Annotated in this window: 52 protein-coding genes and 1 pseudogene (1 of these 53 cut by a window edge); 28 read left to right on the forward strand and 25 right to left on the reverse strand. The window is 71.3% G+C overall.

Going from position 1 to position 56167, the window contains the following annotated elements; translation table 11 throughout:
- The 5 genes and pseudogenes from ACIPWY_RS33240 to tkt all read right to left on the reverse strand — a co-directional run.
- Window positions 1-335, reverse strand: a pseudogene (locus ACIPWY_RS33240) (glucose-6-phosphate isomerase); the annotation flags it as partial.
- Window positions 328-1263 (reverse strand): glucose-6-phosphate dehydrogenase assembly protein OpcA, encoded by a 936-nt coding sequence (opcA, locus tag ACIPWY_RS33245; RefSeq protein WP_362908718.1) that lies wholly within the window; start codon window positions 1261-1263, stop codon window positions 328-330. The gene opcA and the pseudogene ACIPWY_RS33240, both read right to left, overlap by 8 nt.
- Entirely contained in the window at window positions 1260-2792 is a 1533-nt protein-coding gene (zwf, locus tag ACIPWY_RS33250; protein ID WP_362908719.1) for a glucose-6-phosphate dehydrogenase, read from the reverse strand. Before zwf ends, opcA begins: the two co-directional genes overlap by 4 nt.
- Window positions 2789-3925 carry a transaldolase gene (gene tal, locus ACIPWY_RS33255; RefSeq protein ID WP_393704845.1) on the reverse strand — a complete coding sequence of 379 codons (1137 nt, stop codon included), beginning with the start codon at window positions 3923-3925 and terminating at the stop codon, window positions 2789-2791. The genes zwf and tal overlap by 4 nt, the downstream gene beginning before the upstream one ends.
- A 62-nt stretch (window positions 3926-3987) precedes the next feature.
- Window positions 3988-6072, reverse strand: a complete 2085-nt coding sequence (gene tkt / locus ACIPWY_RS33260; protein WP_401536259.1) for a transketolase — start codon at window positions 6070-6072, stop codon at window positions 3988-3990.
- A 193-nt stretch (window positions 6073-6265) separates the two neighbouring features.
- On the opposite strand from tkt, the gene ACIPWY_RS33265 reads away from it, so the two are divergent.
- The 7 genes from ACIPWY_RS33265 to ACIPWY_RS33295 all read left to right on the forward strand — a co-directional run bounded on the left by ACIPWY_RS33265 (window position 6266) and on the right by ACIPWY_RS33295 (window position 13951).
- Entirely contained in the window at window positions 6266-7180 is a 915-nt protein-coding gene (locus ACIPWY_RS33265; protein ID WP_362908722.1) for an AraC family transcriptional regulator, read from the forward strand.
- Window positions 7181-7360: 180 nt separating this feature from the next.
- Window positions 7361-8638 (forward strand): ABC transporter substrate-binding protein, encoded by a 1278-nt coding sequence (locus tag ACIPWY_RS33270; protein ID WP_393704859.1) that lies wholly within the window; start codon window positions 7361-7363, stop codon window positions 8636-8638.
- A gap of 40 nt (window positions 8639-8678) precedes the next feature.
- Window positions 8679-9617 carry a carbohydrate ABC transporter permease gene (locus ACIPWY_RS33275; protein WP_393704840.1) on the forward strand — a complete coding sequence of 313 codons (939 nt, stop codon included), beginning with the start codon at window positions 8679-8681 and terminating at the stop codon, window positions 9615-9617.
- Window positions 9618-9631: 14 nt separating this feature from the next.
- Window positions 9632-10477 (forward strand): carbohydrate ABC transporter permease, encoded by an 846-nt coding sequence (locus ACIPWY_RS33280; RefSeq protein ID WP_362908724.1) that lies wholly within the window; start codon window positions 9632-9634, stop codon window positions 10475-10477.
- Between the two features lie 47 nt (window positions 10478-10524).
- Entirely contained in the window at window positions 10525-11547 is a 1023-nt protein-coding gene (locus ACIPWY_RS33285) for a LacI family DNA-binding transcriptional regulator (RefSeq protein ID WP_393704838.1), read from the forward strand.
- 8 nt (window positions 11548-11555) lie between these two features.
- Window positions 11556-13490: a cellulase family glycosylhydrolase gene (locus tag ACIPWY_RS33290; protein ID WP_393704836.1), complete on the forward strand. Its 1935-nt coding sequence runs from the start codon at window positions 11556-11558 to the stop codon at window positions 13488-13490.
- 62 nt (window positions 13491-13552) lie between these two features.
- Complete coding sequence (locus ACIPWY_RS33295) at window positions 13553-13951, forward strand: YchJ family protein (RefSeq protein ID WP_362908727.1); 399 nt, start codon at window positions 13553-13555, stop codon at window positions 13949-13951.
- A gap of 57 nt (window positions 13952-14008) precedes the next feature.
- On the opposite strand, the gene ACIPWY_RS33300 is transcribed toward ACIPWY_RS33295, so the two are convergent.
- Window positions 14009-14710 carry an FCD domain-containing protein gene (locus ACIPWY_RS33300; RefSeq protein ID WP_362908728.1) on the reverse strand — a complete coding sequence of 234 codons (702 nt, stop codon included), beginning with the start codon at window positions 14708-14710 and terminating at the stop codon, window positions 14009-14011.
- A 130-nt stretch (window positions 14711-14840) separates the two neighbouring features.
- On the opposite strand from ACIPWY_RS33300, the gene ACIPWY_RS33305 reads away from it, so the two are divergent.
- The 4 genes from ACIPWY_RS33305 to ACIPWY_RS33320 are packed head-to-tail and all read left to right on the forward strand — an operon-like array spanning window position 14841 to window position 18674.
- Entirely contained in the window at window positions 14841-15392 is a 552-nt protein-coding gene (locus ACIPWY_RS33305) for a gluconokinase (protein WP_393704834.1), read from the forward strand.
- Between the two features lie 34 nt (window positions 15393-15426).
- Entirely contained in the window at window positions 15427-16824 is a 1398-nt protein-coding gene (locus ACIPWY_RS33310) for a gluconate:H+ symporter (protein ID WP_393704832.1), read from the forward strand.
- 18 nt (window positions 16825-16842) lie between these two features.
- Entirely contained in the window at window positions 16843-17616 is a 774-nt protein-coding gene (locus tag ACIPWY_RS33315) for an SDR family oxidoreductase (protein ID WP_393704830.1), read from the forward strand.
- A gap of 26 nt (window positions 17617-17642) precedes the next feature.
- Window positions 17643-18674, forward strand: coding sequence for an L-idonate 5-dehydrogenase (locus ACIPWY_RS33320; RefSeq protein ID WP_401536342.1), 1032 nt, complete (start codon window positions 17643-17645; stop codon window positions 18672-18674).
- Between the two features lie 10 nt (window positions 18675-18684).
- Here ACIPWY_RS33320 and ACIPWY_RS33325 read toward each other — a convergent pair whose 3' ends face one another.
- The 5 genes from ACIPWY_RS33325 to ACIPWY_RS33345 all read right to left on the reverse strand — a co-directional run bounded on the left by ACIPWY_RS33325 (window position 18685) and on the right by ACIPWY_RS33345 (window position 24586).
- Window positions 18685-19290, reverse strand: a complete 606-nt coding sequence (locus tag ACIPWY_RS33325) for a cytochrome b/b6 domain-containing protein (protein ID WP_362908733.1) — start codon at window positions 19288-19290, stop codon at window positions 18685-18687.
- Complete coding sequence (locus tag ACIPWY_RS33330) at window positions 19274-19939, reverse strand: molybdopterin-dependent oxidoreductase (RefSeq protein ID WP_362908818.1); 666 nt, start codon at window positions 19937-19939, stop codon at window positions 19274-19276. The genes ACIPWY_RS33325 and ACIPWY_RS33330 overlap by 17 nt, the downstream gene beginning before the upstream one ends.
- 141 nt (window positions 19940-20080) lie before the next feature.
- Complete coding sequence (locus ACIPWY_RS33335) at window positions 20081-21643, reverse strand: APC family permease (protein ID WP_401536266.1); 1563 nt, start codon at window positions 21641-21643, stop codon at window positions 20081-20083.
- A gap of 80 nt (window positions 21644-21723) precedes the next feature.
- Entirely contained in the window at window positions 21724-22683 is a 960-nt protein-coding gene (locus ACIPWY_RS33340; RefSeq protein WP_401536268.1) for a hypothetical protein, read from the reverse strand.
- A 235-nt stretch (window positions 22684-22918) separates the two neighbouring features.
- Entirely contained in the window at window positions 22919-24586 is a 1668-nt protein-coding gene (locus tag ACIPWY_RS33345) for an FAD-binding dehydrogenase (protein WP_401536270.1), read from the reverse strand.
- A 185-nt stretch (window positions 24587-24771) separates the two neighbouring features.
- Between ACIPWY_RS33345 and ACIPWY_RS33350 the strand changes: the two genes are divergently transcribed.
- The 4 genes from ACIPWY_RS33350 to ACIPWY_RS33365 all read left to right on the forward strand — a co-directional run bounded on the left by ACIPWY_RS33350 (window position 24772) and on the right by ACIPWY_RS33365 (window position 27045).
- Window positions 24772-25662: a DMT family transporter gene (locus tag ACIPWY_RS33350; protein ID WP_362908737.1), complete on the forward strand. Its 891-nt coding sequence runs from the start codon at window positions 24772-24774 to the stop codon at window positions 25660-25662.
- A 73-nt stretch (window positions 25663-25735) separates the two neighbouring features.
- On the forward strand, window positions 25736-26293 hold the full coding sequence (locus tag ACIPWY_RS33355) for an NUDIX domain-containing protein (protein ID WP_362908819.1): 558 nt from the start codon (window positions 25736-25738) through the stop codon (window positions 26291-26293).
- 9 nt (window positions 26294-26302) lie between these two features.
- Window positions 26303-26695, forward strand: a complete 393-nt coding sequence (locus ACIPWY_RS33360; protein ID WP_100598136.1) for a YidH family protein — start codon at window positions 26303-26305, stop codon at window positions 26693-26695.
- Window positions 26692-27045, forward strand: coding sequence for a DUF202 domain-containing protein (locus ACIPWY_RS33365; RefSeq protein WP_362908738.1), 354 nt, complete (start codon window positions 26692-26694; stop codon window positions 27043-27045). Before ACIPWY_RS33360 ends, ACIPWY_RS33365 begins: the two co-directional genes overlap by 4 nt.
- Window positions 27046-27075: 30 nt before the next feature.
- Here the strand turns inward: ACIPWY_RS33365 and ACIPWY_RS33370 are convergent, their stop codons facing one another.
- Window positions 27076-28011, reverse strand: coding sequence for an NADP-dependent oxidoreductase (locus ACIPWY_RS33370; RefSeq protein ID WP_362908739.1), 936 nt, complete (start codon window positions 28009-28011; stop codon window positions 27076-27078).
- Window positions 28012-28097: 86 nt separating this feature from the next.
- Between ACIPWY_RS33370 and ACIPWY_RS33375 the strand changes: the two genes are divergently transcribed.
- The 3 genes from ACIPWY_RS33375 to ACIPWY_RS33385 all read left to right on the forward strand — a co-directional run bounded on the left by ACIPWY_RS33375 (window position 28098) and on the right by ACIPWY_RS33385 (window position 30833).
- The gene (locus ACIPWY_RS33375; protein ID WP_362908740.1) at window positions 28098-28394 is read left to right on the forward strand and encodes a hypothetical protein; all 297 of its coding nucleotides are present in this window, start codon (window positions 28098-28100) and stop codon (window positions 28392-28394) included.
- Between the two features lie 176 nt (window positions 28395-28570).
- Window positions 28571-29605: a phosphotransferase family protein gene (locus tag ACIPWY_RS33380; RefSeq protein ID WP_362908741.1), complete on the forward strand. Its 1035-nt coding sequence runs from the start codon at window positions 28571-28573 to the stop codon at window positions 29603-29605.
- Window positions 29606-29612: 7 nt separating this feature from the next.
- Window positions 29613-30833 carry an acyl-CoA dehydrogenase family protein gene (locus tag ACIPWY_RS33385; RefSeq protein WP_393704819.1) on the forward strand — a complete coding sequence of 407 codons (1221 nt, stop codon included), beginning with the start codon at window positions 29613-29615 and terminating at the stop codon, window positions 30831-30833.
- A gap of 100 nt (window positions 30834-30933) precedes the next feature.
- Here ACIPWY_RS33385 and ACIPWY_RS33390 read toward each other — a convergent pair whose 3' ends face one another.
- From ACIPWY_RS33390 to ACIPWY_RS33400, 3 genes are read right to left on the reverse strand one after another with little or no spacing between them, the layout of a single operon-like run.
- Entirely contained in the window at window positions 30934-31527 is a 594-nt protein-coding gene (locus tag ACIPWY_RS33390; protein WP_362908820.1) for a TetR/AcrR family transcriptional regulator, read from the reverse strand.
- A 26-nt stretch (window positions 31528-31553) separates the two neighbouring features.
- Window positions 31554-33221 carry a class I adenylate-forming enzyme family protein gene (locus tag ACIPWY_RS33395; protein ID WP_401536274.1) on the reverse strand — a complete coding sequence of 556 codons (1668 nt, stop codon included), beginning with the start codon at window positions 33219-33221 and terminating at the stop codon, window positions 31554-31556.
- On the reverse strand, window positions 33218-33985 hold the full coding sequence (locus ACIPWY_RS33400) for an SDR family oxidoreductase (protein WP_362908744.1): 768 nt from the start codon (window positions 33983-33985) through the stop codon (window positions 33218-33220). Before ACIPWY_RS33400 ends, ACIPWY_RS33395 begins: the two co-directional genes overlap by 4 nt.
- Window positions 33986-34133: 148 nt before the next feature.
- Here ACIPWY_RS33400 and ACIPWY_RS33405 point away from each other — a divergent pair, with 148 nt between their 5' ends.
- A complete protein-coding gene (locus ACIPWY_RS33405; protein ID WP_362908745.1) occupies window positions 34134-35384 on the forward strand; it encodes a DUF1343 domain-containing protein in 1251 nt (416 codons plus the stop codon).
- A gap of 89 nt (window positions 35385-35473) precedes the next feature.
- The gene (locus ACIPWY_RS33410) at window positions 35474-36796 is read left to right on the forward strand and encodes an MFS transporter (protein WP_362908821.1); all 1323 of its coding nucleotides are present in this window, start codon (window positions 35474-35476) and stop codon (window positions 36794-36796) included.
- Window positions 36797-36851: 55 nt separating this feature from the next.
- On the opposite strand, the gene ACIPWY_RS33415 is transcribed toward ACIPWY_RS33410, so the two are convergent.
- Complete coding sequence (locus ACIPWY_RS33415; protein WP_362908746.1) at window positions 36852-39707, reverse strand: penicillin acylase family protein; 2856 nt, start codon at window positions 39705-39707, stop codon at window positions 36852-36854.
- A gap of 257 nt (window positions 39708-39964) precedes the next feature.
- Here ACIPWY_RS33415 and ACIPWY_RS33420 point away from each other — a divergent pair, with 257 nt between their 5' ends.
- Window positions 39965-40567 carry a hypothetical protein gene (locus ACIPWY_RS33420; RefSeq protein ID WP_362908748.1) on the forward strand — a complete coding sequence of 201 codons (603 nt, stop codon included), beginning with the start codon at window positions 39965-39967 and terminating at the stop codon, window positions 40565-40567.
- 88 nt (window positions 40568-40655) lie between these two features.
- On the opposite strand, the gene ACIPWY_RS33425 is transcribed toward ACIPWY_RS33420, so the two are convergent.
- Both ACIPWY_RS33425 and ACIPWY_RS33430 read right to left on the reverse strand, forming a co-directional pair.
- Complete coding sequence (locus ACIPWY_RS33425) at window positions 40656-41540, reverse strand: ABC transporter permease (protein ID WP_362908749.1); 885 nt, start codon at window positions 41538-41540, stop codon at window positions 40656-40658.
- A complete protein-coding gene (locus ACIPWY_RS33430) occupies window positions 41540-42475 on the reverse strand; it encodes an ABC transporter ATP-binding protein (protein WP_393704810.1) in 936 nt (311 codons plus the stop codon). Before ACIPWY_RS33430 ends, ACIPWY_RS33425 begins: the two co-directional genes overlap by 1 nt.
- Before the next feature lie 133 nt (window positions 42476-42608).
- Between ACIPWY_RS33430 and ACIPWY_RS33435 the strand changes: the two genes are divergently transcribed.
- Both ACIPWY_RS33435 and ACIPWY_RS33440 read left to right on the forward strand, forming a co-directional pair.
- Window positions 42609-43826 carry a sensor histidine kinase gene (locus tag ACIPWY_RS33435; protein ID WP_401536278.1) on the forward strand — a complete coding sequence of 406 codons (1218 nt, stop codon included), beginning with the start codon at window positions 42609-42611 and terminating at the stop codon, window positions 43824-43826.
- On the forward strand, window positions 43823-44485 hold the full coding sequence (locus ACIPWY_RS33440) for a response regulator transcription factor (RefSeq protein ID WP_362908751.1): 663 nt from the start codon (window positions 43823-43825) through the stop codon (window positions 44483-44485). Before ACIPWY_RS33435 ends, ACIPWY_RS33440 begins: the two co-directional genes overlap by 4 nt.
- Before the next feature lie 11 nt (window positions 44486-44496).
- Here the strand turns inward: ACIPWY_RS33440 and soxR are convergent, their stop codons facing one another.
- The gene (soxR, locus tag ACIPWY_RS33445; protein ID WP_362908752.1) at window positions 44497-44964 is read right to left on the reverse strand and encodes a redox-sensitive transcriptional activator SoxR; all 468 of its coding nucleotides are present in this window, start codon (window positions 44962-44964) and stop codon (window positions 44497-44499) included.
- 136 nt (window positions 44965-45100) lie between these two features.
- On the opposite strand from soxR, the gene ACIPWY_RS33450 reads away from it, so the two are divergent.
- Window positions 45101-45562, forward strand: a complete 462-nt coding sequence (locus ACIPWY_RS33450; protein WP_116503845.1) for a MaoC family dehydratase — start codon at window positions 45101-45103, stop codon at window positions 45560-45562.
- 12 nt (window positions 45563-45574) lie between these two features.
- Here the strand turns inward: ACIPWY_RS33450 and ACIPWY_RS33455 are convergent, their stop codons facing one another.
- The 3 genes from ACIPWY_RS33455 to ACIPWY_RS33465 form a co-directional block, all read right to left on the reverse strand.
- Window positions 45575-46213 carry a TetR/AcrR family transcriptional regulator gene (locus ACIPWY_RS33455; protein ID WP_362908753.1) on the reverse strand — a complete coding sequence of 213 codons (639 nt, stop codon included), beginning with the start codon at window positions 46211-46213 and terminating at the stop codon, window positions 45575-45577.
- A gap of 75 nt (window positions 46214-46288) precedes the next feature.
- Complete coding sequence (locus ACIPWY_RS33460; protein WP_362908754.1) at window positions 46289-46579, reverse strand: YiaA/YiaB family inner membrane protein; 291 nt, start codon at window positions 46577-46579, stop codon at window positions 46289-46291.
- Between the two features lie 61 nt (window positions 46580-46640).
- Window positions 46641-47792: an acyl-CoA dehydrogenase family protein gene (locus ACIPWY_RS33465; RefSeq protein WP_401536282.1), complete on the reverse strand. Its 1152-nt coding sequence runs from the start codon at window positions 47790-47792 to the stop codon at window positions 46641-46643.
- 79 nt (window positions 47793-47871) lie between these two features.
- Between ACIPWY_RS33465 and ACIPWY_RS33470 the strand changes: the two genes are divergently transcribed.
- The 3 genes from ACIPWY_RS33470 to ACIPWY_RS33480 all read left to right on the forward strand — a co-directional run bounded on the left by ACIPWY_RS33470 (window position 47872) and on the right by ACIPWY_RS33480 (window position 50464).
- A complete protein-coding gene (locus ACIPWY_RS33470; protein ID WP_362908756.1) occupies window positions 47872-48519 on the forward strand; it encodes a TetR/AcrR family transcriptional regulator in 648 nt (215 codons plus the stop codon).
- Window positions 48520-48562: 43 nt separating this feature from the next.
- Window positions 48563-49273, forward strand: coding sequence for an ArsR/SmtB family transcription factor (locus ACIPWY_RS33475; protein WP_401536284.1), 711 nt, complete (start codon window positions 48563-48565; stop codon window positions 49271-49273).
- Window positions 49274-49408: 135 nt separating this feature from the next.
- Window positions 49409-50464 carry an urea transporter gene (locus ACIPWY_RS33480; RefSeq protein ID WP_362908758.1) on the forward strand — a complete coding sequence of 352 codons (1056 nt, stop codon included), beginning with the start codon at window positions 49409-49411 and terminating at the stop codon, window positions 50462-50464.
- Here the strand turns inward: ACIPWY_RS33480 and ACIPWY_RS33485 are convergent.
- The 3 genes from ACIPWY_RS33485 to ACIPWY_RS33495 form a co-directional block, all read right to left on the reverse strand.
- Complete coding sequence (locus ACIPWY_RS33485; protein WP_362908759.1) at window positions 50430-51758, reverse strand: MFS transporter; 1329 nt, start codon at window positions 51756-51758, stop codon at window positions 50430-50432. The two genes, ACIPWY_RS33480 and ACIPWY_RS33485, sit on opposite strands and share 35 nt — an antisense overlap.
- 207 nt (window positions 51759-51965) lie before the next feature.
- Complete coding sequence (locus ACIPWY_RS33490) at window positions 51966-53048, reverse strand: Zn-dependent alcohol dehydrogenase (protein WP_401536286.1); 1083 nt, start codon at window positions 53046-53048, stop codon at window positions 51966-51968.
- 14 nt (window positions 53049-53062) lie between these two features.
- The gene (locus ACIPWY_RS33495) at window positions 53063-54451 is read right to left on the reverse strand and encodes an aldehyde dehydrogenase family protein (protein WP_401536288.1); all 1389 of its coding nucleotides are present in this window, start codon (window positions 54449-54451) and stop codon (window positions 53063-53065) included.
- A gap of 176 nt (window positions 54452-54627) precedes the next feature.
- Between ACIPWY_RS33495 and ACIPWY_RS33500 the strand changes: the two genes are divergently transcribed.
- Window positions 54628-56167: the 5' portion of a S8 family serine peptidase gene (locus ACIPWY_RS33500; protein ID WP_362908762.1), read on the forward strand. 1031 nt of this gene lie beyond the right edge of the window; 1540 of the gene's 2571 nt are visible here — the first part of the coding sequence; the start codon lies at window positions 54628-54630; its stop codon lies off the right edge, out of view.

Raw genomic sequence — 56167 nt, forward strand, 5'->3', positions numbered from 1 at the left:
ACCTCGATCACCGTGTCACGCGGAGCCCGCAGCGCCGTGTGCAGAACGGCCCGGCCCTCCGTCGTATTGATCTTCTCGCCGCGGAACATGGCGTCGCGCTGCCCGAACACGTCGGTGGCGGTGGCCAGTTCCTGGAGCAGGGCGAGCGTCTCGTCCGTGATCAGGTGCTTGGAGTAGTCGATGTGCAGATCGCCGACCTGGACGTTGTAGCGCCCGGCGCGGTCCGGGTCGGTGGCGAACAGATCCCGCAGGTGGACCTGGCGCTGCTTCGCGCGGTGGTCCGACAGGGCCGTCCACTGGGGGCGGACCGTGAGGTGCGGGGTGGTGTCAGGCATGTTGAACGCGCTCCTTGGTGCCGTCGCCGCGCAGGGCGATGGCGTACATCTCGTCCGCGTCGAGGCGGCGGAGTTCTTCGGCGATCAGCTCGGAGGTGGTGCGGACCTTGAGGGCCAGGGTGCGCTGCGGCTGGCCGGGCAGGGTGAGCTGCGCGAGGGGGCCCTCGGGACGGTCGATACGGATCTCGCCGGCGGCCGTGCCGAGGCGGACGGCGGTGATGACCGGGCCCGCGGTGGTGACGCGCTCGACGGGCACGCCGAGGCGGGCGCCCAGCCAGCGGGCGAGCAGCTCGGCGCTGGGGTTCTCGGCCTCGCTCTCGACGGCCGCCGAGATGATCTCGGCACCCGCCTGGTCGAGGGCGGCGGCGAGCATGGAGCGCCACGGGGTGAGGCGGGTCCAGGCCAGATCGGTGTCGCCGGGGGCGTACGAGGCCGCGCGGGCGGCCAGCGCGGACAGCGGGTCCTCGACGGCGTACGTGTCGGTGATGCGGCGCTGGGCGAGCGCTCCCAGAGGGTCCTTGGCGGGAAACTCGGGGGCGTCGACGGGCCACCAGACGACGACGGGCGCGTCCGGGAGCATCAGCGGCAGGACGACGGAGTCGGCGTGCTGGCCGACCTCGCCGTACAGGCGCAGCAGGACGGTCTCGCCGGTGCCGGCGTCCGCGCCGACCCTGACCTCGGCGTCGAGGCGGTTGCCCTGGCGGTCGCGGGGCGAGCGGGCGTGCCGCTTGATCACGACGAGGGTGCGCGAGGGGTGCTCACGGGAGGCCTCCTCGGCGGCCTTGATGGAGTCGTAGGCGTTCTCCTCGTCGGTCACGATGACCATCGTGAGGACCATGCCCACGGCCGGGGTGCCAATCGCCCTGCGGCCTTCCACCAAGGCCTTGTTGACCTTGCTTGCCGTCGTGTCGGTGAGGTCGATCTTCATGGCCTGCGCCAGCTCCGTCCGTCTCGTGCGAGCATCTCGTCCGCTTCCTTCGGGCCCCAGCTTCCCGAGGCGTACTGCGCGGGCCGGCCGTGGGTGTCCCAGTGGCCCTCGATCGGGTCGAGGATCTTCCAGGACTCCTCCACCTCCTCCGTGCGGGGGAAGAGGTTGGCGTCGCCGAGCAGGACGTCCAGGATGAGCCGTTCGTACGCCTCCGGGCTGGACTCGGTGAAGGACTCGCCGTAGGCGAAGTCCATCGACACGTCCCGGATCTCCATCGACGTACCCGGGACCTTGGAGCCGAAGCGTACGGTCATGCCCTCGTCGGGCTGGACGCGGATGACGATCGCGTTCTGGCCGAGTTCCTCCGTGGCGGTGGAGTCGAAGGGGGAGTGCGGGGCGCGCTGGAAGACGACGGCGATCTCGGTGACGCGGCGGCCGAGGCGCTTGCCGGTGCGCAGGTAGAAGGGGACGCCGGCCCAGCGGCGGTTGTCGACCTCCAGCTTGATGGCCGCGTAGGTGTCGGTCTTCGACTTGGGGTCGATGCCGTCTTCCTGGAGGTAGCCCGGGACCTTCTCACCGCCCTGCCAGCCGGCCGCGTACTGGGCGCGGACGGTGTGCTCGCCGAGGTTCTCGGGCAGCCGCACCGACTTGAGGACCTTGAGCTTCTCGGTGAGGAGCGACTCGGCGTCGAAGGAAGCCGGTTCCTCCATGGCGGTCAGCGCCATGAGCTGGAGGAGGTGGTTCTGGATGACGTCGCGGGCGGCGCCGATGCCGTCGTAGTAGCCGGCGCGGCCGCCGATGCCGATGTCCTCGGCCATCGTGATCTGCACGTGGTCGACGTAACTCCGGTTCCAGATGGGTTCGTACATCTGGTTGGCGAAGCGGAGGGCCAGGATGTTCTGGACGGTCTCCTTGCCGAGGTAGTGGTCGATGCGGAAGACCTGGTCGGAGTCGAAGACGTCGTGCACGATCGCGTTGAGTTCGCGGGCGCTGGCCAGGTCGTGGCCGAACGGCTTCTCGATGACGGCGCGGCGCCAGGAGCCCTCGGGTCCGTCGGCGAGGCCGTGCTTCTTGAGCTGCTGCACGACCTGCGGGAAGAACTTCGGGGGCACGGAGAGGTAGAAGGCGTAATTGCCGCTCGTGCCGCGCTTCTCGTCGAGGTCCTCGACGGCCTCGCGCAGCTGCTTGAACGCCTCGTCGTCGTCGAAGTCGCCGGGGATGAAGCGCATGCCTTCGACGAGCTGCTGCCAGACCTCCTCGCGGAACTCCGTGCGGGAGTGCTCGCGCACCGCGTCGTGGACGACCTGGGCGAAGTCCTGGTCCTCCCATTCGCGGCGGGCGAAGCCGACCAGCGAGAAGCCCGGCGGCAGCAGTCCGCGGTTGGCGAGGTCGTAGACCGCCGGCATCAGCTTCTTGCGGGACAGGTCGCCGGTGACGCCGAAGATGACGAGACCGGAGGGGCCCGCGATGCGCGGCAGGCGGCGGTCGCGGGGGTCCCTCAGCGGGTTCTGCCAAGCAGTGGTGCTCACTTGGCCTGCGCCCCCTTGCCGGCGAGGCGGTTCGCGACGGTGCCGAGCAGGTCGTTCCACGCGACGTCGAACTTGGCGACGCCCTCGTCCTCGAGCTGCTGGACGACCTCGTCGTAGGAGATGCCGAGCGCGTCGACGGCCTTGAGGTCGGCGCGGGCCTGCTCGTAGCCGCCCGTCACCGTGTCACCCGTGATCACGCCGTGGTCGGCGGTGGCCTTCAGGGTGGCCTCCGGCATGGTGTTGACCGTGCCCGGGGCGACGAGCTCGTCGACGTACAGGGTGTCCTTGTACGCAGGGTCCTTGACGCCGGTGGAGGCCCACAGCGGGCGCTGCTTGTTGGCGCCGGCGGCCTCCAGCCTGCTCGCCCGCTCGGAGGCGAAGACCTCTTCGTACGCCTCGTACGCGAGACGGGCGTTGGCGAGGGCGGCCTTGCCCTTGAGGGACTTGGCCTCATCGGTGCCGACCCGGTCGAGGCGCTTGTCGATCTCGGCGTCGACGCGCGAGACGAAGAAGGAGGCGACGGAGTGGATGCCCGCCAGGCCGATGCCCGCGGCCTGCGCCTTCTCCAGGCCCGCGAGGTAGGCGTCCATGACGGCCTTGTAGCGGTCGAGGGAGAAGATCAGGGTGACGTTGACGCTGATGCCGAGGCCGATGACCTCGGTGATGGCCGGGAGGCCCGCCTTCGTCGCCGGAATCTTGATCATGACGTTCGGGCGGTCGACCAGCCAGGCGAGCTGCTTGGCCTCGGCGATCGTGGCCTCGGTGTTGTGGGCGAGGCGCGGGTCGACCTCGATGGAGACGCGGCCGTCGCGGCCCTGCGTCGCGTCGTACACGGGGCGCAGGATGTCGGCGGCGGCGCGGACGTCGGCGGTGGTCATCATGCGGACCGCCTCGTCGACGGTGACGCCGCGGGTGGCGAGGTCGGCGAGCTGCTCCTCGTAGCCCTCGCCGGAGCCGATGGCCGCCTGGAAGATCGAGGGGTTCGTCGTGACGCCCACGACGTGGCTGTTCTCGATCAGTCCGGCGAGGTTGCCGGACTCGATGCGCTTGCGGGACAGGTCGTCCAGCCAGATGGAAACGCCTTCGCCGGCAAGGGACTTGAGGGGCGTGACGGTGGAGTCGGCGTTGCTCATGTTCTTCTTCATCTTCCTTCGGGTGTACGGGTGCGTACGGGTGCCTATGGGGCGCCTACGGGTCAGGCGCGGGCCGCGGAGAGGGACTCGCGCGCCGTGGCGGCGACGTTGTCGGCGGTGAAGCCGTACTCGGCGAAGAGCGTGGCGGCGTCGGCGGAGGCGCCGAAGTGCTCCAGGGAGACGATGCGGCCGGCGTCGCCGACGTAGCGGTACCAGGTCAGGCCGATGCCGGCCTCGACGGCGACGCGCGCCTTGACGGACGACGGCAGGACGCTGTCCTTGTAGTCCTGCGACTGCTCCTCGAACCACTCCACGGACGGCATCGACACGACGCGCGTGCCGATCCCCTCCGTCTCCAGCTGCTCGCGGGCGGCCACGGCGAGGTGCACCTCGGATCCGGTCGCGATCAGGATCAGGTCGGGCGTCGCGGTGGAGGCCTCGCGCAGGACGTAACCACCCTTCGCCGCCTGCTCGTTGAGCTCGTACGTGGGGACGCCCTGGCGGGTCAGGGCGAGGCCGTGCGGGGCGGGCTTGGTCGTGCCGCGGCGCAGGATCTCGCGCCAGGCGACGGCGGTCTCGTTGGCGTCGGCCGGGCGGACGATGTTCAGGCCCGGGATGGCGCGCAGGGAGGCGAGGTGCTCGACGGGCTGGTGCGTGGGGCCGTCCTCGCCCAGGCCGATGGAGTCGTGCGTCCACACGTAGGTGACCGGGAGCTGCATCAGGGCGGAGAGGCGGACGGCGTTGCGCATGTAGTCGGAGAAGACGAGGAACGTGCCGCCGTAGATACGGGTGTTGCCGTGCAGCGCGATGCCGTTCATCTCGGCGGCCATCGAGTGCTCGCGGATGCCGAAGTGGATCGTGCGGCCGTACGGGTCGGCCTCCGGCAGCGGGTTGCCCTTGGGGAGGAACGAACTGGCCTTGTCGATGGTCGTGTTGTTCGAGCCCGCGAGGTCGGCGGAGCCGCCCCACAGCTCGGGGATGACCGGGCCGAGCGCCTGGAGGACCTTGCCGGACGCGGCGCGCGTCGCGACCTTCGGGCCCTCGTCGAAGGACGGGAGCGCCTGCTCCCAGCCCTCGGGGAGGCGGCCGGCGACGATGCGGTCGAGGAGGGCGGAGCGCTCGGGCTCGGCCGTGCGCCACTCGCCGAGCCGCTTGTCCCACTCGGCGTGCGCGTCGGCGCCGCGGTCGAGGGCGCCGCGGGTGTGGGCGATGACGTCGTCGGCGACCTCGAAGGTCCGCTCGGGGTCGAAGCCGAGGACGCGCTTGGTGGCGGCGATCTCGTCGGCGCCGAGCGCGGAACCGTGGGAGGCCTCGGTGTTCTGCGCGTTCGGGGCGGGCCAGGCGATGATCGTGCGCATCGCGATGATGGACGGGCGGCCGGTGTCGGCCTTCGCCGCGGCCAGGGCCTCGTACAGGGCGTGCACGTCGGTGTCGCCGTCGGCCTTGGGCTCGATGCGCTGGACGTGCCAGCCGTAGGCCTCGTAGCGCTTGAGGACGTCCTCGGAGAAGGCGGTGGCGGTGTCGCCCTCGATGGAGATGTGGTTGTCGTCGTAGACGAAGACGAGGTTGCCGAGCTTCTGGTGGCCGGCGAGGGAGGACGCCTCGGCGGAGATGCCCTCCTCCAGGTCGCCGTCGGAGACGATCGCCCAGATGGTGTGGTCGAAGGGGGACTCGCCCTCGGGGGCCTCGGGGTCGAACAGGCCGCGCTCGTAGCGGGCCGCCATCGCCATGCCGACGGCGTTGGCGACGCCCTGGCCGAGCGGTCCTGTCGTCGTCTCGACACCGGCGGTGTGGCCGTACTCGGGGTGGCCGGGCGTCTTCGAGCCGTGGGTGCGGAACGCCTTCAGGTCGTCGAGCTCCAGCTCGTAGCCGGACAGGAAGAGCTGGGTGTAGAGGGTGAGGCTGGTGTGGCCCGGGGAGAGGACGAAGCGGTCGCGGCCGGTCCACTCCGGGTCGGCCGGGTCGTGCCGCATGACCTTCTGGAAGAGGGTGTACGCGGCGGGGGCCAGGCTCATCGCCGTGCCGGGGTGGCCGTTGCCGACCTGCTGCACGGCGTCGGCCGCGAGCAGGCGCGCGGTGTCGACAGCACGCCGGTCGAGGTCACTCCACTCGAAGGGGCCGAGGGCGTCCGGTGTCTGCGTGCTCATCTGTACGACTTCCTTCGCATCCGTATGGCATCCGAGGTACCGAAAGGCACCGCCCGACCGGGCCGAAAGCCCTGGTCGAACTACCTACGAATCTAAAGGTCATACTTTTGGCGCGGCAGGTGCGCCCGCGCCAGCGTTCGGTGAAAATGGGACACCTGCACGAGGACGAACCGGTTTGAGTCGAGGAAAGTGGATGACGGAGCAGGGTGGCGCACATCCGAGCGCACATATGGGAGCCGCGGAGCACATCCGTACGTATCCCTTCGACCCGAGCGCCAGCGTGTCCGGGGTCGGAATACAGATCGGGCCGATGGGCACGGAGGGCCCCTGGGCGGGTGGCGTCGGCCTGTCGCGCCGCGTGCACCGGATCGACTTCCACGTCCTGCTCTTCTTCCGCGAGGGCCCGGTCCACCACATGATCGACTTCACGGAGTACGAGGTCGGCGCAGGCGACATCCTGTGGATCCGGCCCGGCCAGGTGCACGGCTTCTCGACGAGCGAGCGCTACGTCGGCACGGCGCTCACCATGCAGCCCGGCTTCCTGCCACGCGCGATCGTCGAGGCGACGGGCCTGTACCGCTACGACCGGCCGCCCCTGCTCCACCCCGACGAGGCTCAACTCGCCGCCCTGGACGCCTCGTTGGAGCAGCTGAAGCGCGAGTACCTGGACACGGCGACGCTCCCGCTCAGCCTGCACACGTCGGTACTGCGGCACTCCCTGACGGCGTTCATGCTGCGGGTCGCCCATGTGTCGGCGCAGGCGGCGGCGGACGAGTGCAGGCCGCAGCCGGACACCACGTTCAGCCGCTTCCGCACGGCCGTCGAGCAGGGCTTCACCACGAACCACAGCGTGAGCGCGTACGCCGACGAGCTCGGCTACTCCCGGCGCACCCTCGTCCGCGCGGTGCGGGCGGCGACGGGCCAGACCCCGAAGGCCTTCATCGACCGCCGGGTGATCCTGGAGGCCAAGCGCCTGCTCGCCCACACGGACCTGCCGGTGGGCCGGATCGGTGTTGCGGTCGGCATCGCGGACTCGGCGAACTTCTCCAAGTTCTTCCAGCAGCACGCGGGCGTGACACCGGCGGCATTCCGGGCCGAACAGGTCTGACAAGTCCCTTTTTCGGCCGATGCGCACGCTTTCCCCGGGTACGCACGTGTCCGCGGCGGACCCATTTCACCCTGCGCAACGGGGGGTTGACCGTTCCCCCACCGCCCCTTACGTTGCTCGCACCTCCCACAGGTATATCGATTAACCACTCCCGGTTGGAGACATACCGCTGTGCCCCCTGTGCCCTCGACGATGAGTCGGCGCGGATTCCTCGCCGCCGGTGGCGCGCTCGCCGCCTCCTCCGCCCTGTCCGGCTGCTCCGCCCTCGCCGCCGCCGACAACGACCCCGACACGCTCGTGGTGCACAGCCAGCTCGGCACCACGGCCCCCGGCTCCCCCACCTACCTCTCGGCCCTGGACCGGTTCCGCGAGGAGACCGGCCTCAAGGTGCGCAACCTCGTCAACGGCGACGACCTCGCGCAGGTCTACGAGACCTCGCGGCTGGCCCGCAAGGAGCCGGACGTCGTCATGGTGAACCTCTACGACAAGACGCTGGCCTGGACCGACGTCGGGGCCACCGTGGACGTGAAGGGCTACCTGGACGACTGGGGGCTGCGCGAACGGGTGCTGCCCGTGGCCCTGGACGCGTGGACCGACGGCAAGGGACGGCTGCGCGCCTTCCCCTACTTCGCCACCAACTGGCCGGTCGCCTACAACCGGGCGCTCCTCGACAGGGCGGGGGTCGGCGAGATCCCCGCCACCGGGGACCAGCTCATCGCGGCCGCACGGAAGTTGCGCAAGAAGGGCCTCGCGCCCGTCACGGTCGGCGGCAACGACTGGACCGGCCAGAAGCTGCTCGCACAGATCGTCCAGACGTTCCTGACCGAGGACGAGGCCCGGCACGTCTACGCGACCGGGGACTTCGGCGGCCGGGGCGCGCGGCAGGGCATCGACTACTTCGTGGAGCTGCGCGACGCCGGGGTGTTCGCCGACAAGGCGCAGGGCCTCACCTCGGACTCGATGACGACGCAGTTCAACACGCAGGCCGCGGCGATGCAGTCGGCGATGTCGTCGGCGCTCGCGAAGGTGCCGGAGCCGGTGGCGCGCCACACGGACGTGGGCGGCTGGCCGCTCGCGCCGGGCGCGGCGCACGACAGGCCGACGATCCTGCGCACGTACACGCTGATCGGCTTCTGGGTCAGCCCGAACGGCACGAAGAAGATCGACGCCGTCGAGAAGTTCCTGCGGTTCATGTACCGCCCGGACACCGTCTCGCGGTTCATCAAGGAGGCCGGGCGCGACATGGCGCTGCGGTCCGACACGGTCAGCTCGGACTTTCCGCTGGTCGCGGCCGCGCAGCGGCTCGGCGGCGAGGTGGGCCAGGTGCTGCTGCCCGACCTCTTCGTCCCGCCGGCCGCGACGCAGCCGCTGATCACGGCGACGAGTACCTCCTTCACCCGCGGCACCAGCGCGGCCCAGGTCCGCTCGGTGCTCGAGGCCGCCTACCGCGGCGCCTGACCACCCGCCCCCTGCCTCCTCACCCGTAAGGGAGTTGCTCATGACGACGATGACGTCGACAGCGGGCGAGACCGCGGTCCGCCGCCCCACCCCGTCCTCCCCGGACACCGCCCGGCGTCCGCGCCGCCAGGGCGGCACGATCCTCGCGCTGCCCGCGCTCGTCTGGTACCTCGTGTTCATGGTCGGCCCGCTGGTCGCCATCTTCGCGGTGGCGGCCCTGCACTGGCCGGGCATGCTGCAGCCGGTGTCGTTCGCCGGGTTCGACAACGTGCGCACGGTCTTCGACGACCCGGTGTTCTGGGACGCGGTGAGCAACACGGCGATCCAGCTCGTCGTCGCCATCCCCGTGATGGTGGTGTGCGCGTACATGCTGGGCTACTACGTCGCGCAGAAGCCGCCCGGCCACAAGGTCATCCGCTATCTGCTGTTCATCCCCGGGCTGATCTCGACCCCGGCGAAGGCGATGGTCTTCTACGCGGCCCTCTCCCCCGACGGCCTGGTCAACGGAGGCCTGAAGGCGGTCGGCCTCGGTTCCGTCGCCGACGCGTGGCTCGCCTCGCCCTCCACCGCCCTCGCCTGTCTGATCGCGCTGGACATCTGGGCGGGGATCGGGTTCACGGCGGTGCTGTTCGCGGCGCGGCTCGGCAGTGTGCCGGACGAGCTGGGTGAGGCGGCACAGCTCGACGGGGCCGGGCACTGGCGGACCATGTGGCGCATCCACTTCCCGGTGATCAAGGACTATGTGGGCGTCGTGACGATGCTCCAGTTCCTGTGGACGCTGTTCGGCTCGGCGCAGCATGTGCTGCTGCTGACGCAGGGAGGTCCGGGCAGCTCGTCGACGACGCTGTCCTTCCTCGTCTACCAGAAGGCGTTCATCGCTGCCGACCTCGGCTACAGCCAGACCGTCGGGGTCTTCCTCTTCCTCGCCGGGCTCGTCGGACTGCTCGCCATCCGGCGCGCGTTCCGCCAGAACCACTGATCGGAGCCGTCGCCATGAAGTCCGCCAAGCACAGCCGCCTCGGCAGGTCCTGGCTGCCCGCGCACATCCTCGTCTGGCTGTACGCCGTGCTCCTGGTCATCCCCCTGTACTACTTCGTCGCCTCGGCGTTCAAGACGAACGAGGAGATCTTCGCCAGCCCGTTCGCGCTGCCGTCGTCCTTCGGCCTCGGCAACTTCAGCACCGCCTTCCACAGCGCCGACCTCGGCCTCGCCGTCGTCAACTCGGCTCTGGTGACGGTGTTCTCCCTCGCCTTGACGCTGGCGCTCGCGATACCGGCGGCGTTCGCGCTGGCCCGCTCGACGGGCCGGCTCGCCTCGGTGGTGGAGGCCGTCTTCTCGCTGGGGTTCCTGATCCCGACGTTCGCGGCGCTCTTCCCGACGTTCCTGCTCGCCGCGGCCACCGGCCTGTTCCACACCCGCACGTTCATGATCCTGTTCCTGCCGGCCACGGCGATGCCGCTCTCGGTGGTGATCCTGGTCCAGTTCATGCGGACCATCCCCCGGGAGATGGAGGAGGCGGCCCGCATGGACGGTGCCTCGACCTTCGCGGTGCTCCGGCACGTGTACACGCCGATGTGCCTGCCCGGCATCGCGACGGTGCTGCTCCTGAACTTCCTGACGTTCTGGAACGAGTACCTGTACTCCCTCGTGATCGTCGGCCCGGACCCCGCGCAGCGCACCGTCCAAGTGGCCCTGCCCACGCTGAAGTCCATCACCGGCACGGACTACGGCGTCCTGACCGCGGGGACCGTCCTCACCCTCGTCCCCGTGTGGGTCGTCTATACGGTGCTCCAGAAGCGGATGCAGCAGGCACTCGTCAGTGGGGCGGTGAAGATGTGAGCACTACCCGGCCGAAAAGGCCGAACGGTCGTCCGACCATCAAGGCGGTGGCGGCCGCGGCAGGTGTGTCGACGGCGGCGGTGTCGCAGGCGTTCAACGACAAGGGGCGCCTCGCCGAGCCGACCCGGCGGCGGATCCTCGACGCGGCGGCGGAGCTCGGCTGGTCTCCGAGCGCGTCGGCGGCGGCGCTGCGCAGCGCCCGTACCCGTACGCTCGCGCTCGTCGTGCGCAGACCCACCGACGTGCTCGGGGCCGACCCGCACTTCAGTGAGCTGATCACCGGCATAGAGGGCGAGTTGGCGCCGCGCGGCTACGGACTTCTCCTGCATCTCGTCGCCGGCGTCGACGAGGAGAGCGCCCTGTACGAGCGGCTCGCCGCCGAGGGCCGGGTCGACGGGGCCGTCCTCACCGACGCGCGGGCCGACGACCCGCGCCCGGCCCTGCTGCGCCGCCTCGGGCTTCCGTCGGTGCTGCTCGGCGCGCCCGACCCGGAGGCCACCGTGCCCACCGTCGGCCTCGGCAATCAGGGGTCGGGCGTCCACGAGGCGATCGACCACCTGCTCGGGCTCGGCCACCGGCGCATCGCGTACGTCTGCGGTCCCGCCGAGCTCCAGCACACCCGGCTGCGCCGCACCGTCTTCGAGGAGACGCTCGGCCTCGCCGGGCTCCGTCCCCTCGCCGTCCTGAGCACCGACTTCTCGGAGGCCGCCGCCGTCGCCGCGACCGAGGAGCTCATCGGTCGCGCCGAGCGGCCCACCGCGGTCGTGTACGCCAACGACTCGATGGCCGTGTGCGGCATCGGCACCGCCCAGCGCGCCGGCCTGCGCGTGCCGGACGACCTGTCCGTCGTCGGCTACGACAACCTGCCGCTCGGCAGCTGGCTGCACCCGCGCCTGACGACCGTCGACCAGCAGGTCCAGCGGGTCGGCGCGGCCGCCGCGCGCGTGCTGCTCGCCCGGTGCGGCGAGGACGTCCCCGAGACCCCGCTCGAAGGGCGCCCGCACCTGGTCGTCCGCGAGTCGACCGGCCCCGCAACCCCCTCGATAAATCCCGCATTTCAACGGAGCTAGGTACCACCATGCGACGCCACAGCGCCCACCTCACCCACGACTCGGCCGTCCTGCCCTGGCTCGGCGCCAACTTCTGGTCCCGCACCGGCGGGCCCCTGATGTGGCGCGACTACGACCCGAAGGTGGTGCGCGAGGAGCTGGAGGTGCTGCGCGCGCACGGCCTGAACATGACCCGTTCGTTCTTCTACTGGCCCGATTTCCACCCCGAACCGCACCGCATCGACGAGGAGTTGTGCGAGCGCTTCCGTGACTTCCTCGATGCGCACACCGAGTTGGGCATGGGGACGGTGCCGACGTTCATCGTCGGGCACATGTCCGGTGAGAACTGGGATCCGGCCTGGCGCGGCGGCCGCGACCTGTACGAGGACGTGTGGATGGTCGGCCGCCAGGCGTGGTTCGCGTCGCAGATGACGCGCCGCTTCAAGGACCACCCGGCCGTCACGGGCTGGCTGATCACCAACGAGATGCCGGGCTACGGCCGGATCTACCAGGTCGACCCGCCCTCCAGCGACGTCGTCACCGCGTGGGCGCAGACCATGTGCAACGCGGTGCGCGCGGCCGGCGGCACCCAGCCCGTCTCCCTGGGCGACGGCGCGTGGGGCATCGAGGTGACGGGCCGCGACAACGGCTTCTCGCTGCGGGACACCGCCGAGTACGTCGACTTCGTGGGCCCGCACGTCTACCGCTCCGACACGGACCGGCCGCGCCAGCACTACCGGGCCGCCTTCGAGTGCGAGCTCGCGGCCGTCACCGGGCAGCCGGTGGTCCTGGAGGAGTTCGGCCTGTCGACGGACACGGTCTCCGCCGAGAACGCGGGCGTGTACTACCGCCAGACGCTGCACAACTCGCTGCTGGGCGGCGCGACGGGCTGGGTCGCCTGGAACAACACGGACTACGACGACCTGTGGGACCGGTCCCCCTACGACCACCACCCCTTCGAGATGCACTTCGGCATCACGGACGGCACGGGCGCCCCGAAGGCCCCGCTCGTCGAACTCGCCGCGTTCGCCGAGGTGTTGGAGCAGGTCGACTTCGCGCGCTGCCGCCGCTCCGACGCCGGGGCCGCGCTGGTCGTGCCCGCGTTCCTGGAGCGCGGCTACCCGTACAGCCGCCCCGCCGACCGCCCGCTCATCTTCACCTCGCTCCACCAGGGGTACGTCGCCGCGCGCGCCGCCGACCTGGCCGTGGGCCTCACCCGGGAGGCGGACGGGATCAGCGAGGACGCGTCGCTCTATCTCCTGCCCGCGACACGGCAGTTGACGACGCGGACCCGGCGCGCCCTGGCACGGCGGGCCGCCGAGGGAGCGACGGTCTACCTGTCGTTCTGCTCGGGCGAGCACCCCGGGACGCGCGGGCCGTGGTTCGACGACCTGGACGGGCTGTTCGGGGTCGAGATGCAGCTGTCGTACGGCGTGGCGGAGCCGATCGAGGACGACGTGCTGGAGATGACGTTCACGAAGGACTTCGGGGGCATCAGGGCCGGTGAGACCCTGCGCTTCCCGGTCGCGGGCAACGAGGACAGCCGGGCGTACCTGCCGGTCGAGGCGCGCGAGGCGGAGATCGTCGCCGTGGACGCGCACGGCCGCCCGGCGCTCCTGTCGCGGGCGACGGACCTCGGCCGCACCGTGCTGGCGACGTATCCGCTGGAGCACATGGCCGCCCGCACGGCGCACGTCAACCCGGAGCAGACGCACCGGCTGTACGCGGCGCTCGCCGAGGTCGCCGGGGTGGCGCGGCCCGTGACGGTCGAGAGCCCGTACGTGTCGGCCGATGTGCTGGTCCACGCGGACGGGCGGCGGTTCGTATGGCTGGTGAGCCAGTCCGGGCAGGAGGTGACGGTGCGCCCGCAGGCGGCCGGGACCCTGCACGACGCGGGGACGGGCGACCCGGTCACGGACGTCGCGCTTGACCCGTACGGCGTGCGCGTCCTGGAACTGCGGTGAGCTAGCGCGCCGGTGGGGGTGGGGGCCGGGTGATCGAGGGCTGAGCTGATTGAATCGTCCGCATGTCACGCCCCGCCCCCGCCCCCACCTGCCCCTGCGGGCTCCCCTCCCCGTACGACGCCTGCTGCGGCCGCTACCACTGCGGAGGGGCGAACGCGCCCACCGCCGAGGCCCTGATGCGCTCCCGCTACTGCGCCTTCGCCGTCAAGGACGCCGCGTATCTGCTGCGGACCTGGCACCCGGCCACCCGGCCGACGGTCGTCACCTTCGACCCGGGCACGAAGTGGACCGGCCTGGAGATCCTGGGCACGAGCGAGGGGACGGCCTTCCACAGCACCGGCACCGTGACGTTCCGGGCCCGCTACACCGACGGCGGACGGCCCGGCTCGCTGCACGAGCGCAGCAGGTTCACACGGCTCGACGGAGCCTGGGTGTACGTGGACGGCGACTTCATGGAGTAGGGCCCCGGTCCATCAAGTAGGGCCCCTGTCCATCGAGTAGAGCCCCTGGCCCTTCGATCAGGGCGCGAGGATGTCCAGTTCCTGGAGCGCGCCCACCGCGATCTCGCGCGTGAGTGCCTCCGCGCGGATCGCGTCGCCCTCGCGGACGGCCTCGGCGACGTGCACATGGAGCGACACGGCCGCCGGGTCCGGGTCCTCGAACATCACCTGGTGGTGCGTACGGCCCGCGAGGACCTCCGCGACCACGTCGCCGAGGCGGGCGAACATCTCGTTGCCCGAGGCGTTCAGGACGATCCGGTGGAACTCGATGTCGTGGACGAGGTACGCCTCCAGCTGATGGCCGCGTGACGTGGCGACCATGCCCAGCGCGCACTCGGTGAGCGCCGCGCACTGCTCGGCCGTGGCCTGCGTCGCCGCGAGTCCGGCCGCGACCGGCTCGACCGCGGAGCGCAGCACCGTCAGGGAGCGCAGCTGCCGCGGCCGGTCGGCGCCGGCCAGCCGCCAGCGGATGACCTGCGGGTCGTAGACGTTCCACTCCTGCGTGGGCCGTACGGTCACGCCGACCCGGCGCCGGGACTCCACGAGGTGCATCGACTCAAGCACCCGTACGGCCTCCCGCATGACCGAGCGCGACACCTCGTAGCGCTGGGCCAGCTCGTCCGTGCGCAGCACGCTGCCCGGTGGGTACTCCCCCGCGGTGATGGCGGGGCCGAGGTTCTCCAGTACGTGGGCGTGCAGCCCCCGGCCCTGTGTGGTCATGACGTCAGCGTACGAGGCGGGCCGGGGGAATATAAAGTCAGACTTTTATGTCACAGTCTCTTGAATTTGTCCGACCATTTAGGTTTCAGTGGCGTGACACAGCGATGTCGAAGAAGACAGCGAGGACGCGATGAACGCACGACGCACCCCCCACGTCGTCGTAGTCATGGGTGTGGCAGGGACCGGCAAGACCACGATCGGCCCCCTGCTCGCAGACAGGCTCGGCGTCCCGTACGCCGAGGGCGACGACTTCCACCCGCCGGCGAACATCGCCAAGATGTCGGCCGGCACCCCCCTGACGGACGACGACCGGTGGCCGTGGCTCGACGCCATCGGCGCATGGGCGCACGGACGGGCGGGACTCGGTGGCGTCGTCAGCAGCTCCGCCCTCAAGCGCAGCTATCGCGACCGGCTGAGGACCGAGGCCCCGGGAGTCGTGTTCGTCCACCTCACCGGTGACCGCGCCCTCATCGAGGACCGGATGTCGCACCGCCAGGGCCACTTCATGCCCACGGCCCTGCTGGACTCGCAGTTCGCCACGCTCCAGCCGCTCGCGGCGGACGAGGCGGGCGTCGACGTCGATGTGTCGGGCAGCCCCGAGGAGATCACGGAGCGGGCCGTCGCGGCCCTCGCCGACCTCGAAGGACAGCCCCCGTCCCCTCAGCGCCAGTCGCTGAAGTAGTCCCAGAAGTCCCCACCCACACCAAGGAAAAGCCGTGACCAGTCTCAGCGTCGAGACGCTGGCAGCGGATGCCGTCGAACCGATCACCTCGGCGGGCCACGCCCAGCTGGGGATCGCCGTCCTCGCGGGCATCGCTGTCATCGTTCTGCTCATCACGAAGTTCCGGGTCCACGCCTTCCTGGCGCTGACCATCGGTTCTCTGGCCCTGGGAGCCTTCGCGGGCGCCCCGCTCGACAAGACCATCGTCAGCTTCACCGCGGGCCTGGGTTCCACGGTGGCCGGTGTGGGTGTGCTGATCGCGCTCGGCGCGATCCTGGGCAGGCTGCTCGCCGACTCCGGCGGCGCCGACCAGATCGTCGACACGATCCTCGCCAAGGCGGGCGGGCGCGCCATGCCGTGGGCGATGGTCCTGATCGCCTCGGTGATCGGCCTGCCGCTCTTCTTCGAGGTCGGCATCGTGCTGCTGATCCCGGTCGTCCTGATGGTCGCCAAGCGCGGCAACTACTCGCTGATGCGCATCGGCATCCCGGCCCTCGCCGGCCTGTCGGTCATGCACGGTCTGATCCCGCCGCACCCCGGCCCGCTCGTCGCGATCGACGCGGTCGGCGCCAACCTCGGCGTCACGCTGGCCCTGGGTGTCCTCGTCGCCATCCCGACGGTGATCATCGCGGGTCCGCTGTTCTCCAAGGTCGCCGCCCGCTGGGTGGACGTCCAGGCCCCGGACAAGATGGTCCCGGGACGGGCCTCCGACGACCTGGAGAAGCGTCCGAGCTTCCGCGCCGCCGTCGCCACGATCCTGCTCCCCGTCGTCCTGATGCTCGCCAAGGCGCTCGTCGACATCGTCGTGGACAAGCCCGAGCACACCGTGCAGCGCGTCTTCGACGTCATCGGCTCGCCGCTGATCGCCCTGCTCGCCGCGGTGATCGTGGCCATGTTCACCATGGGCCGCGCGGCCGGCTTCACCAAGGACCAGCTGTCCACCACCGTCGAGAAGTCGCTCGCCCCGATCGCGGGCGTCCTCCTCATCGTCGGCGCGGGCGGCGGCTTCAAGCAGACCCTCGTCGACTCCGGCGTGGGCCAGATGATCCTCGACATCTCCAAGAACTGGTCGATCCCGGCCCTGCTGCTCGCCTGGCTGATCGCGGTCGTCATCCGCCTCGCCACGGGCTCCGCCACCGTCGCGACCATCTCGGCGGCCGGCCTCGTGGCACCGCTCGCGGCCGACATGTCGACCGCGCACACGGCCCTGCTGGTCCTCGCGATCGGCGCCGGCTCGCTCTTCTTCAGCCACGTGAACGACGCGGGCTTCTGGCTGGTGAAGGAGTACTTCGGCCTGAACGTCGGGCAGACCATCAAGACCTGGTCCGTCATGGAGACGATCATCTCGGTCGTCGCCGGTGGCCTGGTCCTGCTGCTGTCACTGGTCATCTAGCCACGGGAGTACGAAGCCATGACCCACCCCCTCTTCGACATCAGCGGCCGCACGGCCCTGGTGACCGGTTCCAGCCGCGGGATCGGGTTCGCCCTGGCCCGCGGCCTCCTGGAGGCCGGCGCGACCGTCGTCCTCAACGGACGCGACGAGGCCGCGCTCAAGGCGGCGGCCTCGGAACTCTCGGAGCAGACGGGACACGGTCCGGTCCACACCGCGGCGTTCGACGTCACGGACGGAGCCTCCGTGGCCGCCGGAGTCGCCGGGATCGAGGAGCGGGTGGGTCCGCTCGACATCCTCGTCAACAACGCGGGCATGCAACTGCGTGCCCCGCTCCTGGAGTTCACCGACGCCGACTGGCACCGGGTGATCGACACCAATCTGACGAGCGCGTTCCTGGTGGGCCGTGAGGCGGCCCGCGGCATGGTCGAACGCGGCCACGGAAAGATCATCAACATCTGCTCGCTGCAGAGCGAGGTCGTGCGGCCCGGCATCGCGCCCTACGCCGCCACCAAGGGCGCCCTGAAGATGCTCACCAAGGGCATGTGCGCCGACTGGGGCCCGTCCGGGATCCAGGTCAACGGGCTCGGCCCCGGCTACATCGAGACCGAGCTGACCGCGCCGCTCGTCCGCGACGAGGAGTTCAGCGCCTGGGTCCGCCGCAGGACCCCCGCCGGCCGCTGGGGCCGCACCGACGACCTCGTCGGCGGCACGCTGTTCCTGGCCTCGCCCGCGTCCGACTTCGTCAGCGGGCAGATCCTTTACGTCGACGGCGGCATGACGAGCGTTCTCTAGAGGACCTCATGGCTGGAGGAGACCTGATGCTGGGCTGCGTGATCCACGGCGCGGGAGATCTGCGCGTCGACGAACTCCCCACCCCCGAACCCGGTCCGGGCCAGGCGCTCGTCGCCGTCCGCTACGGCGGGGTGTGCGGCTCCGACCTGCACTACTGGCGCCACGGCGGAGTCGGTGACTTCCGGCTCCAGGAACCCATGCTGCTCGGCCACGAGGTCGTGGGCACGGTCGTCTCGTACGGCGAAGGAGCCACCGGCCCCGCGCCCGGCACGGCCGTCGCCGTGCACCCCGCCACCCCCTGTGGGACCTGCCCCGAGTGCGTGGACGGGCGGCGCAACGTGTGCCGCGACACCCGCTACCTCGGCAGCGCGGCCCGCACCCCGCACGTCCAGGGCGGATTCGCCGCGCGGATCGCCGTCCCCGCCGACCAGTTGAGGGCCGTACCGGCCGGGCTCCCGCTCGACCGGGCCGCCCTCGCCGAACCCCTCGCGGTGGCACTGCACGCGGTGCACCGGGCGGGACCGGTCGCGGGCAAGCACGTGCTCGTGACCGGCGCGGGCCCCATCGGCTGCCTCGTCGTCGCCGCGGCCAAGGCGGCCGGAGCGGCGCACGTGACCGCCACCGACCTCCTCCCCGAAGCTCTCCGGTACGCGCGGCTCGCCGGCGCCGACACCCTCGTGCGCGCGGACGACCCGGCCGACAAGGGCTGGCCCGACGAGGCCGACGCGACCGTCGAGGCGTCGGGGGTGGCCGCCGGGCTCGACAGCTGCCTGCGCCATGTGCGGCCCGGCGGTGTGGTCGTACAGCTCGGGATGCTGCCGCCGGGGCAGAGCCCGTTCGCGGGGAACCTCGTGGTCAGCCGTGAGATCGAGCTGCGCGGGGCGTTCCGCTTCGACACGGAGTTCGACGACGCGCTGGCCCTGCTGGCCCAGGAGCCGCGGCTCGCGGACCTGGTCAGCGCGGTGGTCCCGGTGGCGGACGCGGAGTCGGCGTTCGTGCTGGCCGCGGACCGCGCGCGGGCGTGCAAGGTCCTGCTGGACTTCGGCGCGGGCGTGTAACGCGGCACCGTCAAGGCAGCCATTCGCCGTGCTCGCGCTCGGCCCACTGCCTCCCCACGAATCCGGTCCGCATCCCGAGCCGCGCCTCGGGGTCCGCCCACGCCTTCGCGATGTGCCCGGCGATCACGATGCCGAGCGCGAGGGACAGCCAGTCGTGCACGAAGGTGCTGCCGGTGCGCCAGGTCAGCGGTGCGATGTGTGTGAACCACATGAGCAGGCCCGTGCCGAGCATCACCAGGACCGCTCCCCCGAGCCACCCGGCGTACAGCTTCTGGCCCGCGTTGAACTTGCCCGCGGGCCGGGGGCCGGAGCGGCGCAGGGCGGAGCGCAGCCAGGTGCGGTCGTGCGGGGCGAAGCGGTTCAGGCGGCGCAGGTCGGCGCGGAAGGCGCGGGACGCGAGGCCGGCGAGGTAGGGCGCGGGCAGCAGGAGACCGGACCACTCGTGGAGCCTGACCACGAGTTCGCGGCGGCCGACGAGCTCCGCGAACTGGGGTACGTACAGGCAGGCCGCCGTCAGGACGCACAGGCCCATGAGAACCGCCGTGGACCGGTGGACCCAGGTCTCGGAGCGGGTGAAGCGCCTTACGCGCGCCGGGAGTTCAGTGGGTGGGTTCATCGTCGCGTCCGTTCGAGCGGCCGACCCACGCGTCCACGTCGTAGCCGCGCTCTTCCCAGTAGCCGGGTTCGACGCGGTCGGTGACGGTGATGCCGGACAGCCATTTCGCCGACTTGTAGAAGTACATGGGGCCGACGTAGAGGCGGACGGGTCCGCCGTGGGTGTGGCCGAGGGGCTTGTCCTGCATGCGCAGGGCGACGAGCACGTCGGCGCGGCGGGCCTGCGCCAGCGTGAGGCTCTCGCTGTACGTGCCGTCGAAGCAGGTCAGCCGCAGCGCCTTGGCGGACGGCCGGACGCCGGCCGCGTCGAGGATGCCGGAGAGGCGTACGCCCTCGAAGGGGGTCTCCGGCACGCGCCATCCGGTGACGCACTGGACGTCGCGCACGAGCCGGGTCTGCGGGAGGGCCCGCAGCGCGGGAAGCGTGTAGGTGGTGGGCCGGTCGACGAGGCCGTCGACGGTGAGGCGGTAGTCGGCGGCCGACCTGTGCGGGACGGACGAGGCGACCGAGTAGTAGCGGAAGCCGCCGCCGTTCGGCAGGAGGTCCGTCAGGCCGGTGGGGTCCTTGTCCGCGGCGCTGCCGAGGAAGGATTCGAGGCCGCGCTGGAGGGTGGGCGCGGCGGCGACGCCGAGGGCACCGAGTCCGAGCATGCCGAGGACGAGGCGGCGGCCGACGGGCGCGCCGCGCTGTTCGTCCCGCTCGGGCGGTACGGGTTCTTCCGGGTTCACACACCGATTCGAGCACCCGTGGCCGCCTGAGACCAGGGGCCACGGGTGTTCGTCAGCGTTCTGTCACTTCTGGGCGGGCACGCCGGCCGCCTTCTCCAGCTGGAACGCCTCGTTGCCGAGACCGATCCTGGCGTGCGCCTCGGGGTTCCTGCCGCGCAGGACGGCGCCGTGGACGAAGCCGATGACGGCGGCCAGCGCGATGATGCCGGGCAGCACCCAGTTGAGGGAGGAGCCGGGGCCCGAGCCGACGAGGACGTCGAAGTCCTTGACCGTGTAGAAGGCGATGACGAGCAGCGCGATCCCGGCGATCCCCGACGCGATCAGGCGCCAGATCTGGGCGCCCGCGGCGCCGCGCCGGACGAAGAAGACGATCACGGCCAGCGAGGCGGTGGCCATCAGCAGGATGATGCCGAGCGCGCCGACGTTGCCGCCCCAGGTGAAGAGCTTGAGCACGGGCGCCGTAGGGTCGCCCGCCTTGCCGTCGTCGGTGACCGCGAACGCCACGACGATGATCAGGGAGAGGGCGGTCTGGAGCAGGGAGCCGGTGCCGGGCGCGCCGCTGGAGCTGTTGGTGCGGCCGAAGGTCGCGGGCAGCAGTCCCTCGCGGCCCATGGCGAAGGCGTAGCGCGAGACGACGTTGTGGAAGCTGAGGAGCGCCGCGAACATGCCGGTGACGAACAGGACATGGACGATGTCCGTGAACGTGCCGCCGAGCCTGCTCTCCGTCAGGAAGAACATCAGGCCCGCGCTCTGCTTCTGCGCGGTCGGGATGATCGCGGAGGGTCCCGCGGCGACGGTGAGCGCCCAGGAGCTGATGGCGAAGAAGACGGCGACGAAGCCGACCGCCATGAACATCACGCGCGGTACGAGGATGTGCGGGCGGCTGGTCTCCTCCGCGTACACGGGCGCCTGCTCGAAGCCGGTGAAGGCGGCGATGCAGAAGCACAGGGCGGTGCCGACGCCCGCGCCGGTGAGGGTGTCCGGGTTGAAGGCGTGCAGCGACAGGCCCTCCTTCGCCGGGTCGCCGATCGCCGCGATGTCGAAGACGACGACGAGCGCGACCTCGACGAGCAGGAGTACGCCGAGCACGCGCGCGTTCACGTCGATCTTCAGCAGGGCGAGCGCGCCGACGGCGAGCACGGCGATCAGCGCCGGGATCCACCAGGCGATACTGAGGTCGAGGTAGGTGGCGAGGAGGTTGGACACCTCGAAGCCGAACATGCCGTAGATGCCGACCTGGAGAACGCTGTAGGCGACGAGAGCGACCAGGGCGGCGCCCGCGCCGGCGGTCGGGCCGAGGCCGCGGGATATGTACGCGTAGAAGGCGCCGGCGTTGTGGACGTGGCGGCTCATCTCGGCGTAGCCGACGCTGAACAGGGCGAGGACGACGCCCAGGATGAGGAAGAGCAGCGGCTGCCCGACGACGCCCATCACGGCGAACGTGGTGGGCATGACACCGGCGACCACCATGAGCGGGCCCGTCGCGGCCAGCACGGAGAGCAGCAGGCCCGCGGTGCCGAGGCGGCCGGCGCGCAGGGCGCTCTCCTGGCCCTTGAAGGTGCTGATCCCCGCGCCGGACGCGGGGGGTCGTGCCGTGTCGCTCGTGCTCGAACTGCCCGTCGTCATGGCGGGGTTGTCCCTTCCCTGTGGCTGTGCCTGTGGATGAGCGCTGCTGGTGCGGGTTTCTGGGGATACCTGGGGGCGTCCTAGGCCGTGCCGAGCGCGGCGCGGCGCGCGGCGCTGAACGCTTCGTGCGGATCCCGGTCCGGGTACGACCAGGGGGCCGCGGTGGCGTGCCGGCCGATGCGGTGGAACAGGGCGGCGGCCTCCGCGGGCCTGCCCTCGCAGGACTTGGCGTGGGCGAGGAAGTTCAGGTCGACCCGGCAGCGCGGATGAGCGGGACGCTCCGGAGAGCCCCATTCGAGCCACCAGTCGAAGGCGGTCTTCATCACGAGGCGGGCGCGGCGGCCCGTCCAGTGTCCGGACGCCTTGGGGTCGGACGGTTCGCTGCCGGCGGCGGCGAGGACGCGGTAGCGCTCGGCGTGCGCGACGACGGGCAGGACCGCCAGCGGCGATCCGGGGCCGGCCTGTTCGGCGGCCCAGGAGGCGAAGTCGTACACCTCGTGGAGCGGGTCCTGGCCCGCGCCGGGACGGCGTTCGGCGAGCCTGGCGACCATCAGGTGGTGGGCGTGGTGGTGCTCGGGGTGGCGGTGGCGGATCTCGTCGAAGAGGCGGACGACGTCTTCCTCGCGGCCCATGTCCCGTTCCAGGAGCAGGAGTCCGAGCCAGGGCGTGGGGTCGGCGGGTGCCAGGGCCGCCGCCTCGCGGCAGGCGTCACGGGCCTTTGCGGGTCGCGACGTGCCGGTTCGGGCGCGCTGCACGGCTGCGAGGGCGAGCAGGACGGCGGCGTCGGCCGACTCGGGTTCGGCGAGGCGCCAGTCCCTGACCCAGGCGGTGGTCGTGGGCTCCTCGGCGAGGACGACGATGCGGTGGCCGCGGCGGTCCCAGTCGTCGCCGGTGGCCGAGATCAGTTCCCTGACCTCGGTCCAGCGCCCCTGAGCGAGGGCCGCGCGGGCGGCCACGAGGCCGCTGTCGTCGAGCGCGGAGTCGAACGGGGCAGCGGCCCGCTTGCGGGCACGCCCGAGTGGTGGCGGGGGTGGGGGCACCGCAGGAAGTCCTCTACGACGCGGCTTGCTTGAGGTGATCACGGACAGCAAAGCGGCACGGGGCACTCCGAGTCAAGGGCAGACCATGAGATGACCTTCACCAACTCGTTTCACAATCCTCCGAGTTCGCCCCCGTGATCCGCCAATTCCCCTTCTCACCTGGGGTGTTGACCTGGTGACACGAGACAGCATCCCGGACCGCGTCGAAGCGGCCGGGGTGCTGTCAAGGCGAGATTCAGCCGGTCGCGGCGGCGGCGGCGCGGCCCGCCGTGCGTCCTGAGAACAAGCAGCCGCCGAGGAAGGTCCCTTCGAGGGAGCGGTAGCCGTGCACTCCGCCGCCGCCGAACCCGGCCGCCTCCCCCGCCGCGTACACGCCCGGCAGCGGCTCACCGCCCTCGGTCAGGACGCGCGAGGACAGGTCGGTCTCAAGTCCCCCGAGCGACTTGCGGGTGAGGATGTTGAGGCGCACGGCGACCAGCGGGCCCGCCTTCGGGTCGAGGATGCGGTGCGGGGCCGCGGTGCGGATGAGGCGGTCGCCGAGGAACTTGCGGGTGCCGCGGATGGCGGTCACCTGGAGGTCCTTGGTGAAGGGGTTGGCGATCTCGCGGTCGCGGGCGACGAGGGTGCGGCGCAGGTCCGCCTCTTCGATCAGCGGGCCCCCCGACTTCTCAGCCAGTGCGTTCATGCCGCGCACCAGAGCGGGGAGGTCCTTCTCGACGACGAAGTCGGCGCCGTTGTCCATGAAGGCCTTGACGGGCGCCGGTACGTCGGCGCGGGCCCGGTCGAGGACACCGCGCACCGACTTACCCGTCAGGTCGGGGTTCTGCTCGGAGCCGCTGAGGGTGAACTCCTTGCCGATGATGCGCTGGTTGAGCACGAACCACGTGTAGCCGTACCCGGTCTTCATGATGTGGTCGAGGGTGCCGAGGGTGTCGAAGCCGGGGAAGAGCGGCACCGGCAGTCGCTCGCCGCGCGCGTCGAGCCAGAGCGAGGACGGGCCCGGCAGGATGCGGATGCCGTGCTTGTCCCAGATGGGGTTCCAGTTCTCGATGCCCTCGGTGTAGTGCCACATGCGGTCGCGGTTGATGAGGTGCGCGCCCGCGCCCTCCGTTATCCCGAGCATCAGGCCGTCGACGTGTGCGGGCACGCCGGAGAGCATCTTCTCGGGCGGGGTGCCGAGGCGCTCGGGCCAGTTGGCGCGGACCAGGTCGTGGTTTCCGCCGATGCCGCCGGAGGTGACGATCACCGCCTGCGCCTTGAGCTCGAAGGAGCCCGTGACCGTACGGCTGCTGCCCTGGCCGCGCTCGATGGTCGACGGTTCGAGGATCTCGCCGCTGACGGTGTCGACGGCGCCGGCGCTGCGGGACAGGCCGGTGACCCGGTGCCGGAACTTCAGCTGGACCAGACCGCGCGCCACGCCTTCCCTGACCCGGCGCTCGAAGGGCGCGACGAGGCCGGGGCCGGTCCCCCAGGTGATGTGGAAGCGCGGCACCGAGTTCCCGTGCCCGTTCGCGTCGTAGCCCCCTCGCTCGGCCCAGCCGACCACGGGGAAGAACCGGACGCCCTGCGCGCGCAGCCAGGACCGCTTCTCGCCCGCTGCGAAGTCGACGTACGCCTCGGCCCACTTGCGCGGCCAGTGGTCCTCGGCACGGTCGAAGCCGGCCGTGCCCATCCAGTCCTGGAGCGCGAGCGCGTGACTGTCCTTGATCCGCAGGCGGCGCTGTTCGGGTGAGTCGACGAAGAAGAGCCCGCCGAAGGACCAGTGCGCCTGACCGCCGATGGACTGCTCCGGCTCCTGGTCCAGCAGGATCACCTTGCGGCCCGCGTCCACGAGTTCCGCCACCGCCGCGAGCCCGGCGAGGCCCGCCCCGATCACGATCACGTCCGCGTCGTACGACGTCATTGGGATCCGTCCCTCTCGAAAGTTACCGGTGGGTCAGATCTTGGGTACAGGGGTGGGCGGCGTCAACCTCGCCGACCGGGTCACTCGCGGGGCAGTGCGTGCCGCGGGGCGCTATCGTCGGCGATATACCCGTGCACGACCCACCCACGGCCGATCTTGATACCTGCATTCTCGAGGTGCGCAGCGTGTCGGTTCTCGTACTCGTCCTCGCCGTCTCCGCGGCCTTCTGTCTAGGCATCGGATTCGTGCTCCAGCAGAACGCGGCGCAGCACGCCCCGCTGAGCGACTTCCTGTCGCCGCGCCTGCTCCTCGACCTCGTACGGGTGCCTCGCTGGCTGGGCGGCATAGGTTTCATGGTGTGCGGCATGGTGCTCGGCGCGATCGCGCTGGGCAACGGGGAGATCTCCCTCGTCGAGCCGCTGCTCGCGACCAACCTCCTGTTCGCGCTCGCCCTCTCGCGCCATCAGACCCGCCAGTCGCTCGGCAAACAGGGCTGGTCGGGCCTGGCCCTGCTCGCGGGCGGGGTGACGGCCTTCATCGTGGCGGGCGAGCCACGCAGCGGGGACGCGGTCACCGACCCGCTGCGGCGCTGGCTGATCATCGGCGTGATGGTGGGCGTCGCGCTGCTGCTCACGGCGTACGCGAAGAAGTCACGGATGAGCTCGGCCCCGGTCCTCCTCGGCGTGGCGGCCGGGCTTCTCTACGGGGTGCAGGACGCGCTGACGCGGATGAGCGGGCAGCTGTTCTCGTCGGGCGGCTGGTCGGGGTTGCTCACCAGCTGGCAGCCGTACGGGGTCCTGGTGCTCGGTGTCACGGGCCTGATCCTGGTGCAGAGCGCCTTCGAGATGGCGCCGCTGCGGATGTCGCTGCCCGCGCTGACGGCGGCCCAGCCGCTGGCGGGCATCGCGTGCGGGGTCGGTTTCATGGGCGACCAACTGCACACGGACGCCGGGGCGCTCGCCTGGCAGGCGACCGGGCTCACGGCGATCGTGGCGGGGATCGTGCTGCTGGGGATGCACCCGGCGATGCCGACCACGGGCCCTCGGGAGGGGAAACGGGCGGGGGCCGGGGTCTGAGCCGCCGGGATCTGAGCCGCCGGGGCCTGCCGGGTTCTGATGTCATGGGCGCATGACCCCTCCCACCGATCCCATGAACGCCGCTGACGCCCCGGACCCGGCGGCGGAGGTCCTCGACATCGTCGACGAGCACGACCGGGTGATCGGGCAGGCCCCGCGCGGCGAGGCCTACACCCGAGGGCTGCGCCACCGGTGCGTGTTCATCCAGGCGAGGGACGCCGCCGGCCGGATCTTCGTGCACCGCCGCACCCCGTCGAAGCTCGTGTTCCCGTCGCTGTACGACATGTTCGTCGGCGGAGTCGTGGGCGCGGGCGAGTCCTACGACGACGCGGCGCTGCGGGAGGCGGAGGAGGAGCTCGGCGTCCGCGGGCTGCCCCGCCCCGAGCCGCTGTTCAAGTTCCTGTACGACGGCGGAGCGGGCCGGACCTGGTGGTCGTACCTGTACGAGGTGCGCTGCGAGGTTCCGGTGGACCCGCAGGCCGAGGAGGTCGCCTGGCACGACTTCCTCACCGACGAGGAACTGGAGCGGCGGCTTCCCGAGTGGCCGTGGGTGCCGGACGGGCTCGACGCGTACGAGCGGCTGCGGGCCTACCGCGCAGGGGCCACGGGCCTGCCGACGCCGCCCGGATAAGGTCGCCCCGTGATCGAATTCGTGCGCAGTGTCCGCCTCTGGTTCGCGCCCGAGCGGGTCCGGGAGGACGGCGAGACACCCGACTACCGCTTCTCACTGGCCAACGAGCGTACGTTCCTGGCCTGGCTGCGCACGGCGCTCGCGCTGATCGGCGGCGGGTTCGCCGTGGACCAGTTCCTGCCGGACCTGCGCTGGGCGTGGCGGGCCGGTCTCGCGCTCGCGCTGCTCGCGGCGGGCGCCCTGTGCTCCCTGCGGGCCGTCAGCCACTGGGTGCGCTGCGAGCGGGCGATGCGGCGGGGCGAGGATCTGCCCGTCTCGCGGTTCCCTGCGCTGTTGAGCGTGGTCGTGGCGCTGGTGGCCGTCGCGATGGTGGTGGTCGTGCTGGCCGGGTGGGCGGGGTGAGCGGCCCGGCGGGGCCACCGTCGGCCGGCGACGGAGGAGCGCCCCGGCGCGATCCCGGGCTCCAGCCCGCGCGGACGCGGCTCGCCTGGCGGCGGACGACGCTGTCCTGCACCGTGGCGGCCGTTCTCGCCGCCAAGACGACGCTGAGCGGCGGCCCGGACACCCTCGGTGTGCTGGGCGCGGCCCTGTGCTTCCTGGCGTGGCTGGGGTTCTTGGCGGTGGCGCACCGCCGTATCCGCGATCTGGCGCTGTACGAGGCCCGGCCGCCCGTGCTGACCTCGCGCGCGGCCGTCGTGGCGGTGGTCTGCTCGGTGGCGCTAGCCGCGTTCGCCGCGGCGCTGGTGGTGTGACGGCGGTCTGCGCCGCTTCCTGCCCGTTCGTCAGTCGGCCCACGGCACAGTGACCACGATCTTGCCCCTCGTGCGGCCCTCGGCGCTCAGCCGCTGGGCGTCGGCGGTCCGCTCCAGCGGGAACGTCTCGTCGACGTGCACCGTGACCACGTCCTGTTCCGCGAGGTCCGTGAGGCGCTCGAGGTCGGCGGCGTCGGGGCGCACGAAGACGTAGCGCCCGCCCAGGTCGACGACCGAGGCGTCGGCGATGGACGCGAGCCGGCCGCCCGGCGCCAGCAGGTCCGCGGACACCTTCAGGGCCTCCCCGCCCACCGTGTCGAACGCGGCGTCCAAGCCCTCCGGAGCGAGCGCCCGCACGCGTTCGGTGAGCCCCTCCCCGTACGTGACCGGTTCGGCGCCCAGCTCCCGCAGGAAGTCGTGGTTGCGTTCGCTCGCCGTGCCGATGACGCGGGCACCGAAGTGGCGGGCCAACTGCACCGCGATCGATCCGACGCCGCCGGCCGCCGCGTGGACGAGCACCACGTCGCCCTCCTGCACGGCGAGGGCGCCGGTCAGGACCTGGTAGGCGGTGAGCCCGGCGAGCGGCAGTCCGGCGGCCTCCTCGTAGGAGAGGTTCCGGGGCTTGCGGGCCAGGGTGCGCACGGGCGCGGCGACATACTCGGCGAAGGTCCCGCGGGAGAGGAAGTCCTCGCGTACGTAGCCGATCACCTCGTCGCCGGTGGCGAACTCCGTGACGGAGGCGCCGGGCTGGACCACGACGCCGGACACGTCCCAGCCGGGGATCACCGGGAAGACGGCGTCGAGCGCCGGGGCCAGGTAGCCCTCGCGGGCCTTCCAGTCGACGGGGTTCACCGCCGCGGCCCTGATCTTCACCAGGACCGAGTCGGGCCCGACCTTGGGATCGCGCACCTCGCCGTATTCGAGTACCTCGGGACCGCCGTAGCCGCTGTAGCTGATCGCCTTCATCCGACGCACTCCTCGCGAAGGTCACAGGAACAGGCACAAGCGTTCCATACAGGAAGGATCCGGGCATTTCCGGCTAGCCTGAATCCATGACCACTCTCCACCAGGAACACCCCGTCCACGAGCACACCCACGGCGAGGGCTGCGGCCACACCGCCGTCCCGCACGGCGACCACGTCGACTACGCGCACGAGGGACATCTCCACGCGGAGCACAACGGCCACTGGGACGAGTGCGAGCCCGGCGCCCACACCACACACCAGGGCCACGAGCACCAGCACGGCCAGGACTGCGGGCACCAGGCCGTCGCGCACGGCGATCACGTCGACTACGTCCACGACGGGCACCGGCACGCGGAGCACGACGGTCACTGGGACGACCACTGACGGACCTGCGGTCGCGCGGGGTGCGGCCGGTGTTCTCGCCGGACGCACCCGCATCGCCCGTACACGGGCAGTAACGTACGAGATGGATCACGTTCGGCCCCCGCTCTAGACGACATACCGACCGGTCGGCATCATGTGAGGCGACACTGCTTCACACTGCCTCCGGAGGACATTCGATGAATGCCGGCCACCCCCCAGGTCTCGATCTCGACCAGCTGCGCGGCCACCTCGACCGGGAGCGCCCGGGGCTCGTGGCCGGTCCGCTGTCCGGGCGGATCGTCGAGGGCGGCCGGTCGAACCTCACGTACCTCGTCGGCGACGGCTCGTCGACCTGGGTCGTCCGGCGCCCTCCGCTGGGCCATGTGCTCGCCACCGCGCACGACATGAAGCGCGAGCACCGGGTGATCAGCGCCCTGCACCCGACCTCCGTGCCGGTGCCCGAGGCGCTGCTGCTGTGCGAGGACGACAGCGTGCTCGGCGCGCCGTTCTACGTGATGGAGTACGTGACGGGCACGCCGTACCGCACGGCCGACGAGCTCGCGCCGCTGGGCCCCGAGCGCACCCGCGCCGCCGTGCTCGCCCTCGTGGACACCCTCGTCGACCTGCACGCCGTGGACCCCGCCGAGGTCGGCCTCGCGGACTTCGGGCGGCCCGAGGGGTTCCTCGACCGGCAGCTGCGGCGCTGGGGCAAGCAGCTCGACGCGTCCAGGAACCGCGAGCTGGCCGGGGTCGACGAGCTGCACGCGGCCCTCGGCCGCTCGCTGCCCACCTCGCCCGCGCCCACGATCGTGCACGGCGACTACCGCCTCGACAACGTCCTGATCAACGAGGACGCCGACGGCGTCGACCGCATCAAGGCGATCCTCGACTGGGAGATGTCCACGCTCGGTGACCCGCTCACCGACCTGGGCCTGCTGGTGATGTACAGCGCGAAGCTGGACCTGCCCGACTCCCCCATCTCCACGACCGCCACGGCCGCCGGGCACCCCACCCCCGCCGAGATCGTCGAGCGGTACGCCGCGCGCTCGGGGCGCGACGTGTCCGCCGTCTCCTGGTACACGGCCTTCGCCTGGTTCAAGCTCGCCGTGATCCTCGAAGGCATCCACTACCGCTACACGCTCGGTCAGACCGTCGGCGCCGGCTTCGACCGCATCGGCGAGCTCGTGCCCGTCTTCATCGACCACGGCCTGACGACTCTCCAGAAGGGCTGACCCGCACATGGACTTCGCATTCGACGCGCGCACCGAGGAACTGCGGGCGAAACTCCTCGCCTTCATGGACGAGCACGTGTACCCGGCCGAGGCCGTCGCGCACGAGCAGCGGGCCCAGCTCGCCTCCCCGTGGGACACCCCGGCCGTCGTCGAGGAGCTGAAGGCCGAGGCCAGGCGGCAGGGCCTGTGGAACCTCTTCCTGCCCGACGCGGAGCACGGCGCCGGGCTGACCAACCTCCAGTACGCGCCGCTGGCCGAAATCACCGGCCGCAGCCCGCAGTTGGCGCCCACGGCCCTCAACTGCGCGGCCCCCGACACCGGCAACATGGAGGTGCTGTCCCAGTTCGGCGACGAGCACCAGAAGAAGCAGTGGCTGGAGCCGCTGCTCGCCGGTGAGATCCGCTCGGCGTTCGCGATGACCGAGCCCGAGGTGGCCTCCTCGGACGCCACGAACATCACCACGCTCATCGAGCGCTCCGCCGACGGCTCCGAGTACGTCATCACCGGCCGCAAGTGGTACATCTCCGGGGCGATGAACCCGGACTGCAAGATCTTCATCGTGATGGGCAAGACGGACCCCGAGGGCGCGGACATCCGCCGCCAGCAGTCCATGGTGCTCGTCCCCCGCGACACCCCCGGCCTCGAGATCCGGCGCGCCATGCAGGTGTACGGGTACGAGGACCACTACCACGGCGGTCACGCCGAGGTCGTCTTCGACCAGGTCCGCGTGCCCGCGAGCAACCTGATCGGCGAGGAGGGCGGCGGCTTCGCCATCGCCCAGGCGCGGCTCGGTCCCGGCCGTATCCACCACTGCATGCGCCTGATCGGCATGGCCGAGCGGGCCATCGAGCTGATGTGCAAGCGGGCCGTGGCCCGTACCGCCTTCGGCAAGCCGCTGGCCCAGCAGGGCGTCGTACAGGGGTGGATCGCGGACGCACGGGTCGCGGTGGAGCAGCTGCGCCTGCTCGTCCTGAAGACGGCCTGGCTGATGGACACCGTCGGCAACAAGGGCGCCCACACGGAGATCCAGTCCATCAAGATCGCCACGCCGCGCACCGTCGTCGACATCATCGACCAGGCCGTGCAGCTGCACGGAGCGGGCGGTGTCAGCCAGGACTTCCCGCTGGCCGAGCTGTGGGCGGGCGCGCGCACGCTGCGTCTCGCGGACGGCCCCGACGAGGTCCACCAGCGCTCGCTGGCCCGGCGCGAGCTGAAGAAGTACCTGTGACGCGGTGACACCGTGACGGCCTGACGGCGTGACGGCGAAGGGCCCCCGCACTCGGCGTGAGTGCGGGGGCCCTTCGGCTTGTGTCGGTGCGTGCGCGACGTCAGGGACGCAGGGCGCGCAGCAGCAGGTCCGCGAGGTGGTCCGCGACCTCCTGCGGGCCGAGCGGACCGCCCGGGCGGTACCAGGTGGAGAGGTGATGCACGGACCCGAAGTGGTAGTCGACCACCAGGTCGGCGGGCGTGGCCGTGGAGAACACGCCGGACCGCTGGCCCTCTTCGATCAAGGCCCTGAACCGCTCGTGGTAGCGCCGCCGTTCGGCCCGCACCTGCTTGTTCTTCTCCGGGCTGAGGTGCTGCAGGGAGCGGAAGAAGATCGACGCGTCGTCGAGGTTCTCGATGGTCGTGACGACCACGTCCGCGGCGGCGTCGCGCAACCGCTGCTCCACCGGCGCGTCGGCGTCCGCGAACGCGTCTAGGCGCTCCTGCTGCACGCGGAGCACGCGCGCGTACACCTCGTGCAGCAGGTCGTCCTTCGAGCCGAAGTAGTGGTAGAGCGCGCCCTTGGTGACACCGGCCGCCTCGACGATCTCCTGGACCGAGGTGCGGTCGTAACCGCGCTCGGCGAAGAGCCGGGTGGCGGCGGCGAGCAGCCTCTGAGGGACGGGCGTACCGTCTCCGTCCGACGTCCTGGGCACTGCCGCCACCTGCCTTTCTCCTGCGATCAGCTGTTCTGTGTACGGGAACGCAGTTCCCGCCGGAGGATCTTCCCACTCGTCGTCTTCGGCAGCTCGGGCAGGATCTGAACCTCACGCGGGTACTTGTACGCGGCGAGCCGTTCCTTGCAGTGGGCGGACAGCTCGTCCGGGCCCACCGAGGCCCCCGGGCGCAGGCTCACGTACGCCCTGACCGTCTCCCCGCGATAGGGGTCGGGGACACCGACGACGGCGGCCTCGCGTACGGCCTCGTGGGTGTAGAGGACGTCCTCGACCTCGCGGGGCCAGACCTTGAAGCCGGACGCGTTGATCATGTCCTTCTTGCGGTCGACGACGTAGAGCCAGCCGTTCGCGTCCATGAAGCCGATGTCGCCGGTGCGCAGTTCGCCGTCGGGGAAGGACTCGGCGGTGGCGTCGGGGCGCTTCCAGTAGCCGGGCACGACCTGGGGGCCGCGGACGGCGATCTCGCCCTGCTCGCCGAAGGGCACCTCCTGGCCGAGGTCGTCCACGATCCGCACGACGCTCTCGGGTCCCGGGACGCCGACGGCGAGGGTGCCGGAGACGGGGTCGACCGGGGCTTCGAGGCCGGGTGGCACGGAGGCGCAGGGGGCGGTGCACTCGGTGAGGCCGTAGCCGTTGTGGATGTAAGGGCCGAAGCCGGCCCGGAACTTCTCCACGAGGGCGGGCGGCACCGGGGCGCCGCCGGACGAGATCGAGTGGAAGGACGCGAAGTGATCGGGGGTCGCGGCCGGGTGCGCGGCGAGCGCCATGAACGCGGTCGAGGGGCCCACGGTGTAGGCGGGCCGGTGCTCGGCGAACGCGTCCAGGACGACGCCGGCCTCGAAGCGGTACGCGAGGACGAGGGTGCCCGTGTTCGCGAAGGAGGAGACCAGCTCGCAGACCATGCCGGTGATGTGGAAGAGCGGCGCGAGCCCGAAGTACGTGCCGCCCTCGGGGATGCCGAGTCCGCTGCGCTGGCGCTCGGCGTTGTACGTGATGTTGCGGTGCAGGTTCGTGGCGCCCTTGGGCGTGCCGCTGGTGCCGGAGGTGTAGCTGATGAGCGCGATGTCGTCCGGGCCGGGGTCGCGGCCTTCGGGCGCCGGGTGGCCCTGCCGGGCGACCGCAAGGAGGTCGTCGGCGTCCTCGGCCTGCGGCTCGACGCGCTCGAACTTCAGGACGCGCTCGTCGCCCCGCGTCTGGAGGTCGAGTTCGCAGGCGGTGAGCACGATCCGTACGGAAGAGTCCGCGGCGGTCTCGCGCAGATACGCGTCCCAGGCCCGGTCCGAGCAGATCAGGGCGGTGACGTCGGCGTCGTGCAGGACGTGGGTGACCTCGCCCGACTTGTACATCGGGTTGACCGGGACGACCGTGGCGCCCGCCTTGTAGGCGGCGAGAAGGCCGATCACGAAGTGCGGGGAGTTCTGCAGCATGAGGGCGGCGCGGTCGCCGCGCTCGAGGCCGCGCGCGGCGAGGTGCCCGGCGACGGAGTCGCTGAGCTCGTCGAGCTCCCGGTAGCTGAGGCGGCCGTCGAAGTAGGCGACGGCGGTGCGGTCGGGGGCGGTGCGGACCGCGGCGCGGAAGGCGTGCAGCACGGAGTCGGCCGGGGTGACCGGCGCGCGCTGTGCCTCGGTGAGCCGGCCGAGCCACGGCTTGGCCGCGTAGATGGAGGAGCTCACTTCTGTGCGGCCTCCCACTTCTGCTGGATGTGGTTCATGTTCGACAACCAACGGTCGGGCGTCGCGGCCCTGGCTGCGTAGTACCCGGCGACCTCGGGGTGCGGGAGGATCAGGAAGCGGTCCTCCTCCATGCCCGCGAAGAGCGCGTCGGCGACGTCCTCGGGCTCGATCGCGGTCGGCGCGAGGACGAGCTCCCCGGCCGATCCGGCGGCGGTGAGCATGTCCGTACGCACGCCCTGGGGGCAGATCGCGTGGACCTTGAGCCCGCGGTGACCGTAGGTGAGGGAGAGCCACTCGGCGAAGGCGTACGCGCCGTGCTTGGTGACGCTGTAGGGCGCGGCGCCGACCATCGTGAGCAGTCCCGCCGCGGAGACGGTGGAGACGAAGCGGCCGCTGCCGCGCTCCAGCCAGCCGGGCAGCAGGGCCTTCGCGGCGCGGACATGGGCCATGACGTTGACGTCCCAGGCGTCGGCCCAGATCTGTTCGTCGGCGTCCTCGGTGCCGCCGGAGGCGAGCCCCGCGTTGGCGCAGTAGACGTCCACGGCGCCGTCCAGGGCGTCCAGCGCCTCGGGCACGATCTCGGAGGCGTCGCCCGGGACCGCTCTGGCGCCGATCTCGTCCGCGACCGCCTTGGCCTTCCCCGCGTCCAGGTCGTTCACGACGACGCGCGCTCCCGAAGCGGCGAAGCGGCGGGCGAGTGCGGCTCCGATGCCGCCTCCCGCGCCGGTGACGACGACCCCCGTGCCGTGCAGGCTGTCCACCATCGGTCTCCCTTGACTCGACATCGGTCACAGACTAAGCAGTCGGTCAGCTCAACGGAAGGGGTGTCGGTGTCCTGCTTCGTTCCGCGGGAGCACTGCGCGCGCTAGCGTGCGTGCACATGCCACCTTCCGCGATCACGGAGGTCACCACATGAACGTGTCCAGACGGAGCCTGCTCGCCGCCACCACCGCATCGGCGGTGGCCGCGACGGCGGGCGCCGCGTCCCCCGCGCTCGCCGCGGAGAAGGCCGGCGGACGGCTCCGCACCGGTTTCGAGCGGCTCGCGGCCGACGGATACCGGATCCTCGCCGGGCAGAAGGTCGGCTTCGTGACCAACCCGACCGGCGTCACGCGCGACGTCAGGCACATCGTCGACGTGATGCACGCCGACGAACGCGTGAAGCTGACCGCGGTGTTCGGCCCCGAGCACGGTTTCCGCGGCACGGCGCAGGCCGGCGGCTCGGAGGGGCGCTACGACGACCCGGCGACCGGACTGCCCGTCTACGACACCTACTTGAAGAGCGGGCAGGCGCTGGCGGACATCTTCACCGCGTCCGGTGTCGACACGGTCGTCTTCGACATCCAGGACGCGGGCGCCCGCTTCTACACGTACATCTGGACGCTCTACGACTGCATGGAGGCCGCGCAGCTCGCGGGCAAGAAGTTCGTGGTGCTCGACCGGCCGAACCCGGTGACCGGCCGGAACGCCTACGGCCCGGTCCTGCACAAGGAGTTCGCGACGTTCGTCGGCCGCCGCGAGATCTCCCAGGCCCACGGGATGACCGTCACGGAACTGGCGCGCCTGTTCAACGGCGAGTACCTGGCGAAGCCCGTCGAGCTGCAGACGGTCCTGATGACGGGGTGGAAGCGGCGCGACTTCTACGACGCGTCGGGGCTGCCGTGGGTGCCGCCGAGCCCGAACATGCCGACGCCCGACACCGCGCTCGTCTACTCGGGCACCTGCCTGTTCGAGGGCACGAACCTCTCCGAGGGCCGCGGTACGACCCGCCCCTTCGAACTGCTCGGCGCCGAGGACGTCGACGGGCGCTGGGCGGCCGCCGCCAATGAACTCCGCCTGCCCGGCGTGGACTTCCGCGAGGCGTACTTCGCGCCGACGTTCTCCAAGTTCCAGGGCAAGACGATCGGCGGTGTGCAGATCCACGTCAGGGACCGGGCCGCGTACGACCCCGTTCGTACCGGCATCGCGCTCCTGGTGACGGCGAAGAAGTCCTGGAGCGGCTTCGCCTGGCGCTCGGACAACTGGATCGACAAGCTCACGGGGTCCACGCAGGTGCGGACGATGATCGACGCCGGGGCGTCCACGGACGAGGTGGTCGCGGCGTGGCAGGGCGAACTGGCGGCGTTCCGGGCGGTGCGCGCCCGGTACCTGACGTACAAGTAGGGCCCGCCCGGGGGGTCGTCTCGCGATACGGGACGACCCATTCCGCGTATTGACTGCCCTGCACACGCACAACCACTGTGCAGTACGTGCTGAAAGACGACTCCACCAGGCAGGACACGGTCACCGGCGCGGATTCTGACGGGGACAGCCCCGAGAGCCTGCGCCGCGTGGCCGTCGCCAGTTTCATCGGGACCGCGATCGAGTTCTACGACTTCTACGTCTACGGAACGGCCGCCGCCCTCGTCCTCAACGACGCGTTCTTCCCGAACCTCTCCTCCCTCAACGCCACCCTCGCGTCCTTCTCGACGTACGCCGTGGCCTTCGCGGCCCGCCCCATCGGCTCGCTCCTGTTCGGCCACTTCGGCGACCGTGTCGGCCGCAAGTCCGTCCTCGTCGCCTCGCTGCTCCTGATGGGCCTGTCGACGGCGTGCGTCGGCCTGCTGCCCGGGTACGGCACCTTGGGCGTGTGGGCGCCGGTGCTGCTCGTCCTGCTGCGCTTCCTCCAGGGCGTGGGCCTCGGCGGCGAGTGGGGCGGGGCCGCGCTGCTCGCCGTGGAACACGCGCCACGCGGCAAGCGCGGGCTGTTCGCGGCGTTCCCCCAACTCGGCCCGTCCGTGGGCTTCTTCGCGGCGACCGGCATCTTCTGGGTCCTGTCGACGACGCTCGACGACGCGGCGTTCCACTCCTGGGGCTGGCGCGTGCCGTTCCTGCTCTCCTTCCTGCTGGTCGCCGTCGGCCTCTTCGTGCGGCTGAAGATCAGCGAGACGCCGGTGTTCGCGAAGGTGATGAAGGAGCAGGAGGCGAGCAAGGCGCCTGCCCTGGAGGTCTTCAAGCGGCACCCCCGCGAGATCCTGCTCGGCGCGGGCGGCATGGTCGTCGCGTACGGGCTCTTCTACACCGCCACCACGTACTGCCTCGCCTACGGCACCACGACCCTCGGCGTCCCGCGCAACACGATGCTCGCGGTCTCACTCGTCGCCTGCCTCTTCCTCGCGGCGGGCACATGGCTGGCCGCGACCCGCTCCGACGCGGGCGGGCGCCGCAAGCTGGTGCTCGCCGGCGCCGGGCTCGCGGTGGTCTGGGGTCTGGTCCTCTTCCCGCTGATGGACACCGAGCAGCCCGTGCTGATCGCGCTCGCCCTGGGCGGCGCGCTGTTCTGCATGGGTGTCGTGTACGGGCCGATGGGCGCGTATCTGCCGGAGCTGTTCGGGGTGCGCGTGCGCTACTCCGGGGCTTCCTTCGCGTACAACCTGGGCGGGGTGCTCGGCGGTGCGGTGGCGCCGCTCGTGGCGACGCGGCTCCAGGGCGAGTTCGGCTCGGCCTCGGTGGGCTGGTACGTCAGCGCGATGGCCGTCGTCTCCCTGCTCTGCGTGCTCGCCCTGCCGGAGACGCGGGAGCGCGAACTCGGCTGACCTGCGGCTGACCTTCCATGGAGCACGCACGCGCGTGCCCCATGGAAGCGGTCGACTACGGCCGGTGTGAGGGAAATTCGACGACCTGCTGGTACGTCGGACGGTTCTGCCACTGGATCCCTCGGTGCGTGATGCCGCCGAGGGCCCGGTGGATGATCGTGTCCGAGCACCACTGGTCGCCGGCCTTGCACGCGTCGTCGCCGGGGTAGACCTCGGCTGCGGGCTTGGCGACCGCCTGCACGAGCGTGGCGAGCAGGGCGTCGCGGCAGGCGTCGAGCTTGCCGCCACCGCAGTAGGCGGCACCCAGCTTGCCCTTCACCGGCTGGCCGAGGACCGTGCGCAGGTCCTTGTCGACGTAGCCCCACCAGCCGTACTGGAAGGCCGATCCCGCGTGCGCGCCGGTCGGGCCGTGGCCCGCGGACGGCGACTCGTCGACCGTCAGCTGGCCGGTGAGCGCCCCGTACAGGTCACTCCCGAGGCCGGGTTCGAACTCGGCCTTCACCAGGAGCGGCCACCAGGCGTCCATGATGCGTACGGCGTCCGGGTGCGCGTAGGTGTGTGAGCCGGCCGAGGTCTGGTTGCGCTGGGCGCCCGCCTTGCGCCAGGCCTCCAACTGCTGCACGGCCTTGTTCAGGGCCGGGTCGTCCACGGGCTTGCTGCGGACGACCTTGAGGATCTCGGGCAGCACCTGCTCGCCCCGCAGATCCGTGAGCGCTGCCTCCTCCATGGCCTGGGTGAGCGAGGCCCTGGTGACGCCGCCCTCGGCCGTGAGCTTCTTCACCCGGTCGTCGAGCAGATTCGCGCGGTGTACGGCGCCGAGGCTGAAGTTCGCGGCGCCGAACCCCTTGGCCTGCTTGTTGTTCCAGGAGATGTAGTAGTCCTGGTCGACGGAGTTCGGGTGCTGGGACGGCGGGGTGTACGCGGCCGTGTTGTCCTTGGGGTCGAAGTCCCGCCACTCGTAGGCCTTCTCGGCCTTCACCGGGAAGGAGGCGTCGACGTCGTCGGCGCGCACCGGGTTGGCGCCGCTGTTGTAGTACGCGATGTCGCGCGAGTCGGCGTAGAACCAGTTGAAGGCGTAGCTGATGTGCTGCGCGGCCTTCTCGAAGGTCGCGGCGTCCTTGACGTACGACGGGTCGTTCAGCATCTGGAAGCCGATGATGGAGTCGGCCTCGTGCCGGTACGTCGAGCGCAGCGAGGTGTACGCGACGGGCTTGCCGTCGGCCGTCGCGCGGTGCGTGACGATGCCGTACTTCGTGCGGAAGACCTGCATCCGGTAGGAGCCGGCCGCCGTGGAGTCGGCGAGCGTCGGCTTCCAGGCGTTCTTCCTCTCCAGCTTCTCCATGGGCGTGCAGGTGCCGCGGTACAGGTAGTTGATGGACTCCTTGGTGGGGGTGCCACCGCCCGGCTCGCACAGCTCCACGGCGTACGTGTCCGTGATGTCCTGGCCCGCCGAGGTCGCCGACCAGGCGTAGTCCTGGCCGCGGCCGAGCTGGATGTACATCCCGACACCCGCGAACGAGACGCCGCGCGCGCTGATGCCCGGACCCTGCAGCTCCTGCATCATCAGCAGCTGCGGGGCGAAGTACCCGGTCTGCGGGCCGAACACGGCGACCGGGTGGCCGGACGCGGTGTGCTTGCCGGAGACGAGGAGGGCGTTGGACATGCCCTTCTTCGAGTCGGAGTTGCGGAACGTGTCCGCGGGCAGCACTCCCTTGTCGTACATGCCCTGGAGCGGCTTGAGCTTCGCCGGTGCCTTGACGGGGGTCTTGCGCCCCGCCTCGGCCGGCTTGGCCGAGCCCTCACGGTCGTAGACGAGCGGTTCGCTCTCGACGGTGCCCTGGTCGGGCAGGGCCTGCCCGCGCGGGTTCTTCGGTTTGGCGCCGTAGGGGAAGCTCGTGCCGTCGTGGATGGTCGCCACGGCCTCGGGGTCGTCGCGCCCGCGGAATGACTCCCAGACCTCGGTGCCCCGCTCGACGCCGTACTTCTGCTGCGCCGACAGCAGGGAGAGGGCCTGCCCGACCTCTCCCCCGCCGCCGCCCCCGAAGAGGCCGCCGACGACCGAGGCGAGCGCGATCATGTCGGTCACCTTGAACGGCTGGATCTCGCCCACGTTCGTGATCGCGTCGATCTTGCCGGTCAGGACGTACTCGCCGGGGAAGTAGCGGCCGTTCTTCGACTTCTCGCGATAGGCGTTGAGCCCGTCGATATAGGCCTGCGCGTCGTCCATGGCCTGCTTGCCGCGCTCGCCCTGCGTGGTCCTGATGTACTCGACCTGCTGCTCCAGGTCCTGCTCGGTGTACGGGGCCTGCGGCCAGAACTCCTGCTCGAGCCCCTGGTTGGCGAGGGCTCCGCCCGCGAACGACGTGAGCTCGCCCCGGCCGATGTGCCGGAACAGGTCGATCAGCCAGAGACGGTCCTGACCTGCGGCGTAGCCGGCGCCGAACTCTGTTCCGTAACGCGTGGAACCTTTGACGTGGGGTACACCGTTCTTCTTGTCACGGGTGATCGTCACATCGTCGCGGGGGCGCGTGACGGATCCGACCTGACCATCGGGGACCCCGAAGGAGGAGTCGTTGAAGAACTGGGTGAGGGTGTCGTCCGTCAAGGACGGGTACCCGGCGGCGAGCGCGTCGTAGGGGCCGAGTTGATCGTCTGCGTGGGCGGGCTGGGTGCCGAAGAGACGGTGGCCGAGAATCTCGGCCAGCGTGGCGCTGCCGTTCGCGCCGGGCGGCAGGATGTCCGCGCACCGGCCGGCGCAGTAGTCGGGCGCCGGTGCCGGCTCCGCGGCGGACGCCTCGCCGGCCGGGGACAGCAGCCCCGCCGCGAGGACGAACACCGCGGTGGCGGCCGTGTGCTGGAGAGTTCTACGGAGGCTTCTGTGCTGGGTGGTTCGTGGGGTGCGCCGTCGCATGCCTGATCCTCCCGACGATGGTGCGCCGGAGGTTACCGGCGGTAGGCGCCCGACTGAAGATGAACATGCGTCACCTTTTCGGAATCGCCACACGCGACCCCCTGGGACCTACCCGCCCCGAGAGGTGCCGCTGATGGAGTCCATCGGAAATCGGATGGACGGGCATGGATCCGAATCGAGTGTCGATACGTCTATTCGGCGACGTCCGTTCGACGACGACGCCGAAGTACATGTACGTGTGACGGAGGTGCAGGGCGATGGCCGGATTCCGGAGTCTGGCGAGACAGGCGCGCGACCCGCGCAATGATCTGGCACTGCGGCGGTACTCGCTGCGCAAGTGCCTGGAGCGGTTTGCCCCTTACGGGCACCGGGCGACCTGGGACCACCTGTGTTCGCGGGCCGGGTTCGATCCCGAGGACCGCTCCCCCGAGCCGGCGCGGCTGACGGCCGCGCTCGACGAGCTCGAGGAAGCACGGGCGGTCTGGCTCGCGTACGAGACGCAGTTCGCGGAGCGCCGCCGCAAGGAGAAGCACGACGGGCTGCGTAGGCCGGGCTCGGTCGACGACTGGCACCGGCTGACCTGGGGAGGCTTCGGCGTCGCCTGGTGCGACGACCCGATGGTGCACCCCTCCGGACCCCTCGCGGAGGTCCTGCGCCGGCTGATCGCGGCCCTGGAGCGCGAGCCCGGCACGGCCTGTCCCGTCTGCACCGGAACGGCACTCCTCTGGAAGCACGACCTGGCGCACGAACCGTCGTCAGGACCGGTCTGCACCCACTGCGGCATCGTGGTGCCGCGCCCCGTCCTCACCCCCGAGTCCCTGGCCGGAGCCTGGCGGGCCCGGGTCCTTGTCTCGGCGTGAGCGCATCGGCACGAGCACGACTGTGTGAGCACGACGGGGGTGCCGCCCATGAGCCGCACCCCCGCTCCACTCACGCGCCTCGGCCCGGTCACACGTCGCGGCGCCGTACGACGACCAGCGCCAGGGCGAGCGCGACCAGCGGCCAGAGCACGTACACGGTCCAGCTCCCGCCGACGGTGGCCCCGTTGTACGCCGAGGCCTCGGCCGGCGCTCCGTAGATCGTGGCCAGGCGCTGCCACGCGTTGCGCACCATCGCGTTGGCGAAGGTGGCGGACAGCGGCTTGCGGGACGAGAAGAACACCGGCAGCAGGAGCAGGACGAAGGAGCCCGCGACCACGGTGGTGGCGCTGTGCCGGATCAGGACGCCCAGGCCGAGGCCGACGAGCGCGCACACCGGCGCGAGCAGGGCGGACGCCACGAGTGCCCGCAGTGAGTCGGCGTCGCCGAGCGGGATCGCGGCGTCCCGCCCGCTGAGGATGGCCTGGGCGGTGAAGAACGAGCACAGGGCGGCGAGCAACCCGACCACGGTCCACAGGACGACCTGCACGACGGCCTTGGCGAGGACCACCGCGCCGCGTGCGGGGACGGCCACCGTGGTGGTGCGGATCAGACCGCTGCCGTACTCGCTGACCGCGGCGATCGAGCCGACGGCCACGGCGGCGAGCATCAGCGTCAGATACCCCTCCGCCGGAAAGGAATCGCCCAGCGAGAACGGGTGCTCCCGCTGCGTGAGGGCGTCGTAGGAAGGGAAGTTGTTGTAGTCGGCGAGGGCCCGGGCCGCGGCCATGCCGGTCACGACCAGCGCCACCAGGACGATCACCCAGGGCGTGGAACGCAGCGACCGCACCTTGATCCACTCGGCGGCGACGAGGTCGAGGAAGCGGGCCGGCGGTTCGTCCACCACGACTGCGTTCGTGGGCACGGTGGTTGAGGTGGGTGCGGTCGCGGTGGTGCCGTGTGTCGGGGTCGTCATCAGGGCCGGCCCGCCTTTCCTGCGTCTCCCGACAGGTACTCGACGCTGCCGGCGGTGAGTTCCATGAACGCCTCTTCCAGCGAGGCCGTCCGGTTGGTCAGCTCGTGCAGCGTGATCCGGTGCTCGAACGCGAGCGCTCCGATCCGCTCGGCGGGCAGCCCGGTCACGGCGAGCCTGGCCGCTTCCGGCGGGCCGTGCGGCGCGACGGACGCGCCGGCCGCCGTGAGGGCGGCCGTCAGTTCGCCGGCCTGCGGCGTGGCGACCAGCACGCTGAAGCGGGTGCTGCGGGCCGCGAAGTCCCGTACGGACTCGGCAGCGATGAGACGGCCCTGCCCGATCACGACGAGCTGGTCCGCGGTGCTCTCCATCTCGGTCATGAGGTGACTGGAGAGGAAGACGGTGCGTCCCTCGGCGGCCAGGCGGCGGAAGAGCCCGCGCACCCAGAGCACACCCTCCGGGTCCATGCCGTTGATCGGCTCGTCGAACATCAGGACGGGAGGGTCGCCGAGCAGGGCCGCCGCGATGCCGAGCCGCTGCTTCATGCCGAGCGAGAACCCCCCGATGCGGCGCCCTGCCGCCTCGGTCAGGCCCACCTCGGCGAGCACCTCGGCGACGCGGCTCGCCGGGATGCGGTTGCTGCGGGCCAGGGCGCCCAGGTGCGCGGTGGCGCTGCGTCCGCCGTGGACCTGCTGCGCGTCGAGCAGCGCGCCGACGTGGCGCAGGCCGCGCGGGTGGGTCCGGAAGGGGACGCCGTCGATGGTGGAGGTCCCGCCTGTGGGCGTGTCCAGGCCGAGGAGCATCCGCATGGTGGTCGACTTGCCCGCCCCGTTGGGGCCGAGGAAGCCGGTCACCTGCCCGGGCCGCACGGTGAAGGAGAGTTGGTCGACGGCGGTCTTGTCGCCGTACCGCTTGGTGAGTTCGCTGACTTCGATCACGAGGGCAACGGTGCCGCTGCGGGTGAGGGGCGCGCATCGGCCCGTCGGCGGCCCTCTCCGAGGGCGCTGTGCACCCGTGGGATGCAGCCCGTGGGCTCATGCCGGGGGCGGACGGCGCACCTACGATCCCTGTGTGGACGCCACCTCGATACCCTCGTCGCCCCAGCGAACGTACGCCCGGCACCGCTCCGTTCTGACCTGGACCGGAGCCGTCCTGTACCCGTTCATGGCGCTGCTCCCCGCGGTCAGCGCCGACCGGCTGGCGCCCGGGATCCTGCCGGCCTGCGGCTCGGCGCTCGCGGCGGTCCTGCTCGTCGGCCTGGTCCGGCGCAGGCCCATGGCCGCTCTGGTCGTGACGCTGCTCGTCACCGCCCTCCTGCCGCCGGTGGCCAAGTACCACGGACCGGTGTGGTTCGTGCCGTTCGTCGCGGTCGACATCCTGCTCGGGTACGTCGTCGCGACCCGCACCCTGCGGGCGTCGGTGGTCGCCGTCTGCCTCACGTTCCTCACGCAGTGCCTGACGATCCTCGGCTTCACGCATGGTTCCAACCTCATCGTGATCGGGACGATCGCCCTCCTGGCGCTGGTCACCACCTGCGTCGTGGGCCTCCTCGGCCGGGAGCGCCGCCGGTACGCGACGGAGCTGCGGTCGCACGAGGTCGCCGAGGCGATCACCGCCGAACGGCTGCGGATCGCCCGGGAGTTGCACGACCAGGTCGCGCACAGCATCGGCATCATCGCGATCCAGGCCGGGGTCGGCAGCCGGGTCATCGAGACGCAGCCGCTGGAGGCGCGGGCGGCCCTGCGCGCCATCGAGGCGACCAGCAGGGAGACCCTGTCGGGGCTGCGGCGCACGCTCGTCGCGCTGCGCAGGTCGGGCCCTTCGGCGGAGTCGGAGGCCGCGCCGTACGGCCCCGCGCCGGGCCTCGGCGAACTGGAGCGCCTGGCGGCCACTACAGCCGATGCGGGCGTCGGGGTCGACCTGCGATGGAGCGGGCAGCGGCGTCAGCTGCCGCCCGACATCGACCTGTCGGCGTACCGGATCGTGCAGGAGGCGCTGACGAACGTCGTGCGGCACTCGGGCGCCGGGCGGTGCCACGTGAGCGTCGGGTTCGGGGAGGATGAACTGTCCGTGGAGATCGTCGACAAGGGGCGTGGGATGCGGGGCACGGAGCCTGGCGTGGGGTTCGGGATCACCGGGATGCGGGAGCGGGTGGCGCTGCTGCACGGGGAGTTCAGCGCGGGGCCGCTGTCCGGGGGCGGCTTCCGGGTGGCGGCGCGGCTGCCGCTGCCGGAGCCGACGGCCGCAGCAGCGGACGACGCCGGCGTGGCCGGGGCGGACGCCCGATGACCGTGCGCGTGGTGCTCGCCGACGACCAGCCGCTCGTACGCTCCGGGCTGCGCGTCCTCATCGCCGACACCCCCGACCTGGAGGTCGTCGGGGAGGCCGCGAACGGCGAGGAGGCGGTCCGGCTGGCGAAGGAGGTCAGCCCCGACGTGATCGTGATGGACATCCGGATGCCGGGCATGAACGGGATCGAGGCCACGAGTCTGGTCACGTCGGGCCCGGGGGCGACGCGTGTGCTCGTCCTGACGACCTTCGACGAGGACGACCACGTCTACGGCGCGCTGCGCGCCGGCGCGAGCGGTTTCGCGGTCAAGGACATGGCGCTCGACGACATCCTCGCCGCGATCCGGGTCGTCGCGGCCGGGGACGCGCTGATCGCGCCGGGGATCACCCGCCGTCTCATCGCGGACTTCGTGGGCCGCCCCGAGCCGTCGCCCGCCCGCGCGCCGCGCCCGGTCGAGGGCATCACCGAGCGGGAGCGCGAGGTCCTGACGCTGGTGGGGCTGGGCCGGTCGAACAGCGAGATCGCCGACGAGCTCTACATCACCGTGGCCACGACCAAGTCGCACGTGGCACGTCTGTTCACCAAACTGGGCGCCCGGGACCGGGTCCAACTGGTCATCACCGCCTACGAGTCGGGGCTGGTCTCCGCGCCCCGCTGAGCGGCCGCCCCTCAGGCGCGGTCCCGGTCCTCCTTCATCAGGCGGGATCCGGTGAGGCGTTCGCCGAACACGTCGTCCGGGTTCGAGAGCACGCAGTTCTCCAGGGACAGACAGCCGCACCCGATGCAGTCGGTCAGATGGTCACGCAGCCGACCCAGCTGGGTGATGCGCTGGTCCAGTTCGGAACGCCAGGCCTCGGAGAGGTGCGCCCAGTCCTCACGGGTCGGGGTGCGCCCCTCGGGCAGCTCGGACAGCGCGTCACGGATCGTGGCGAGCGGGATGCCGACGCGCTGCGCGGCGCGGATGAAGGCGACCCTGCGCAGGGTGTCGCGCTGGTAGCGGCGCTGGTTGCCCGTCGTCCGGCTGCTGCTGATCAGGCCCTTGGCCTCGTAGAAGTGCAGGGCCGAGACAGCGGCTCCGCTGCGCGCCGACAGCTGACCGACGGTGAGTTCGTGGATCTTCACTGGAATCTGGGGCACCGTGCCGAGCCTACTGGGCCGACCCTGCCGTCGTTGACAGAGGTCGCCCGCCCTAGCATGCTGAGCAAGCGCTTAGACATTCGCCGGACATCCGCTTCAGACATCCACGCATGGTGCATACATGGGAGGCCAGGACATGGCAGAGCCGAGGGTTTTCGCGACGGTCGACGAGCTGCGCGCGGCAGTGGGCGAGCAGCTGGGATACAGCGACTGGGTCGAGATCGAGCAGAAGCGGATCGACCAGTTCGCGGACGCCACGGGTGACCACCAGTGGATCCACGTCGACCCCGAGCGCGCCAAGGACGGGCCGTTCGGCACGACGATCGCGCACGGCTATCTGACCCTGTCGCTGCTCCCCCTCTTCGGACCGCAGCTCATCAAGGTCGACGGCATGAAGATGGGCGTGAACTACGGGACGAACAAGGTCCGCTTCCCCGCCCCCGTGCCGGTCGGCTCCCGGCTGCGCGCCACCGCGAAGATCACCGGCGTCGACGACGTGCCGGGCGGCGTCCAGGTCTCGGTGGCGTTCACCGTGGAGCGCGACGGCGGCGAGAAGCCGGTTTGCGTCGCCGAGTCGGTGTCCCGCTACTACCTCTGAGCACTTCGGGGCTCAGGAGGCCTGCGCCCCCACCATCCGCAGGACGAGGTCGGCGTACAGCGCGCCGACCTCGTCGGGCGTCCGGCGGCCCTCCGTGTTGAACCAGCGCGCCACGTCGATGCAGAGCGACAGCACGGCCAGCGTGGTGCCGGGGACGTCGGGGACGTCGAACTCCCCCGCTTTCACACCGTCGTTGATGATCTCGCGCACGGTGGCGTCGCTCTCGCGGCGCAGGGCCACGATCTCGGGCCGGTGCTCCTCGCCGAGCGAGTCCAGCTCGTACTGCACGACGCGCGCCGTCAGATGGCGTGCCGCGTGCCAGCGCACGAAGGACCGTACGGCCTCGGAGAGCCGTTCGGAGGCGGTGCCCTCCTCGGCGGCCGCCTCCTTGAGGATCTCCAGGGCCTTCTCGTGGCCGATGCGGCTGATGCGCAGGAGCAGGTCCTCCTTGGTCCGGTAGTGGATGTAGAGCGCGGCCGGGCTCATGCCCGCGCGGCTCGCGATGTCCCTGGTGGTGGTCGCGTGGTAGCCGCGCTCCGCGAACGCCTCGACGGCGGCGATCAGCAGCCGCCTGGCCGCGTCCGGGGTGACCTCGGCCCAGGACATGTCGTCCGTGGCAGCCTCGTTCTGGCCGTGCCGCTCCGCGCTCATCGCTCGCTCACAATCCTCCCGTGGACAGGACGAACACCATACCCCTAGAGGTGAGCGAGCGCTTAGTTCCGTAGATCAGGCTGCGGGCTTGAAGGGGTCGTGTTCGGCGAGGATCTTGTCGATACGGGCCTGGTCGATACGGCTGACGACCTGATCGACCTCCTGGCGGTCCCGGACGACCTTGGCGAGCGTGAACGCGGAGGTCGTCAGATAGAGGACGGCGATGGCGAGGAAGCCGCGGACCCAGCCGCTGGCGTCGATGCGGTAGACCCCGACAGCGGTCGCCACGAGCGCGAGCGCGAAGGAGGCGACGGCCTGTCCGTAGAAGGCGTTGGTGGTCCCGTGCTTGACCGGTGTGTCACTCATGGGCGACAGCATGGAGCGGACGGGGGCGCACCCCCATCCGCTCACGTACTCAGAAACGTACTCAGAAGGCCGATACGCCGGTGAGCGCGCGGCCGATGATGAGCTTCTGGATCTGGCTGGTGCCCTCGTAGAGGGTCATGACGCGGGCGTCGCGCAGAAGCTTGCCGACCGGGTACTCGTCGATGTAACCGTAGCCGCCGAAGACCTGGAGGGCGTTGTTCGCGCAGCGCACCGCGCCCTCGGACGCGAAGAGCTTGGCCTTGGAGGCGGCCGTCGCGAAGTCCTCGCCCCGGTCGATGAGATCGGCGACGCGCCAGGTCAGCAGCCGCGCGGCGTCCACGTCGACGGATATGTCACTGATCAGCTCCTGCACCAGCTGGTACGAGGCGATGGACTTGCCGAACTGCTCGCGCTGCGCCGCGTATCCCACGGCCGCGTCGAGCGCGGCCTGTGCGATGCCGACGCAGCCCGCGGCCACGGACATACGCCCCTTGGCGAGCGCCGACATGGCGATGGAGAAGCCCTTGCCCTCCGGGCCGAGCATCGCGGAGGCGGGGACCCTGACGTCCTCGAGGACCAGCTCGGCGGTGGCCTGGCCGCGCAGGCCGAGCTTGCCGTGGATGGTGCGGCGGGTGAGACCAGGGGTGTCCGTGGGAACGAGGAACGCGGTGACGCCCTTGTGTCCGGGGGCGTCGGTGGAGCGGGCGAAGAGGAGGACGACGTCGGCCCACGTGCCGTTCGTGATGAACATCTTGGAGCCGTTGATCACGTACGAGTCGCCGTCGCGGACGGCGCGGGTGGTGAGGCTGCCGGCGTCGGAGCCCGTGCCTGGCTCGGTGAGTCCGAAGCAGCCGAGGGCCTCACCGGCCGTGAGCCGCGGCAGCCACCGGCGCTTCTGCTCCTCGGTCCCGTACGACTGGATCGTCTTGGTGACCAGGCCGAGCGAGACGGAGACGATGCCGCGCACGGACGAGTCACCGCGTCCCAGCTCCTCCGTGACCAGGCAGTACGCAAGGTGGTCACCGCCCGAGCCGCCGTACCCCTCGTCGATGGTCAGGCCCAGGAAGCCGACGTCGCCGAGCTTCTTGACGATGCCGCGGTCGACCTCTTCGGCGCGGTCCCAGCCGACGACGTTCGGGGTGATCTCGCGCGCCACGAAGTCCTTGGCGAGCTGCCTCACGGCCGTCTGCTCCTCGCTGAGCTCCAGATTCATGGACCACACCCCAGGCATGAGTGAATGAGCACTAAATTAGCACTGCTAGTTTTTGGCTGACAGCCCTACTATGTGCCGCATGGCCCGACCGCGCAAGCCCCTCCTGAGCAGAGACCGCATCGTCACGGCGGCGCGCTCTCTCGTAGACGCCGAGGGCCTCGCGGCCGTCTCGACGCGGCGGCTCGCCGCCGAGCTGGGCGTGAGCGGCCCCTCGCTCTACAACCACTTCCGCACCAAGGACCAGATCCTGGAGGCGGTCGCCGACTCCGTGAGCGCGCAGGTCGACCTGTCGATGTTCGACCCCGCGGACGGGCGCGACTGGCGCACCGCCCTGCACGACTGGGCGACGTCCTACCGGGCCGCCCTCCTCGATCACCCGAACATCGTCCCCGTCCTCGCCCAGGGGCCGGGGCGCAGGCCCGCGGGACTCCGGCTCGCCGACGCCGTCTTCGGCTCGATGGTGGACGCGGGCTGGCCCCCGGCGCAGGCCACGTCGATCGGCGCGCTCATGCGGTACTTCGTGACGGGCTCCGCGCTCGGCTCCTTCGCCGGGGGCTTCGTCGACGACGAGACGGCGTACGACCCCGCCGACTACCCCCACCTCGGGCAGGCGCACCTGCTCGCCGACCGCCAGGAGCTGATCGACGAGCGGGCCTTCGAGACGGGCCTGCGGGCGCTCCTCGACGGGCTCACGCTGCAGTACGAGCAGGTCGCGGCAGTGAGCTGACGTTTCGGCGGCCACCGAACCGTGCCGGGCGCATGCTTGACCCATGAAGTCCAGGGAACCCGGCGCACCGCGCCTCGCCGCGCTCGCCGCACTGATGGCCGACGAGACCCGCGCGGCCTGTCTGCTGGCGCTGCTCGACGGGCGGGCGTGGACCGCCGGTGAGCTGGCGCGGCACGCGGGGGTCGCGGCGTCGACCGCGAGCGAGCATCTGGGCAAGCTCGTCGCGGGCGGTCTGCTCGCCGAGGAGCGGCAGGGGCGCCACCGCTATGTGCGGCTCGCGGACGCGCGCGCGGCCCAGCTCGTCGAGGAACTCGCGGCGTACGCGGCGCCGGACGGCGGGGAACGCCCGCCGACGCTGCGGGCGGTGAGCGCGCGGGACGCGATGGCGCGCGGGCGCACCTGTTACGACCATCTCGCGGGGCGCCTCGGCATCACGCTCACGGACGCGCTGGTCCGGCGCGGGGATCTGCAAGCGGATACGGGGTTCGCGCTGACCGCACAAGGGGTGGACCTGTTCGGCGCGTTGGGGATCCCGCTCCAACCCTCGGGGCGGCGGCCCATGGCGCGGGCGTGCCTCGACTGGACCGAGCGGCGGCCGCATCTCGCGGGGACGGCGGGCGCGGCGTTGTGCGGCCACGCGCTCGACGTGGGCTGGGTCGTGCGGATCGGGTCGGAGCGGGCCGTGAAGGTCACGCCGGACGGGGAGCGGGCGTTCGGAGACGCCCTGGGGATCGAGGCGCAGGCGCTGCGCTAGGGCTCACGTCCGGCCCGTGTACGGCTCATGTCCGTCCCATGTACGGCAACCGCCCCTTCTTCCGGCTTTCAGGTGATAGCCGTAAAGTGCATCCGTCCTGCTCGGTGAAACACGGACGTAACACGGGAGAGCGGCATGCGGCAGGCCAAGAATGGCCCAACTCCTCCTGAATCACCCCTCCATTGGGGCGCGGGTTGTAGGCAGTACGGCGTTCAGGTCCTGCGTGGGCAGGCTCAGGTCGTCTTTCTGTCCAGCGTCCCGGCCGGACTGCTCCTCGCCGTGGCACTGTTCGCCGCGGGGTGGGAGTACGGGCTCTACGGGATCGCAGGAACGGCGCTCGGAACGGCCACCTCGCGGCTGCTCGGGGCGGACCGCGAGCGCGTCTCGACCGGGCTCGAAGGGTTCAACGCCTGTCTGACGGCGCTGTGTTTCGCGGTCTTCCTGGGCGCCGGCCATCTGTCGACCGCGCTGCTCGCGGCGGCCGGCTGCGTGATCGTCACCGTGGTCACCGCGGCCGTCGTCAATCTGCTCGGCGTCTGGAACCTGCCCTCGCTGACGCTCCCCTACTGCCTCCTCGCCAGCGCGATGACCACCGCGGCCCCGGGGTTCGAGCGGATCTGGCACCACGGCGACGGCCTCGCCGCCCTCACGAGCGCGGCGACCGGGCCGACCGCGCTCGACTTCACCGACCTGTGGCGCGGGTTCTTCACCGGCTTCGCCGAGATCTTCTTCATGCCGCAGTGGTACGTCGGCGCGCTCATCCTCGCCGCGCTCCTCGTCGCGAGCCGCAGGGCCGCGGCCGTGGCGTCGGTGGGCAGCCTCGTCGGGATCCTCTCCGGGTGGGCGCTCGGCGCTCCGGCCGCGCAGATCGCCGACGGGACCATGGGCTACAACGCGATCCTCGTGGCGCTGGCCCTGTGCGGGGTGTTCCTGGAGGCCGGTCCGCGCACTCTCGGGTACGCCGTGGTGGGCGCGTTCACCGCGACGGCCGCGACGTCGGCCATGGCCGCGGTGTTCGCACCGTCGGGCGGGCACACGTTCACCTGGCCGTTCGTCCTGACGACGTGCGCCTTCCTGGCGGCGGCCCGGTCGTTCCCCAGACTGCGGACATCGGCTCCGGCACCCGCGGCGCCGGAGCCGATGGCGGCAGCGGTGCTCAGCGCCCAGCCGCCCGCCCCGCAAGTACCTTGATGGAGACCAGGGCGATCACGCCGAGACCGATGATGTAGCCGGAGACGGCCATCGACGTGCCGGTCGCCTCCAGGAGCAACACCATCACGAACGGCGCGAGTCCGCCGCCGAACACGGCCGCGATCTGGTAGCCGAGCGAGGCTCCCGTGTAGCGCATCTCGGCGGTGAACAGCTCCGCGAACAGCGCGGCCTGCGGCCCGTACATGATGCTCAGGAAGCAGCTGGTGACGAAGGTGCCCACGGCCAGCCAGAGCAGCGAGCCGGTGTCGATGAGCAGGAACATCGGCACGGCCCACACGACGAGGCCCGCCGCCCCGAGCGCGTAGATCCGCAGCCGTCCGATGCGGTCGGAGAGGGCCGCCGACGCGGGGATCAGGGCGAGTTGGGTGAGGCTGATGCAGAGCGAGACCGTCAGGACGGCCTCGCGCTCCATGCCGAGTTCTCGGGTCGTGTAGTCGAGGACTCCCGTGATGATGATGTAGAACGTCGCGGTGTTCACGGCGAAGGAGCCGCCCGCGAGGAAGACCGTGCCGAGGTGTTCGCGCAGGATCCTGCGCAGCGGGGAGCGGGAGCGGTCCGCCTCCGCCTTCGCCAGTTCCGCTTCCGCGGCCTTGAACTCGGGGGTCTCCTCGACCTTCGTGTGGATGTACCAGGCGAGGACGAGGACGAGCAGGCCCACGAGGAACGGGAGCCGCCAGCCCCACGCGGTGAAGGCGCTGTCGCTGGTGAGGGCGCCGGCGAGAAGGAACACGGTGTTGGCGGTCACCACGCCGATGGGGACGCCGAGTTGGACGAGGCTGCCGTACAGGCCGCGCTTGCCCTCGGGAGCGTACTCGGTGGCCATCAGCATCGCGCCGCCCCACTGGGCACCGACGGCGAGGCCCTGCACGACCCGCAGGGCGACGAGGAGGATCGGCGCGGCCACGCCGATCGTGTCGTACGTGGGGAGCAGGCCGATGCCCGTGGTGGCGAGGCCCATCAGGGTCAGGGCGAGGACCAACATGGGCTTGCGGCCGCGCTTGTCGCCGAGCTGACCGGCGACGACCCCGCCGAGCGGGCGGGCCAGGAAGCCGACGGCGAAGGTCGCGAAGGCGGCGAGCACGCCAGCCGACGAGCTGCCGGAGGGGAAGTAGAGGTCGCCGAGCACGAGGGCGGCCGCGATACCGAAGACGAAGTAGTCGTACCACTCGACGGCCGAGGCGAGCGCGGCGGCGGTGGCGACCTTCCTTCGGGCGCGGGTCTCGGCCTCGGAGGACGTGGTGGCTGCGGGGCGAGCGGATGGTGCCGTGTCCATGCGTGCACACTCCGGTGACTGCGGGGAGGGGACGGTCCGCGGCGCCGCGGTGCCGGGAACATACTGACCAGACGGTACGCGGGTCAACGGGTTGCGCAGCAGCAGTTTTTTGCCTGCGCATGGGAAAGTGGGGGCCACGTGCGGGCAGGCCGGTGACCCCGGCCGCTCGGGGCGGCCGGGGTCACCGGGACACCGGTCTGTGCAGGTCTAGAAGACCACCAGCGCCCGTCCGCCCTTGCCCGCGATCATGTTGTCGAAGGCGGCGGGGATCCCGTCGAGGGCGATGTGTTCGGTGACGAGCGCGCTCAGGTCGAGGCGGCCCGCGCGGACGTGCTCGGCCAGGACCGGGAGGTCCTTCGCCGGGTCTGAGTTGCCGTAGACGCAGCCGGAGAGCGTGCGGCCGAAGTGGAAGATCTCCAGGGCGTTGAAGGTGACCTGCTGGTCCTTGCCGCCGATGCCGACGACCGTGGTGCGGCCGCCGCGCCGGGTGGACTCCCACGCGGTACGGATGGTCACGGCGCGGCCCACGCACTCGACCGCGACGTCCACGCCCTGCTTGCCGGTGAGGGCGCGGATCTCGCGTGCGGTGGTCTCGGAGGCCACGACGTAGTCGGTGGCACCGGCCTTGCGAGCCAGCTCCTCCTTCGCCGGGGAGACGTCCACCGCGATGATCTTCGAGGCGCCGGCGATCCGGGCCGCCTGCAGCGTCGCGAGGCCGACCCCGCCGACGCCGAAGACGGCGACCGTCTCGCCCTCGCGGACCCGCGCCGAGTGGTGCACGGCGCCGTATCCGGTCAGGACGGCGCAGCCGAGGAGGGCCGCGTCGGCGAGGGGGACGCCGTCGGGGGCGCGCAGGACGCAGTTCGCGGCGACCACCGTCTCCTCGGCGAACGCGGCGACGTTCAGGCCGGGGTGGAGGTCGCTGCCGTCGTCGGAGCGGTGGGCGTACACGGAGCCCGCGCCGGTGAGGGCGTCGGCGCACAGCCACACCTCGCCCAGTGAGCAGGCGTGGCACTTTCCGCACGCGGGCGCCCAGTTGAGGACGACCCCGTCGCCCGGCGCGACATGGGTGACGCCCTCGCCGACGGAGACGACCGTGCCGGCGCCCTCGTGGCCGAGCACGGCGGGGACGGGCACGCGCATCGTGCCGTTGGTCAGGGACAGGTCGGAGTGGCAGACCCCGGCGGCGGTGAGCCTGACCCGGATCTGGCCGGGGCCGGGTTCGGGCAGGTCGATCTCCGTGATCTCCAGGGGAGATCCGACGGCGGGGAGTACAGCGGCACGGACCATGAGGCGCGGAGCTCCTAGAACTGGAGGGACTTGGTCTGGAGGTACTCGGACAGGCCGTGGGCGCCCAGCTCGCGGCCGACGCCGGACTGCTTGTAACCGCCGAACGGGGCGAGGGGGTTGAAGCGGCCGCCGTTGATGTCGACCTGGCCGGTGTCCATCCGGCGGGCGAACGCGACGGCCTCGGCGTCGTCGGCCGCCCAGACGGCGCCCGCGAGGCCGTACACCGTGCCGTTGGCGATGCGCAGGGCGTCGTCCTCGTCCTCGTAGCGGATGATCGAGACGACCGGGCCGAAGATCTCCTCCTGGGCGATGGTCATCTCGAGGGTGACGTCGGCGAAGACGGTCGGGCTGACGAAGTAGCCCTGCTCGCGCGGGGCTTCGGGGCCGCCGGCGACGAGGCGGGCGCCCTCGGCGACACCCTTCTCGATGTAGCCGCGCACGCGCGTGTGCTGCTTGGCGTTGACGAGCGGGCCGATGCGGTCGCCGTACTTGGCGGCGGCCTCGGCGGCGAGCGCGACCGCCTCGTCGTACTGGGACGTGTGGACGAGCATGCGGGTCCAGGCGCTGCAGGTCTGGCCGGAGTTGCCCATGACGTTCGCGACGCCGACGCCGACGGCCTTGGCCAGGTCGGCGCTCGGCAGGATGACGTTGGCGGACTTGCCGCCGAGTTCGAGGGCGACGCGCTTGACGGCGGCGCCCGCGGTGGCGCCGATCTGCTTGCCGACGGCGGTGGAGCCGGTGAAGGAGACCAGGTCGACGCCCGGGTGCGCGGCGAGCGCCTGGCCGGCGACGGTACCGAGGCCGGTGACCAGGTTGAACACCCCTGCGGGGATGCCCGCTTCGTGGACGGCCTCGGCGAAGAGCTGCGCGGTCAGCGGGGTGTCCTCGGCGGGCTTGAGGACGACGGTGCAGCCCGCCGCGAGCGCCGGGGCGACCTTCGCGACGATCTGGTGGAGCGGGTAGTTCCAGGGCGTGATCGCGCCGACGACGCCGACCGGTTCGGCGTAGACGGTGGAGTTGCCGACCTTCTCCTCGAAGGCGTACGAGGCGGCGAGTTCGGCGTAGGAGCCGGCCACCAGGATCGGCACGCCGGCGTGCACCATCTGCGAGAACTGCAGGGGCGCGCCGAGCTCTGCGGTGACGGTCTCGGCGATCTCGTCCTTGCGGGCGACGAGGACGTCGCGCAGGGCGGCGATCCGCGCGGCGCGTTCGGCGGGCGGGGTCGCGGCCCAGGCGGGGAACGCCTCGTGGGCGGCGAACACGGCGGCGTCGACGTCCTCGGCGACGCCTGCCGGGACATGGGCGATGACCTGCTCGTCCGCGGGGTTGACCACCGCGATCGTGTCCGCGCCCGCGGCGGCCCGCCACTCGCCGCCGATGTACATCCCGTCGTGGGCCTTCATCGCATTCCTCCCGAGGGTGCCGTGGCTACGGCGTAGTCGATCCGCGCCCCAAACTAGCGCCGTTAGTTTTTGGGCGCCAGAGACCCCCGTCACCCTGCCAGTAATTCCTCAGTAACGGTGCCTCCCTAGCGTCCGGGCCATCCCTGCCGTTCCCGGAGTTCCCGGAGGATCCCCCGATGCACCCGTCACGATCGCCCCGGCGCAGACCCTTCCCCAAGTTCTCGACTTCGCTCGAACAAGGGAGACCCCATTCGTGGGCGGCGGCCGCAGTGATCGCGGCCGCCCTGCTGACCGGACCGCTGCCCTCGGCGGCGGCCGCCGCCGATTCCGCGCCGTCGCCCAAGGTGGACTCCGCACTGCGCGCCGCCGTGGACGACGGCGGCGACGCCTCGTTCTTCGTCGTGCTCAAGGACCAGGCAGACCTCTCGTCGGCGCGCGGCAAGCGCACCCACGCCTCGCGCGCCAAGTCCGCCTTCTCCGCACTGCGCGGCAAGGCCGCCAAGAGCCAGAGCTCGCTGACGTCGTTCCTCGACAAGGAGCGGGTCGGGCACCAGGACTACTGGATCGTCAACGCCGTCCAGGTCACCGGCGACAAGAAGCTCGTGGCGCAGCTCGCGAAGCGCTCCGACGTCGCCTCGATCGTCAAGGAGCAGCACTACAAGCTGGACGCCACGGAGCGCGCGACGGCCGGCGCGGCCACCGACGCGGACCCGGTCACCCCCGAGTGGGGCGTCAAGGACATCAAGGCCGACCAGGTCTGGGACCAGTACGACGACCGCGGTGAGGGCATCGTCATCGCGAACGTCGACTCGGGCGTCCAGTACGACCACCCCGCGCTGAAGGCCAACTATCGCGGCAACAACGGCGACGGCTCCTTCACGCACGACTACAACTGGTACGACCCGACCGGACAGTGCCCCACCTCGGCGCCCTGTGACAACAACGGCCACGGCACGCACACCATGGGCACCATGGTCGGCGCGGGCGGGGTCGGTGTCGCGCCCGGCGCGAAGTGGATAGCCGCCAAGGGCTGCGAGTCCAGCTCCTGCTCGGACGCCTCGCTGCTCGCGGCGGGCCAGTGGATCCTCGCCCCGACCGACCACAACGGCCAGAACCCGCGCCCCGACCTCGCCCCCGACATCGTGAACAACTCCTGGGGCGGCGGCGACACGACGTTCTACCAGGACATCGTCGAGGCGTGGAACGCGGCCGGGATCTTCGAGGCGTTCGCCTCCGGCAACGACGGTGACGGCGTGACCTGCTCGACCGGCCACGCGCCGGGCTCGCAGGCACCGGCGTACGGCGTCGGCGCGTACGACGTGAACGGGAAGATCGCCGACTTCTCCGGCTTCGGACCGTCCCGCCTCGACGGCTCGATGAAGCCGAACATCTCGGCCCCTGGCGTCAACGTCCGCTCCACCTGGCCGGGCAACACCTACAAGTCGATCTCCGGTACGTCGATGGCGACACCGCACGTCGCGGGCGCTGTCGCCCTGCTGTGGGCGTCGGCCCCCTCCCTCATCGGCGACATCGACGCGACGCGCAAGCTCCTCGACGAGGGAGCCGTCGACGTCGACGACACGCACTGCGGCGGCACCGCCGGCGCCAACAACGTGTGGGGCGAGGGCAAGCTCGACATCTTCGCCTCCGTCGACAAGGCCCCGCACACGGCGGCCGTCGTCACCGGCAAGGTCACCGACAAGGCGACCGGGGCCG

The organism is Streptomyces sp. NPDC090032 (assembly GCF_044748025.1).
GTDB lineage: Bacteria > Actinomycetota > Actinomycetes > Streptomycetales > Streptomycetaceae > Streptomyces.

Bases quoted from the DNA above. Each gene is read 5' to 3' on its own strand.
- opcA (WP_362908718.1), bottom strand. From the start codon at position 1,263: ATGAAGATCGACCTCACCGACACGACGGCAAGCAAGGTCAACAAGGCC.
- tal (WP_393704845.1), bottom strand. From the start codon at position 3,925: ATGAGCAACGCCGACTCCACCGTCACGCCCCTCAAGTCCCTTGCCGGC.
- tkt (WP_401536259.1), bottom strand. From the start codon at position 6,072: ATGAGCACGCAGACACCGGACGCCCTCGGCCCCTTCGAGTGGAGTGAC.
- ACIPWY_RS33265 (WP_362908722.1), top strand. From the start codon at position 6,266: ATGACGGAGCAGGGTGGCGCACATCCGAGCGCACATATGGGAGCCGCG.
- ACIPWY_RS33275 (WP_393704840.1), top strand. From the start codon at position 8,679: ATGACGACGATGACGTCGACAGCGGGCGAGACCGCGGTCCGCCGCCCC.
- ACIPWY_RS33280 (WP_362908724.1), top strand. From the start codon at position 9,632: ATGAAGTCCGCCAAGCACAGCCGCCTCGGCAGGTCCTGGCTGCCCGCG.
- ACIPWY_RS33290 (WP_393704836.1), top strand. From the start codon at position 11,556: ATGCGACGCCACAGCGCCCACCTCACCCACGACTCGGCCGTCCTGCCC.
- ACIPWY_RS33295 (WP_362908727.1), top strand. From the start codon at position 13,553: ATGTCACGCCCCGCCCCCGCCCCCACCTGCCCCTGCGGGCTCCCCTCC.
- ACIPWY_RS33300 (WP_362908728.1), bottom strand. From the start codon at position 14,710: ATGACCACACAGGGCCGGGGGCTGCACGCCCACGTACTGGAGAACCTC.
- ACIPWY_RS33305 (WP_393704834.1), top strand. From the start codon at position 14,841: ATGAACGCACGACGCACCCCCCACGTCGTCGTAGTCATGGGTGTGGCA.
- ACIPWY_RS33315 (WP_393704830.1), top strand. From the start codon at position 16,843: ATGACCCACCCCCTCTTCGACATCAGCGGCCGCACGGCCCTGGTGACC.
- ACIPWY_RS33320 (WP_401536342.1), top strand. From the start codon at position 17,643: ATGCTGGGCTGCGTGATCCACGGCGCGGGAGATCTGCGCGTCGACGAA.
- ACIPWY_RS33325 (WP_362908733.1), bottom strand. From the start codon at position 19,290: ATGAACCCACCCACTGAACTCCCGGCGCGCGTAAGGCGCTTCACCCGC.
- ACIPWY_RS33330 (WP_362908818.1), bottom strand. From the start codon at position 19,939: ATGCTCGGACTCGGTGCCCTCGGCGTCGCCGCCGCGCCCACCCTCCAG.
- ACIPWY_RS33335 (WP_401536266.1), bottom strand. From the start codon at position 21,643: ATGACGACGGGCAGTTCGAGCACGAGCGACACGGCACGACCCCCCGCG.
- ACIPWY_RS33345 (WP_401536270.1), bottom strand. From the start codon at position 24,586: ATGACGTCGTACGACGCGGACGTGATCGTGATCGGGGCGGGCCTCGCC.
- ACIPWY_RS33355 (WP_362908819.1), top strand. From the start codon at position 25,736: ATGAACGCCGCTGACGCCCCGGACCCGGCGGCGGAGGTCCTCGACATC.
- ACIPWY_RS33370 (WP_362908739.1), bottom strand. From the start codon at position 28,011: ATGAAGGCGATCAGCTACAGCGGCTACGGCGGTCCCGAGGTACTCGAA.
- ACIPWY_RS33375 (WP_362908740.1), top strand. From the start codon at position 28,098: ATGACCACTCTCCACCAGGAACACCCCGTCCACGAGCACACCCACGGC.
- ACIPWY_RS33380 (WP_362908741.1), top strand. From the start codon at position 28,571: ATGAATGCCGGCCACCCCCCAGGTCTCGATCTCGACCAGCTGCGCGGC.
- ACIPWY_RS33385 (WP_393704819.1), top strand. From the start codon at position 29,613: ATGGACTTCGCATTCGACGCGCGCACCGAGGAACTGCGGGCGAAACTC.
- ACIPWY_RS33400 (WP_362908744.1), bottom strand. From the start codon at position 33,985: ATGGTGGACAGCCTGCACGGCACGGGGGTCGTCGTCACCGGCGCGGGA.
- ACIPWY_RS33405 (WP_362908745.1), top strand. From the start codon at position 34,134: ATGAACGTGTCCAGACGGAGCCTGCTCGCCGCCACCACCGCATCGGCG.
- ACIPWY_RS33415 (WP_362908746.1), bottom strand. From the start codon at position 39,707: ATGCGACGGCGCACCCCACGAACCACCCAGCACAGAAGCCTCCGTAGA.
- ACIPWY_RS33420 (WP_362908748.1), top strand. From the start codon at position 39,965: ATGGCCGGATTCCGGAGTCTGGCGAGACAGGCGCGCGACCCGCGCAAT.
- ACIPWY_RS33425 (WP_362908749.1), bottom strand. From the start codon at position 41,540: ATGACGACCCCGACACACGGCACCACCGCGACCGCACCCACCTCAACC.
- ACIPWY_RS33440 (WP_362908751.1), top strand. From the start codon at position 43,823: ATGACCGTGCGCGTGGTGCTCGCCGACGACCAGCCGCTCGTACGCTCC.
- ACIPWY_RS33450 (WP_116503845.1), top strand. From the start codon at position 45,101: ATGGCAGAGCCGAGGGTTTTCGCGACGGTCGACGAGCTGCGCGCGGCA.
- ACIPWY_RS33455 (WP_362908753.1), bottom strand. From the start codon at position 46,213: ATGAGCGCGGAGCGGCACGGCCAGAACGAGGCTGCCACGGACGACATG.
- ACIPWY_RS33460 (WP_362908754.1), bottom strand. From the start codon at position 46,579: ATGAGTGACACACCGGTCAAGCACGGGACCACCAACGCCTTCTACGGA.
- ACIPWY_RS33465 (WP_401536282.1), bottom strand. From the start codon at position 47,792: ATGAATCTGGAGCTCAGCGAGGAGCAGACGGCCGTGAGGCAGCTCGCC.
- ACIPWY_RS33470 (WP_362908756.1), top strand. From the start codon at position 47,872: ATGGCCCGACCGCGCAAGCCCCTCCTGAGCAGAGACCGCATCGTCACG.
- ACIPWY_RS33475 (WP_401536284.1), top strand. From the start codon at position 48,563: ATGAAGTCCAGGGAACCCGGCGCACCGCGCCTCGCCGCGCTCGCCGCA.
- ACIPWY_RS33480 (WP_362908758.1), top strand. From the start codon at position 49,409: ATGCGGCAGGCCAAGAATGGCCCAACTCCTCCTGAATCACCCCTCCAT.
- ACIPWY_RS33485 (WP_362908759.1), bottom strand. From the start codon at position 51,758: ATGGACACGGCACCATCCGCTCGCCCCGCAGCCACCACGTCCTCCGAG.
- ACIPWY_RS33490 (WP_401536286.1), bottom strand. From the start codon at position 53,048: ATGGTCCGTGCCGCTGTACTCCCCGCCGTCGGATCTCCCCTGGAGATC.
- ACIPWY_RS33495 (WP_401536288.1), bottom strand. From the start codon at position 54,451: ATGAAGGCCCACGACGGGATGTACATCGGCGGCGAGTGGCGGGCCGCC.